The sequence below is a fragment of the Microcoleus sp. AT9b-C3 genome (assembly GCF_036705485.1).
In the GTDB taxonomy this organism is placed as follows: Bacteria; Cyanobacteriota; Cyanobacteriia; order Cyanobacteriales; family Microcoleaceae; genus Microcoleus.
Map to the genome: position 1 here is coordinate 1 of NZ_JAUBUR010000021.1, position 57,671 is coordinate 57,671.

42 protein-coding genes and 4 pseudogenes (1 of these 46 running past the window's edge) are annotated in these 57,671 nt (G+C 45.9%); 21 read left to right on the top strand and 25 right to left on the bottom strand.

Annotation, left to right across the window (positions count from 1 at the left end):
* Window positions 1-379: 379 nt before the first annotated feature.
* Window positions 380-1,030 carry a bifunctional phosphoribosyl-AMP cyclohydrolase/phosphoribosyl-ATP diphosphatase HisIE gene (gene hisIE / locus QUB77_RS18905; protein ID WP_333176094.1) on the top strand — a complete coding sequence of 217 codons (651 nt, stop codon included), beginning with the start codon at window positions 380-382 and terminating at the stop codon, window positions 1,028-1,030.
* A gap of 217 nt (window positions 1,031-1,247) precedes the next feature.
* Here hisIE and QUB77_RS18910 read toward each other — a convergent pair whose 3' ends face one another.
* Window positions 1,248-3,368: an iron uptake porin gene (locus QUB77_RS18910; RefSeq protein WP_333176091.1), complete on the bottom strand. Its 2,121-nt coding sequence runs from the start codon at window positions 3,366-3,368 to the stop codon at window positions 1,248-1,250.
* 229 nt (window positions 3,369-3,597) lie between these two features.
* Window positions 3,598-4,851 carry an MFS transporter gene (locus QUB77_RS18915; RefSeq protein ID WP_333176089.1) on the bottom strand — a complete coding sequence of 418 codons (1,254 nt, stop codon included), beginning with the start codon at window positions 4,849-4,851 and terminating at the stop codon, window positions 3,598-3,600.
* 470 nt (window positions 4,852-5,321) lie between these two features.
* Here QUB77_RS18915 and QUB77_RS18920 point away from each other — a divergent pair, with 470 nt between their 5' ends.
* On the top strand, window positions 5,322-5,828 hold the full coding sequence (locus tag QUB77_RS18920) for a hypothetical protein (RefSeq protein WP_333176087.1): 507 nt from the start codon (window positions 5,322-5,324) through the stop codon (window positions 5,826-5,828).
* Window positions 5,829-6,270: 442 nt separating this feature from the next.
* Here QUB77_RS18920 and QUB77_RS18925 read toward each other — a convergent pair whose 3' ends face one another.
* The 3 genes from QUB77_RS18925 to upp all read right to left on the bottom strand — a co-directional run bounded on the left by QUB77_RS18925 (window position 6,271) and on the right by upp (window position 8,206).
* Window positions 6,271-6,564, bottom strand: coding sequence for a TMEM165/GDT1 family protein (locus tag QUB77_RS18925; RefSeq protein WP_190658036.1), 294 nt, complete (start codon window positions 6,562-6,564; stop codon window positions 6,271-6,273).
* 59 nt (window positions 6,565-6,623) lie between these two features.
* The gene (locus QUB77_RS18930; protein WP_333176085.1) at window positions 6,624-7,091 is read right to left on the bottom strand and encodes a TMEM165/GDT1 family protein; all 468 of its coding nucleotides are present in this window, start codon (window positions 7,089-7,091) and stop codon (window positions 6,624-6,626) included.
* A gap of 464 nt (window positions 7,092-7,555) precedes the next feature.
* The gene (gene upp / locus QUB77_RS18935; protein ID WP_333176083.1) at window positions 7,556-8,206 is read right to left on the bottom strand and encodes a uracil phosphoribosyltransferase; all 651 of its coding nucleotides are present in this window, start codon (window positions 8,204-8,206) and stop codon (window positions 7,556-7,558) included.
* A 433-nt stretch (window positions 8,207-8,639) separates the two neighbouring features.
* Between upp and crtH the strand changes: the two genes are divergently transcribed.
* Window positions 8,640-10,184 (top strand): carotenoid isomerase, encoded by a 1,545-nt coding sequence (gene crtH / locus QUB77_RS18940; protein WP_333176081.1) that lies wholly within the window; start codon window positions 8,640-8,642, stop codon window positions 10,182-10,184.
* A 147-nt stretch (window positions 10,185-10,331) separates the two neighbouring features.
* Here the strand turns inward: crtH and QUB77_RS18945 are convergent, their stop codons facing one another.
* A complete protein-coding gene (locus QUB77_RS18945) occupies window positions 10,332-10,772 on the bottom strand; it encodes a pentapeptide repeat-containing protein (RefSeq protein WP_333176080.1) in 441 nt (146 codons plus the stop codon).
* A gap of 531 nt (window positions 10,773-11,303) precedes the next feature.
* Here QUB77_RS18945 and QUB77_RS18950 point away from each other — a divergent pair.
* Window positions 11,304-14,669 (top strand): EAL domain-containing protein, encoded by a 3,366-nt coding sequence (locus QUB77_RS18950; RefSeq protein ID WP_333176078.1) that lies wholly within the window; start codon window positions 11,304-11,306, stop codon window positions 14,667-14,669.
* Between the two features lie 255 nt (window positions 14,670-14,924).
* Here the strand turns inward: QUB77_RS18950 and sipA are convergent, their stop codons facing one another.
* Window positions 14,925-15,164 (bottom strand): regulatory protein SipA, encoded by a 240-nt coding sequence (gene sipA, locus QUB77_RS18955; protein WP_333067909.1) that lies wholly within the window; start codon window positions 15,162-15,164, stop codon window positions 14,925-14,927.
* Between the two features lie 539 nt (window positions 15,165-15,703).
* Between sipA and rbfA the strand changes: the two genes are divergently transcribed.
* The 4 genes from rbfA (at window position 15,704) to QUB77_RS18975 (ending at window position 18,508) form a co-directional block, all read left to right on the top strand.
* Window positions 15,704-16,114 carry a 30S ribosome-binding factor RbfA gene (gene rbfA / locus QUB77_RS18960; RefSeq protein ID WP_333176076.1) on the top strand — a complete coding sequence of 137 codons (411 nt, stop codon included), beginning with the start codon at window positions 15,704-15,706 and terminating at the stop codon, window positions 16,112-16,114.
* Window positions 16,098-16,247, top strand: a complete 150-nt coding sequence (locus tag QUB77_RS18965; RefSeq protein WP_333176074.1) for a hypothetical protein — start codon at window positions 16,098-16,100, stop codon at window positions 16,245-16,247. The genes rbfA and QUB77_RS18965 overlap by 17 nt, the downstream gene beginning before the upstream one ends.
* Before the next feature lie 27 nt (window positions 16,248-16,274).
* Complete coding sequence (locus QUB77_RS18970) at window positions 16,275-17,912, top strand: glycoside hydrolase family 3 N-terminal domain-containing protein (RefSeq protein WP_333176072.1); 1,638 nt, start codon at window positions 16,275-16,277, stop codon at window positions 17,910-17,912.
* Between the two features lie 362 nt (window positions 17,913-18,274).
* A complete protein-coding gene (locus tag QUB77_RS18975; RefSeq protein ID WP_333035426.1) occupies window positions 18,275-18,508 on the top strand; it encodes a DUF4327 family protein in 234 nt (77 codons plus the stop codon).
* Window positions 18,509-18,571: 63 nt separating this feature from the next.
* On the opposite strand, the gene QUB77_RS18980 is transcribed toward QUB77_RS18975, so the two are convergent.
* The 3 genes from QUB77_RS18980 to QUB77_RS18990 all read right to left on the bottom strand — a co-directional run bounded on the left by QUB77_RS18980 (window position 18,572) and on the right by QUB77_RS18990 (window position 21,084).
* Window positions 18,572-18,976: a hypothetical protein gene (locus tag QUB77_RS18980; RefSeq protein ID WP_333176069.1), complete on the bottom strand. Its 405-nt coding sequence runs from the start codon at window positions 18,974-18,976 to the stop codon at window positions 18,572-18,574.
* A gap of 354 nt (window positions 18,977-19,330) precedes the next feature.
* Complete coding sequence (locus tag QUB77_RS18985; protein WP_333176068.1) at window positions 19,331-20,464, bottom strand: ABC transporter ATP-binding protein; 1,134 nt, start codon at window positions 20,462-20,464, stop codon at window positions 19,331-19,333.
* Window positions 20,465-20,514: 50 nt separating this feature from the next.
* Window positions 20,515-21,084 (bottom strand): HD domain-containing protein, encoded by a 570-nt coding sequence (locus tag QUB77_RS18990; RefSeq protein WP_333176066.1) that lies wholly within the window; start codon window positions 21,082-21,084, stop codon window positions 20,515-20,517.
* Between the two features lie 199 nt (window positions 21,085-21,283).
* Here QUB77_RS18990 and QUB77_RS18995 point away from each other — a divergent pair.
* Window positions 21,284-22,032, top strand: a pseudogene (locus tag QUB77_RS18995) (IS1 family transposase).
* 912 nt (window positions 22,033-22,944) lie between these two features.
* On the opposite strand, the gene QUB77_RS19000 reads toward QUB77_RS18995, so the two are convergent.
* Window positions 22,945-23,289 (bottom strand): IS66 family transposase, encoded by a 345-nt coding sequence (locus QUB77_RS19000; protein WP_333176064.1) that lies wholly within the window; start codon window positions 23,287-23,289, stop codon window positions 22,945-22,947.
* Complete coding sequence (locus tag QUB77_RS19005; RefSeq protein ID WP_333176061.1) at window positions 23,279-23,521, bottom strand: hypothetical protein; 243 nt, start codon at window positions 23,519-23,521, stop codon at window positions 23,279-23,281. The genes QUB77_RS19000 and QUB77_RS19005 overlap by 11 nt, the downstream gene beginning before the upstream one ends.
* 536 nt (window positions 23,522-24,057) lie before the next feature.
* Here QUB77_RS19005 and QUB77_RS19010 point away from each other — a divergent pair.
* Window positions 24,058-25,140 (top strand): annotated as a pseudogene (locus tag QUB77_RS19010) (RNA-guided endonuclease InsQ/TnpB family protein); the annotation flags it as partial.
* A gap of 176 nt (window positions 25,141-25,316) precedes the next feature.
* Window positions 25,317-25,490 carry a hypothetical protein gene (locus QUB77_RS19015; RefSeq protein ID WP_333176059.1) on the top strand — a complete coding sequence of 58 codons (174 nt, stop codon included), beginning with the start codon at window positions 25,317-25,319 and terminating at the stop codon, window positions 25,488-25,490.
* A gap of 57 nt (window positions 25,491-25,547) precedes the next feature.
* Here QUB77_RS19015 and QUB77_RS19020 read toward each other — a convergent pair whose 3' ends face one another.
* Window positions 25,548-30,488: a CHAT domain-containing protein gene (locus QUB77_RS19020; RefSeq protein WP_333176057.1), complete on the bottom strand. Its 4,941-nt coding sequence runs from the start codon at window positions 30,486-30,488 to the stop codon at window positions 25,548-25,550.
* A gap of 81 nt (window positions 30,489-30,569) precedes the next feature.
* On the opposite strand from QUB77_RS19020, the gene rnhA reads away from it, so the two are divergent.
* From rnhA to QUB77_RS19045, 5 genes and pseudogenes are all read left to right on the top strand, one after another.
* A complete protein-coding gene (gene rnhA, locus QUB77_RS19025) occupies window positions 30,570-31,475 on the top strand; it encodes a ribonuclease HI (protein WP_333176055.1) in 906 nt (301 codons plus the stop codon).
* Between the two features lie 228 nt (window positions 31,476-31,703).
* Window positions 31,704-32,492: a HipA family kinase gene (locus QUB77_RS19030; RefSeq protein WP_333176053.1), complete on the top strand. Its 789-nt coding sequence runs from the start codon at window positions 31,704-31,706 to the stop codon at window positions 32,490-32,492.
* Window positions 32,470-32,934 carry a DUF3037 domain-containing protein gene (locus QUB77_RS19035; protein ID WP_333176051.1) on the top strand — a complete coding sequence of 155 codons (465 nt, stop codon included), beginning with the start codon at window positions 32,470-32,472 and terminating at the stop codon, window positions 32,932-32,934. Before QUB77_RS19030 ends, QUB77_RS19035 begins: the two co-directional genes overlap by 23 nt.
* Window positions 32,935-33,154: 220 nt before the next feature.
* Window positions 33,155-33,885 (top strand): annotated as a pseudogene (locus QUB77_RS19040) (IS1 family transposase).
* Window positions 33,886-33,949: 64 nt separating this feature from the next.
* Window positions 33,950-34,614, top strand: a pseudogene (locus QUB77_RS19045) (IS5 family transposase); the annotation flags it as partial.
* Window positions 34,615-35,500: 886 nt separating this feature from the next.
* Here QUB77_RS19045 and QUB77_RS19050 read toward each other — a convergent pair.
* From QUB77_RS19050 to QUB77_RS19070, 5 genes are all read right to left on the bottom strand, one after another.
* Window positions 35,501-36,076: an alpha/beta hydrolase gene (locus tag QUB77_RS19050; protein ID WP_333176049.1), complete on the bottom strand. Its 576-nt coding sequence runs from the start codon at window positions 36,074-36,076 to the stop codon at window positions 35,501-35,503.
* Window positions 36,077-36,679: 603 nt separating this feature from the next.
* Window positions 36,680-36,988, bottom strand: a complete 309-nt coding sequence (locus QUB77_RS19055; RefSeq protein WP_333176047.1) for a DUF3493 domain-containing protein — start codon at window positions 36,986-36,988, stop codon at window positions 36,680-36,682.
* A 168-nt stretch (window positions 36,989-37,156) separates the two neighbouring features.
* Window positions 37,157-38,389, bottom strand: coding sequence for a DUF445 family protein (locus QUB77_RS19060; RefSeq protein ID WP_333176045.1), 1,233 nt, complete (start codon window positions 38,387-38,389; stop codon window positions 37,157-37,159).
* Between the two features lie 118 nt (window positions 38,390-38,507).
* Complete coding sequence (ubiE, locus tag QUB77_RS19065) at window positions 38,508-39,221, bottom strand: bifunctional demethylmenaquinone methyltransferase/2-methoxy-6-polyprenyl-1,4-benzoquinol methylase UbiE (protein ID WP_333176043.1); 714 nt, start codon at window positions 39,219-39,221, stop codon at window positions 38,508-38,510.
* Window positions 39,222-39,618: 397 nt separating this feature from the next.
* Window positions 39,619-40,563, bottom strand: coding sequence for a response regulator (locus QUB77_RS19070; protein WP_333176041.1), 945 nt, complete (start codon window positions 40,561-40,563; stop codon window positions 39,619-39,621).
* A 156-nt stretch (window positions 40,564-40,719) separates the two neighbouring features.
* Here QUB77_RS19070 and QUB77_RS19075 point away from each other — a divergent pair, with 156 nt between their 5' ends.
* On the top strand, window positions 40,720-41,814 hold the full coding sequence (locus QUB77_RS19075) for a RuBisCO accumulation factor 1 (RefSeq protein WP_333176039.1): 1,095 nt from the start codon (window positions 40,720-40,722) through the stop codon (window positions 41,812-41,814).
* Between the two features lie 313 nt (window positions 41,815-42,127).
* Here QUB77_RS19075 and QUB77_RS19080 read toward each other — a convergent pair whose 3' ends face one another.
* On the bottom strand, window positions 42,128-43,129 hold the full coding sequence (locus tag QUB77_RS19080) for a DUF4349 domain-containing protein (protein WP_333176037.1): 1,002 nt from the start codon (window positions 43,127-43,129) through the stop codon (window positions 42,128-42,130).
* A gap of 456 nt (window positions 43,130-43,585) precedes the next feature.
* Here QUB77_RS19080 and QUB77_RS19085 point away from each other — a divergent pair, with 456 nt between their 5' ends.
* Window positions 43,586-46,042, top strand: a complete 2,457-nt coding sequence (locus QUB77_RS19085) for an ATP-dependent helicase (protein ID WP_333176035.1) — start codon at window positions 43,586-43,588, stop codon at window positions 46,040-46,042.
* A 173-nt stretch (window positions 46,043-46,215) separates the two neighbouring features.
* Here the strand turns inward: QUB77_RS19085 and QUB77_RS19090 are convergent, their stop codons facing one another.
* Complete coding sequence (locus tag QUB77_RS19090) at window positions 46,216-47,943, bottom strand: pseudouridine synthase (protein WP_333176034.1); 1,728 nt, start codon at window positions 47,941-47,943, stop codon at window positions 46,216-46,218.
* Between the two features lie 294 nt (window positions 47,944-48,237).
* Here QUB77_RS19090 and QUB77_RS19095 point away from each other — a divergent pair, with 294 nt between their 5' ends.
* Window positions 48,238-49,920 (top strand): tetratricopeptide repeat protein, encoded by a 1,683-nt coding sequence (locus tag QUB77_RS19095; protein WP_333176032.1) that lies wholly within the window; start codon window positions 48,238-48,240, stop codon window positions 49,918-49,920.
* Window positions 49,921-50,091: 171 nt separating this feature from the next.
* Here QUB77_RS19095 and QUB77_RS19100 read toward each other — a convergent pair whose 3' ends face one another.
* From QUB77_RS19100 to QUB77_RS19110, 3 genes are all read right to left on the bottom strand, one after another.
* Entirely contained in the window at window positions 50,092-51,156 is a 1,065-nt protein-coding gene (locus QUB77_RS19100; RefSeq protein ID WP_333176030.1) for an aldo/keto reductase, read from the bottom strand.
* Window positions 51,157-51,314: 158 nt separating this feature from the next.
* Window positions 51,315-52,151, bottom strand: coding sequence for an MBL fold metallo-hydrolase (locus QUB77_RS19105; protein ID WP_333176027.1), 837 nt, complete (start codon window positions 52,149-52,151; stop codon window positions 51,315-51,317).
* A gap of 219 nt (window positions 52,152-52,370) precedes the next feature.
* Window positions 52,371-53,180, bottom strand: coding sequence for an SDR family NAD(P)-dependent oxidoreductase (locus tag QUB77_RS19110; RefSeq protein WP_333176026.1), 810 nt, complete (start codon window positions 53,178-53,180; stop codon window positions 52,371-52,373).
* A 942-nt stretch (window positions 53,181-54,122) separates the two neighbouring features.
* Here QUB77_RS19110 and QUB77_RS19115 point away from each other — a divergent pair.
* Together QUB77_RS19115 and QUB77_RS19120 are read left to right on the top strand one after the other, a co-directional pair.
* On the top strand, window positions 54,123-54,443 hold the full coding sequence (locus QUB77_RS19115) for an RNA-binding protein (protein ID WP_333176024.1): 321 nt from the start codon (window positions 54,123-54,125) through the stop codon (window positions 54,441-54,443).
* 409 nt (window positions 54,444-54,852) lie between these two features.
* On the top strand, window positions 54,853-55,464 hold the full coding sequence (locus tag QUB77_RS19120; protein WP_333066699.1) for a hypothetical protein: 612 nt from the start codon (window positions 54,853-54,855) through the stop codon (window positions 55,462-55,464).
* 155 nt (window positions 55,465-55,619) lie between these two features.
* Here QUB77_RS19120 and egtD read toward each other — a convergent pair whose 3' ends face one another.
* Both egtD and QUB77_RS19130 read right to left on the bottom strand, forming a co-directional pair.
* Entirely contained in the window at window positions 55,620-56,663 is a 1,044-nt protein-coding gene (gene egtD / locus QUB77_RS19125) for an L-histidine N(alpha)-methyltransferase (protein ID WP_333176021.1), read from the bottom strand.
* 378 nt (window positions 56,664-57,041) lie between these two features.
* Window positions 57,042-57,671: the final stretch of an ergothioneine biosynthesis protein EgtB gene (locus QUB77_RS19130; protein WP_333176018.1), read on the bottom strand. The gene runs 693 nt beyond the window's last position; 630 of the gene's 1,323 nt are visible here — the last part of the coding sequence; the start codon falls outside the window, past its right edge — the gene reads right to left on this strand; it ends in the stop codon at window positions 57,042-57,044.

Sequence of the window (57,671 nt, forward strand, 5' to 3'; positions counted from 1 at the left end):
AGCCGTGTGCCATGAAAGTGGCAAGCACGGTTCCGAATGGGAGGGAGAGGATAGTAATATCTTCTCTCGACCCTAACCAGTTCAACATAAAGGTTAGGTCGATTCAAGGAAACTATTCTAGTAGATTTTAGGGTACAAACCAATGAGTAGCAATACTAGCTTGGGTTTTTCAGGCTTTGTAGCACCCACATCGTGAAGCGAAGCTATCCCGTAGGGAATCGCCCTAAAGTGTAATTTTTTGTAAAAGAGTTCTTGACAATTTACCCATCCCTTGCTCAATCTTCTCTCTTCCTTTGCGTCCTCTGCGTTCTCTGCGGTTAATTAAAAAAAATCTCCCACAGGAAAGCGTTAATCTATCTTACCAAGTTGAAATAAAATTATGTCTACTACTGATTTATCGAGTTTGAGCCGATCGATCCCAATTGAAAAGATTCGTTACGACGATCGCGGTTTAGTGCCTGCGATCGTCCAAGATTATTTGGACGGTACAGTGTTAATGATGGCTTGGATGAATCGGGAGTCCCTGCAAAAAACGCTCTCTACTGGGCAAACTTGGTTCTGGAGTCGATCGCGCGCTGAATTTTGGAACAAAGGGGCGACTTCGGGACACGTTCAAAATGTCAAAGGGCTGCGTTACGACTGCGATAGTGATACTTTGCTAGTCACTGTGGAACAAGTCGGAGATATTGCTTGTCACACGGGAGAAAGAAGTTGTTTTCACCAAGTTGATGGGGAAATTTCACCGCCGCCAGGGGATATGTTATCTCAATTATTTGCGGTAATTTGCGATCGGCGCGACAATCCTAACGAAAGTTCTTATACTTGCAAGTTGTTTGAGGGTGGCGACAACAAGATTCTCAAGAAAATTGGCGAAGAGTCGGCGGAAGTTGTGATGGCTTGCAAAGATGACGACAAAGAGGGGATTGCTGGGGAAGTTGCGGATTTATTTTATCACACTTTGGTTGCTTTGGCTCACCATCAAGTTGATTTAAGAGAAGTTTACCGCAAATTGGGCGATCGACGAAAATAATTGGGAATTGGTAATTGGGAAGTGATAATTGGGAATTGGTATAGCCTTTTTCACAAAAAGGAGGTATTCACCAATTAATTAACACTTCCTCAATCCCCCAATCTCATATTTTCTCAAACTTCTCTAGGTAAGGGCGGGTTCACCAACAATATTTGCCACTCACAGACAAAAGAAATAAACCCGCCCCGCCCCACGCAGAGGCTATATTTTTCCGACTCTAGAAACTAAAAGTAGTGCGGAGAACTCCCACCCCTACAGTATCATTATCCTTAGTTCCTTCTGGATTGAACAACACAAAAGCACCGGGTGTAACGCTGATATTATCGTTAACTTTGAAACGATAATAAGCTTCCAAATGATAAGGAGTTGCCTTATTTGCCTGAAAACGAGCACCGCCACTTACCGAATCCCTATCCAAAGGCTGTCCAAACAGAATACCTGCATTATTGCCCTGTGCGAACAAATCTCGGAAATGGAAACCTACCATCCAACTGTTAAAAGTTGTAGAAGCATTGCTTCTTTCAGCATCAGCAATTATCCAACCTCCATAGGTAGAAACAGCTAATTTCGGAGAAAGCCGCCAAGTTGCAGTACCGCCAAACGAATTCATCCTCACGCCACCGCTAACAGGTTCTCTATCTCTTCCCAAAATTGAACCCAAATCCGCATCAGATAATCCTGTGGCAAGAATATTCAATTGGTGGCGGCTGTAAGCGTAATTCAGACCAATGTCAATGCTGCTAGTTGGTTTAATCGTTAACTGTGCCGCAGCAACGGTACTGCCCTCAAATAAACCCGCCCCCAATGGAGTAGCTGGAAAGCCTAAATCGTTGGGCAAAGCAGCATTTACACTGCCGTACAAAGCTGTAAGATTGACTTTTTTGGAAAGGTTCCAAATAAACCCACCTGCCGATGCCAAGCCGCTGCCTGAAGTGCCGCCGGATACGCGCACTACAGGGTTGTAACCTCCAAACCTAGAAATAGATTCTTGCCCTTCTCCAGCGAAAGGAGTGATGGCTTGAAAAGCATCCGAAGTTTCAGCTTTCGGGCCCGCGAATAGAGTGATGCTGTTAGAAACTGGAAAAACGTAAAGAAGTTTGTAAAGTTCAACAGTATTGGCGCCAATGCTAGATAAATTCTGAGGATTGATTCCGGGGAATTGCGGCTCAAAACTCAGCCTTGCCTGACTGTCAGACAAACCGCTAAATGCCCCCGTTGACAAACCCAAATCAGGCCCGAAGCTGCGAATGTTGTAAGCTTGCAAGCCTGTGATTAGGGTATCTTTGCCCGTGAAACTGGTCAGCAGATTCAAGCGCACTCGGTAATTGAAAACTGTCTGAGTATCGCTGTTATTGTTTTTCGTAGTATCGGCAACGCTAAAAATTGCTTCCCCACTGAGTTTAGTTGTTGTCGAAAATTGATTGGCTTCTAATTCGGAGGTACGGGCTTCCAAAGCATCGACTCTACCGCGCAAAGTCGCTAATTCTGCTGCAAATTCTTCTTGCAGTCTTTGGAGTTTTGTTAAGTCTTCTCTCGTCGCTAAGTTGCCTGTACCTCCTCTAATTAGCTCGCTAACCTTATCCAAGCAAGCATTTAAGCCAGCAGCAAATTCGTAGCGAGTCATTGCCCGATTGCCTCGGAATGTGCCGTCTGGATATCCCGCTATGCAGCCGTATCTTTCGACTAAAGATTGCAGCGCTTGAAATGCCCAGTCCGTCGGGCGCACGTCGGATAGTTGAGATACAGATGTTACTTGCTGGAGTTCGCTGGATTCAGAAGTTTCATAGTTGGTTGCTGCGGGTTCTAAGGAAGCGCTGCTTTCGATTTCAGCTAAGTTTTCGGAAGTAGAAGTTTCTGTTTGGGCAATTACTGGTGCGGGGTTAGGGGCGGGAATGACAGATGTTTTTTCTGTGACTTCTGCGGGCGTCTGCGAGTTTTGAGAAGGGGCAACAGATACTTGTTCTGGGACGGCTGGGGCTGGGTTTGCTGGTTTTTCGGCTAAGTTTAATGAGTTTTCCTCGGCATTTTCTGCGGTTAATTCTGCTGTTTCGGGCAGACTCAGGTTTGCAGTTTCTTCGGGGAGATTGGCGAGTTGATTGGTTGTTGAGACGGGGTTGTCAACTTGCAGCCCCTCAACTAATTTTAACTCGGATGTTTCAGGGGCTGTGACCTGATTTTCAACAGTTGTATTCAGGCTAATTTTAGCCTCGGACTCTTTTAAATCTTCAGTACCTAATATTTCTTTTTCGGCGGGAGGCATCGCTGCCAACGGTAAAGAACCGGCAAGTATATACAGTAAACCGGCTGCGCCAGCACTAAATAGTAGATGTGGTTTCACTAGAACTCCTTACAAATTTGATAGTAAAATTGCTATTAGCTTTATAGGAATTGTAGAGCTATTTGGGATCGCCAACCACAAAGTTGTTAGTTAATATTTTTTATATGTCTAATAAAAAAAGTAAAACAACCGCCTGCTATCAGAGCTCAAGACGGCTAGGCATTTTTGGCGAGTTAGTGAGTTCTTTATCTATTGGGTGTATAATATCACAAAAATTGTATTTTAGCAATTATTTTTTTAACATCCGATCGACCTTTTGCAAAATAACCACAGCCGCAATCACACTAAGAGCCAAACCAAACCAAAAATTATCCGCCGCCCATTTACCTCTATCCAAAGCCAAACCGCCCAGCGGCGGCCCGATTAAATAGCCGATCGCCCAACACTGAGAATTAACCGCCAAATACACGCCCCGCAAAGACTCTGGTGCTAAATCCACCACCAAAGCCGAAGCAAAAGGCGTATAAGTAACAGTCGCCAGCGACAAAAAGCTCAAGCCTAAAACAGCTAAAAATAGATTGCCAGTGGCAGCCATTCCCGTCAAGCCGATCGCGATAAATCCCATTCCCCATAGCAGCGCAGAAATCATCAAAGCTTTCGCACAAGAAAACGGCCTCAAAGCTTTAACAACCGGGAGTTGCAAAGCCACAGTTAAAAACGTGCTAAAAGCAAACAAAACGGTAATTGTACCTGTTGAAAAGCCTTTTCCCGATGTCCCCACCGCGACAAACTTGCTAAAGTACAGCGGCATTGTGGTTTGGATTTGGGAAATATATAATGTGAACAGAGTATTTACTACCGCATAAACTAGAAGACTTCGATCGCTCAGCGCCACCATCCAACCATTTTCCCGATTTTTTTTGCCTCTATCCGCTGGATTAGCTGGTTTGTAGGTTTCGGCGATCGCGATCGCCACCACCGCAAACAGCACTAAAAACGAGATACCATCAATAATAAAGAGCGAGCGATAATTCCCCGTTACGGCAATCAACAAACCGCCCAAAATAATCCCAACTTGCAAACCCAAATTATCAGCAAGTCGCGTCAAAGCAAAAGCCTCCTGTCGCTGTTCACCCTCCGTTAAATCTGCCACCATCGTCTCGGTTGGAGGCCAATAGAAACCCACACCCAAACCCATCAGTAAATTGCCCGCAATTAAGCCAACGAAATCATTAGTCGCCGCCAGCACAAAAGAAGCCACCGCCGAAATAACTGCAGCCAGCAGTAAAGTTCGCCGCCTTCCCCAAAATTTTGAATCACAAAAAGAACCGCCCAAAATTCTGCCGAATATTCCCGAAACTGAACCGCTACCCAAACCAATCCCAACAGCAGTAGCAGATAAACCGACGCCATCGACAAAAAATATCGGCGCGTAAAATAAAGTAAAACCGGTGCCACTTTGGGAGAGGAATCTGCCTGCGGCAAGAATCCAGACTTGAGGGGGGAGACGGGGCAACCAAGAGGATAATTGAAATTTAGGCATATACAGTTAAATTAGGAGTTATTTCTGGACGCAGAAACGTGGTTTTTTATGAAAAAAATACGTTACGGTGTTTAATCAGGGTCAATCGATTTTAGATTTTAGATTTTAGATTTTAGATTTTAGAGGCGACCCCACGAATAAATGCTCTTTCTTGAGGATTTTAGATTTTCGATTTGGGATTGATTCCACGGATAAATCACGTTGCGGGTACCACCTTTGAAATTCTTGGTTAAAAACAGATGTCTTTGGTCGCAGTGCATAAGTCTTGTGAGTAATTATTAATTTATTCCGTACTTTTTCCGAATTAGTATTAGTTAACCGAGGTGAGGACAAACATAAGTGAGCTTAACAATTCTTCAGCGTCTGTTACACAAAAGTTACCATTAATTTAAAAATACTTAACAGAATTTTAGAAAAAAGTTAGTTAAACTCTAGAAAAGGCAGAAGAAACTTTTAGAGGGTCTAATTATATGACAGCTATTACAACATCAAGAGTGGAATCAATCAAACCGCGCTGGCAAGCAATTGTCATGGTTGCCCTAATTTTCTGGCTCAGCGTTAGCCTGATTTTGGATCTAGTAATTATGCCCAGTCTCTACGTATCTGGCATGACGACATCACCGGAGTTTGCAACCGCCGGAAATTTAATGTTCTGGGGATTCAACCGCGTTGAGTTAATCTGTTCGGGCCTGGTGGCAACGGGTTTGATGGTTTTGAGCAATTTAGTCGGTGACTTCGGCAAGCGCAGCCGCACAGCAATCTTATTATCATTGGTACTTCTGGCGATCGCCCTGATTGACACCTACGCCCTGACACCCCAAATGAGCGCCTTGGGAATGCAGCTAAATCTGTTCGATTCCGCAGCAGAAGTGCCCGCCGGCATGAATCTACTGCACCAAGGCTATTTTGCATTGGAAGCGCTGAAGTTGGCTGTCGCCGGTACGCTGCTGGGCTGGTGTTACCAAAACCAAGTTTAATCGACACAAGGGTCAGAGGTTGAGTTGAGAAAAACTCAACCAGCAGCGGGGGGCGTGAATTCACGCCCCCCGCTAATTTTTTAAATTTTAGCGATCGAAAACGAGCCTTGAATTGCAGCCCTTCTGTATTCATCGGCGTTAATCTGTGTTTATCTGCCTGTATCTGCGGTTAAAAAAAGAGAATTTCTTGGGCCGCAGATAACAATGGATTCACGCTGATTCACGCAGATGAAGATAAGAGAGATATGAATAATCTCCGATGCTAACAGATTTGAGATAACTATACTGTCAAGTTTCCTGACCCGCCCAAAAACGGATACTTGCGAACGACTCCTGTGGTGGAGAGATCAAAATTTTAGACTCTTGTTCAAACTCCCAGATTCATCTGTAGAGTAAATCTAAAATCTCAAATCTCAAATCTCAAATCGACCGACGCTACGCCCTACTCGGATGCTTCCGGTAAATCTGCTTTTGGCCACAGCAAGCGCAAACCCATTACCGCAAATCCGATCGCTGCGAGTCCCTTTACCAGTCGTTCCGGCAACACCTCTGCGGTGCTAAAGCCGATCGCCACGCCGATTAAACTTGCCAGCAGCAGCGCCGACGCCGTACCGAAAAATACAGCCCGCGGCGAGTTACAACTGCTGCCCAGGGCGATCGCAGCTAATTGGCTTTTGTCTCCCAATTCTGACAAAAACACTGTAATAAAACTGATTCCCAAAAGTTGCCAGTCCATGTTTTTTTAGTTCTTAGTTAGCTCTTGTAGAAATCTAGGACTTACCGACAGGCAGACAATTAACCCAGCACTTCCCACAGCAGAACCGCCGAAATCGCCAGTAAAATCCCTCCGGCTGCTCTCTCCAAAGTTCTCGGAGCAATCCGACTAGCCAGCCACCTTCCCAGCAACACCCCCAGCAAACTGGTTGCTATCAAAGCCGAACCCGCACCCGCAAACACGATCCAAGGATTTCGAGATTCAGCCGTCATTAGCAAAACTGCGAGCTGAGTTTTGTCTCCAATTTCAGCTAAAAAAATAGTTGCAAAAGTCGAAGCAAATATTGCCCAGTGCTTCGGCTTCAGTTTCTTTTGTTCCTGACAAAGATCGGGATTTAGAGTCACTGAGAGTTCAGCGGGCTCCGGGTTTAAAGCAGCACAAATCTCAGTAACCTCTTTTATTTGTAGTTGTACCTGTTGTGGCAAATCATAATTGAGGTTTACTGAGTCAGAAGCAGACAAGCTTGGCGGAACAGAATCAAGTTTCACGGGCAATGAGTGCTAAACGCTATTTATTTTTGACTTGTACTTTTGATTCTAACTCTCTCGGTGCCTGCTTTTACCAAACCAGGGTCAATCGATTTTAGATTTTAGATTTTAGATTTTAGATTAAAGAATTGAAGCATTGACCCCACGGATAAATTCGGGGGGCAAGTTTCATCGGATACAGGTTTTTTATCTCTCGGTCCTGAGTCTGCGCGTTGGAATGAATCCGGTGGCTTGTATCCTGGATGATGAAGGTCATCTTTTTTCCCGGAGATTTCAGCAACTGATTCCTGGAACAACTCACCGCACCCAAAAAAGAATACAAGCCCCCAGACTTATCTGTCGAGTCAATCTAAAATCTAAAATCTAAAATTGGCTGACGCCTACAAGCCCCCAGATTTATCAGTCTAGTCAATCTAAAATCTAAAATCTAAAATCTAAAATCTAAAATTGACTGGCTGACTTGTTCATGTGCCGTAAGTTCGATCGCCCGCATCTCCCAAACCAGGTACAATAAAGCCTTGTTCGTTGACTATTTCGTCGATCGTTGCCGTGTAAATCATCAAACTCGGGTACTCTGCACTCAGCCTCTTCAAAGCCGGAGGAGCAGCCACCACAGAGATAATCCGAATCAAGCTCGGGTCAATTCCCCGTGCAGTCAATTCCTGCATAGTCGCTATAATCGTCCCGCCCGTAGCCAGCATCGGCTCGCTAATTATCACCCGCGTTTCCGGGTTAAACTGCGCCGGCAATTTGTTCAAATAACAAGTCGGTTGCAGCGTCTCCTCATTTCTTGCCATGCCGAGGTGGTAAACCGAAGCCAGCGGTACAACCGTCTGAATTCCTTCCAGCAGTGCCAAACCCGCCCGCAAAATCGGTACCACAACTAACGGAGCTTCTGGGTTGATAAAAGTCGCCGGACATTCGCCCACAGGCGTCTGCACTGTGGTTTCCACTGTCGGCAGCCATTCTCGAATCGCCTCGTAAGCCAGCCACCTTCCCAATTCTGTCATCGCAGAACGAAAAAGAACCGATGGGGTGGCGGCGTCGCGGGCAACAGCCAGCCAGTGTTTAATTAATGGATGGGGAGGAACGTAAACGCGCAGTTGCAGGGACATTAGGAAATTGGGGAGAGTGCTAGGTTGGAGAAATTTTATGCTCTGTGCAACTTATCACATCCTTGAGGGCGCATACAAGCCAGAGATTGAGTTATAACCCATTCGCCGATCGACCTCCATCAGCTTATTGAAATATTTTTCCAATAGTATTGACATTAATTAGCAACAAGGCTATAGTAATTTTTAGTGTTCTCCTCTCAAAGGATCGGCAGACGGGGGCAGTCGGCAATGGTAGACTGTTCCCGCATTTTTTTGGGAAGCAGGGGCATCGGGCATCGGGCATTGGGCATTGGGGATTGGATATTGGGCATTGGGCATTGCCGAACTTTGGTCTTCGTGACATCCGTTACATCCGCTACAAATCTCTTGCCGAACTTCTTGCTTCGGGAGCGATCGACTGTAAAATCATAGAAATATTAAGATTTTTAACCTAATGTCAGCTCCTACCCAATCCCAGTTATTTTCTCCCAACTCCCGCCCTACACAGCAAGAGTTTGATGTGATTGTCATCGGTTCCGGCATTGGTGGACTCGTGACAGCCACCCAGCTAGCAGCTAAGAAAGCCAAAGTTTTAGTGCTCGAAAGCTATACAATTCCGGGGGGTAGCGCTGGATATTTCGATCGAGAAGGCTACAGATTCGATGTCGGCGCCTCCATGATTTTTGGCTTCGGACAGCGCGGCACCACCAACCTCCTCACCCGCGCCCTCAAAGCAGTTAACGTCACCTTAGAAACCATTCCCGACCCCGTACAGCTTCACTATCACTTACCCGACGGCTTGGAACTTGAAGTTCCCCAGCCTTATGACAAATACTTGCAAGAATTAACAGACAGGTTCCCTCACGAACGCGAAGGAATCCACAAATTTTACGGCGAATGCTGGAACGTCTTCAACTGCCTCAACGGCATGGAATTGCTATCCCTAGAAGAACCCGGATATCTCGTCCGAGTCTTTTTTCAGAATCCTTTAGCCTGTTTGGGATTAGTAAAATATCTGCCTCAAAATACTGGCGACATTGCGCGGCGCTACATAAAAGACCCTACTTTGCTGAAATTTATCGACATGGAATGCTACTACTGGTCTGTAGTACCTGCAGACTTGACGCCAATGATTAACGCCGGAATGGTATTTTCCGACCGACATTACGGTGGCATCAATTATCCCAAAGGCGGAGTCGGTCAAATCGCCCAAAAATTAGTAGAAGGATTAGAAAAATGCGGCGGGAAAATTCAATACAAAGCTAAAGCGAAAAAAATTATTACAGAAAACGGCCGCGCTGTCGGAGTCGAGCTAGCAACCGGCGAAGTTTACCGCGCAAAGCGCATAGTTTCTAACGCCACGCGGTGGGATACTTTTGAGAAATTGCTGCCTGCAGAAGATATGCCCGCTAGCGAGAAGAAATGGCAGCAGCGCTATCAAAAAGCCCCCAGTTTCTTGAGTTTGCATTTGGGAGTGGAAGCAAGCGTAATCCCTGCGGGTAGCGCCTGCCACCACATTTTGTTAGAAGATTGGGACAAAATGGAGGCGGCGGAGGGAACTGTTTTGGTGTCAATTCCGACGGTACTCGACCCGGATTTAGCTCCCGCAGGATATCACATCGTTCACGCTTTTACTTCGAGTTGGATGGAAGAGTGGGAAGGACTTGCGCAGCAGGAATACGAGGATAAAAAGGAAGAGGCAGCAGGGAGAATTATTGAAAGGTTAGAAAAGATTTTTCCCGGTTTAGATGCCGGTTTGGATTATATGGAAGTGGGGACAGCGCGTTCTCACCGCCGCTTTTTGGGGCGCGAAGACGGAACTTACGGGCCGATTCCGCGACAGAAGCTAATGGGTTTGCTGGGAATGCCGTTTAATCGAACTTCTATGCCTGGTTTATATTGTGTGGGTGACAGTACGTTTCCCGGACAGGGTTTAAATGCGGTGGCGTTTTCAGGGTTTGCTTGCGCGCACCGAATTGCTGTTGATTTGGGTTTTTAGCGGTAGTAGTAGGGTGCGTCAGATTGTTCGCTTGAAATATAAAATGTGAGGCTCCGGGGCAGTTTACAAAAAGACTAAAAACCCGGTTTCTGGGGAGAAACCGGGTTTTTAAACTCAAAATTGGTGTTTTCCATTCTTTTAATGAGTTTACTGGTCGTAGCTGCCGCCGACGCCGATTTGGGTATTGTAGATTTTCGCATCTGTGATGGTCATATCTTGCATTGAGGCGCCGGATACGTCAGCGGTGTTAATGATGGCGGCTGTCAGATTTGCCCGATCGAGGTCTGCGTCATTTAAACTAGCATTAGTCAGGAAAACTTGGGTTAAGTTAGCACCCGTCAAGTTAGCACCCGTCAAGTCCGCGCCTTCTAGGTTGGCACTAGATAGGTTTGCTCCTCGTAAATTTGCTTCTCTCAAATCAGCACCAATTAAATGAGCTCCCGTTAAATCTGCTCCTGACAAGTCGCACTTAAAACATTGCCCGGTTGACAATAACTGTTTGACGTGAGCGGGATTTTCAGCGCGAGCCGGGCCTGCCAACAGTAGGGGAGTAATTAAAAAAGTAGCGGCTAATAGATTGCGTTTCATAATCCTTTTTTCCTCACCAGACTCTGTATTTAACTTCTTGTCTTGATATCTACAATCTTACCACTGTTGTTTCCGCAAGTTGCGATCTAATTCACAGATGGGCTGTGATATCGATTGCCCGCAACAACGCATAGATGGTCTCGACAAGCTAGCAAAACATAATTTCGCAAAACTTAACACTGCCGAACTTAATACAGTGCACTTTTGTAGTAACCTTTTCTAGGTTAGCTAATAGAGCCAACCGATGTGTCTTTCTGAAGATGGAGATGATTCGCAATACGAGGGATGATTTTAGGGATGATCCTATCGCAAAAAGTTCACATAAAATACTTTGTTTTTAATAAAAGTGTCACGAGACTGAAAAATTAATTTAAAATAAAGATAAGCTTATACCTTTATAGGTAGAGGAAAAGCAGTCACTGGCTTGATCCCCAGTCCAATCTCGGCTGCATTTTTAACAATAAATTTTAATTAGGTCTCAGCAGCGCCGTAAAAATCCACCTAGTGCTTGTAAAGCAGCACTTTTTTGGAATGTCGCAGAGTCCACGCGATCGCAAAACTCAATTAAATATGCTCAAAAACGATTCCTCCAAGTATCTGCCAACCTTAGCTCAAGTAATAGACCCCTACCCCTTGACAGTTGCGCCCGATACCCCACTAGCAGAAGTAATTACCCTGATGGGCCAACGGCGCGGAACTTGCTCTCTAAACGCAGACATTCCACCAACCGATATCTATCAGCCACTAACAGACATCGCAAATTCCCCCACATCAAGTGCATTCAGAGACGCGACAGGTATCTGCGTCTTTGTCGTGGAAAAATACCTAGAAAAATTATCCTCGCACTCTAGTCCACATTCTCAATTGCAAGGAATCTTCACCGAAAGGGATCTTGTCGATTTGATTGCCTCGGGCAAAAACTTAAAAGGTGTCACCATCGCAGAAGTAATGAGGCAGCCTGCAGCAACTCTGACAAAATCCGAGAGTCAAGACATTTTCAGCGCCCTAATTCTGCTGGGGCAACGAAGAACTAAGCATTTGCCAATATTGGATAGTGAAGGTCAACTCTTAGGAGTAATTACCCCGGAAAGCATTCGCCAAGCCATGCTGAAACCGGCAAATCTCTTAAAAATGCGCCGCGTGAAAGAAGTAATGACTGCACAAGTCATTCAAGCACCTCGGTCCGCGTCAGTTAGGAGTTTAGCCGAGTTGATGGCGCAGCACCGCGTTAGCTGCGTAGTAATTACGGAATCAACAGAATTATCGAGGGATTTACCGTTCCCAATTCCAGTAGGTATCGTCACAGAACGGGATATTGTCGAATTTCAAGCTTTAGATATAGATTTGTCGAAAACGATCGCCCAAACTGTGATGAGTACCCCCTTATTTAGCCTCAAGCAAGAAGACTCGCTGTGGGTAGCTCATCAGGAAATGCACCAGCGTTTAGTCCGCAGGTTGGTAGTAACCGGGGAACAGGGAGAACTCCTGGGAATAGTTACTCAAACCAACATACTGCACGTACTTGACCCAATGGAAATGTCCGGGGCGATCGATGTTCTGCATGATTCAGTGGCAGACAGGACTAGGGAATTGGAAAAAGCGATCGCATCCCTCAGCTTGACTAACGCCAGACTAGAAAGCGAAATTGCTACCCGCGTGCGAGCCGAGGCCAGACTCCACCTTTTAGAATCTGCTGTAGTGAACGCTAACGACGCAATCGTGATTATGGATGCCGGAGACAGCGATATCTCCGACCCCACCATCATCTATGCCAACGAAGCTTTTACCCAAATGACGGGCTACCTACCCGAAGAAATCATCGGGAAAACCCCCAGTTGCTTGCGCGGCCCAGAAAGCGACCCCACCCAAGTCGATAAAATTCGCCGTACTTTCTCTCGCCAAGAACCCCTACGCCTAGAATTGATTAACTACCGCAAAGACGGTTCAACATATTGGGTGGAACTCAACAGCGTACCCATTGCCGACACCTCCGGGAACGTTACCCACTGGGTGTCGGTGCAGCGAGATATTACCGATCGCAAGCGCATGGAACAAGCATTTTTTGAAGAAAAAGAACTCGCTCAGGTTACTCTACAATCGATCGGCGATGCCGTAATCACTACTGACGCCGACGGCTGCATTTCCACCCTTAATCCAGTTGCCGAACAACTCACGGGTTGGTCTACCTCGGAAGCTAAGGGTTTGCCCCTCGCCAGCGTGCTGAGAATAGTTGACGAAACTACCAGGCGGCCGGCTGAAAATATCGCCGAAATTGCTTTGTGCGAAGGTCGGATTGTTGACCAAGGACACAACAGCTTGCTGATTGACCGCAACAACACCGAATTTGCGATCGACCATTGCGTCGCCCCTATCCACGCTAGCAGCGGCGAAATTGTCGGGGCCGTCGTTGTGTTCCGAGATGTCACGCAAGTGCGAACTCAAGCGCGGCAACTCACCTGGCAGGCAACTCATGACCCCCTGACGCAATTAGTCAACCGCCGGGAATTTGAGTACCAGCTAGAGCACGCCCTACACGGCGCTCAAGGTTACGGGCAAGAACACGTCATGCTTTACCTGGATCTCGATCGCTTCAAAATAGTTAACGACACCTGCGGTCATGCGGCAGGGGACGAACTACTGCGCCAAGTCAGCCAGCTATTTAAAAGCAGTATCCGCAAAACCGATATTTTGGCACGTCTGGGTGGCGATGAATTTGCCGTACTCCTGTACCACTGTCCCGTCGAACGAGGATTGAACGTTGCTGAAACGCTGCTGCGAAGCATTCAGGCATTCCGCTTTGCGTGGCAGGACAAAACTTTTTCGCTCGGCGTCAGTATCGGTTTGGTAGCAATCAATCCCAAAGCAGCCTCGACATCTGCGATTTTGAGCGCGGTTGATATGGCTTGCTACGCTGCTAAAAATAAAGGTCGCAACCGGGTACAGGTTTATCAAGCTGGCGACCAAGAATTAATCAAACAGCATGGCGAAACCGAGTGGGTGGTGCAAATTCATCAAGCTTTAGAAGAGAATCGCTTTTGCTTGTACTCTCAGCCGATCGTACCTTTGCTCAACTCTCCAACCACCGGAACCCACTGCGAAATCCTCCTGCGCCTCCAGTTGGAAACTGGTGAGTTGGTGTCGCCGATGGCGTTTATTCCGGCGGCCGAACGCTACAACTTGATGCACGCGATCGACCGCTGGGTAATTAGCACTTTATTTAGCAATTTATCTAAAATTTTTACGGCAAATTTATTAGTCCAAAACCCCGATGTAGACAGCGATAAAATAGTTACCTTCCCTGCGTGTTCTCTTTTGTCTGAGCTGCAATCGTCATGTGGCAAATACCCCCACCTTTATTCAATAAACCTTTCTGGGGACAGCCTCAACGAAGAAAAGTTTATCGAGTTTATTCAGGAACAGTTTTCCATCCATCAAATACCGCCGCAAATAATTTGTTTTGAAATTACCGAAACCGTGGCGATCGGTAATCTAAGCAAGGCAGCCAGCTTGATTTGGCAACTCAAGGAACTAGGCTGCCAGTTTGCCTTGGACGACTTCGGCAGCGGGATGTCTTCCTTTGCTTACCTGAAAAGCTTGCCGGTTGATTATCTCAAAATAGACGGCAATTTTATTAAGAATATTGTCGAGAATCCTATTGATATTGCAATGGTGGAAGCTATTACCAAAATCGCTCACGTTATGGGAATTAAAACTATTGCCGAGTATGTTGAAAATCAAACAATTATGGATAAAATCAATGAACTAGGGGTAGATTACGCTCAAGGTTATCATTTGGGAAAACCTCAACCTTGTAACTTCACATCTCCTATTTTAGAGGAATTTTTGGGGGAGTTTCCTGTTAATTCGTTGGCTTTTGAGGCTAAGCTGGCTTGTTGAAGAAGGAAGTTCGGCAACGAGCAAGCAATGGGATTTAACGGATTTAAGGGAGGGATGTTGAGGGAAGAAGGAAAAGGGAAATGTTAATTTCTCATAGGGTTTACTGTTGTTTCGGAATGATTTAACCGCAGAGAACGCAGAGGGCGCTGAGTCTCCAGAAGAGAGAGATGAATAATTTTGATACCAACGAATTTGATATCTGATCAATTCCCTCTTCCCATTCCCCATTCCCCATTCCCCATTACCCATTCCCCATTACCCATTACCTTCTACATTAGTTTCCGCTGCTTCAATGTACTGACTGTCTAACAGAAAAGCACCTTTTTCAAAACGAATTCCCCAATAATTGCCGGGACGCCGATCGATCACAACGCCTTCAGCGCCGATCGCAATTAAATTCGCAGGCCGCAGCATCGGCATCGGTTCGGCAGTTTTGACGTAAGGCGGCATCGCCACAACTCTGACTTTTTGACCAATGGTAAATTCTTTTTCCATGAGTTTTATTTCCTAAAAAAACACAGAGATAAATTTATTTTGACAAGAAATGTTTCTGTTTAATTGATTGATTGATTGATTAGGGATGGATAATAAAATGGGAATCAGGGATCATTATCAACGGAATTACGGCTAAATTATTGATATTTTAGGCTGCCATCTTCGTTATATTCAAGTTCATGATGTTTTCCCCCTAACCCTAAGTCATGAAGACATCGTTGGTAGTTTTTGCCTCCCATATCGAAAGGGTTCGTCCTGTTCAATCTTGCCCATTCACCTATCTTTAGCTGGTTAGTTATCCCTGAAGCATCGGCTACGGTTTTGACAATCCAATCAAACATTTTTTTTCTTCTAAGCTGTATCTCACTCTACCTCTCTATATTAGCTATATATTCACCTATGGCAATCAAACATTTTTTTCCTCTAAGCTGTATCTCACCCCTAAGTCGGACGATCGCCCGTAACACCCCTGACCGATCGCGCTACAATTGTCAATCGGGATGAAAATGGCTGATTAGGAAAGTAGAGGAGTAGGTGTTATGGCTACAAGTCGTCGCATTGAGCGTGTAGCTTCAATGATTAAACGGGAAGTCAGCCTGATGTTGCTGAATGGAATCAAGGACGACCGGGTAGGTGCCGGTATGGTTAGCGTTACCGATGTAATTGTTTCGGGAGACCTTCAGCATACAAAAATTTTTGTCAGCATCTACGGTACTGATGAGGCTAAGGCCGAGACTATGGAGGGTTTGAAATCTGCTACTAGCTACGTCCGCAGTCAGTTGGGCCAACGATTGCAACTGCGCCGGACGCCGGAAGTGATTTTTCTCGAAGACCGTTCTTTGGAACGGGGCGATAAAATGTTGATACTGCTGAATCAGCTTTCTGCAGATCGCAAACCGGACCTTCTAGATCCCGATGAAGAATTCACTGAGGATGAAAGTCCCCATTGAAGCAAGAAGGAAGAGGGAAGAAGGAAGAGGGGAAGAGAAGGAGATAGGGAAAATTCCCTGTTTGGCCAATGCCCGATGCCCGATGCCCTGTTTGCCCGATGCCCGATGCCCGATGCCCGATGCCCAAATCTAAAATCTAAAATCTAAAATCTAAAATCGAATGATTGACAATCTTTCCTTACCAGAACTGGTGGCGCAGATGTTCGTGGTGCGCGCTTCTGGCTGCTTGTTCGACCACCAAATTCGCTATCCCGAATGGGAACCAACTGCTAGCAAACTCCGCTATTATCTGGAAAAGTTGGGCGTCGGCGGGGTGATTTTGGTCGGGGGAAGTGCTGCGGAGTTGGCAGTTCGATCGCACCAATTGCAGTCTTGGGCCAAGTTTCCGCTACTGCTGGCGGCTGATATTGAGGAAGGTGTCGGCCAGCGGTTCGCGGGGGCGACTTGGTTCGGGCCGCCGATGGCGATTGCTGAAGTGGCGCGACACGATACAGGTAAAGCCGATCGATATGCTGAACAAATGGGCGCTGTCACTGCGATCGAAGCGAGGGCGATCGGTCTAAATTGGATTCTCGCACCAGTGGTGGATGTTAACAACAATCCCGACAATCCTGTGATTAACGTCCGCGCTTTTGGCGAAACACCGGAAATTGTCGGGAAATTAGCTGCTGCTTTTATTCGAGGCGCAGGTGAACACCCGGTTTTGACCACAGCTAAGCATTTTCCCGGCCACGGCGACACGGCGGTTGATTCTCACTTGGAATTGCCGGTTTTGCCACATTCGCCAGCGAGATTAGCCCAGGTTGAGTTACCTTCTTTTGTCGAGGCGATGGCTGCTGGGGTCGATGCTGTGATGAGCGCTCACTTGCTGATTCCGGCTTGGGATGCGGAGTTTCCTGCTACTCTTTCTCGCAAGATTTTGATCGGGAAGTTGCGAGAAGAGTTGGGATTTGAAGGTTTGATTGTGACGGATGCTTTGGTGATGGGTGCGATCGCCAATAAGTACGGCGCTAATGAAGCTGCTGTTTTGGCTGCTGAGGCTGGTGCTGATGTTTTGCTGATGCCGCTTGACCCGGAAGGGGCGATTCTCGCTGTCTGCGAAGCTGTCACTCAAGGGCGACTTTCAATAGCACAAATCAAGGAATCTGTCAACCGCATTTGGAAAGCGAAAATAAAGGTGGGTATGTTGATTTCTGACCCCCCCCAACTTGCTAAGGGGGGGAGCAAGAATCTACAATCCCTGGAGTCGATCGACTTAAGTTTGCTGGCAAACCCACAGGCAAGGGCAACTGCTGCCGATATTTTGCGAGATTCTTTGAAATTTGGGGGAAATCTACCTTTGCAGGTTCCAAATCCCGCAGAAAACCAGTGTTTGCGGAATTTGATTGTTGTAGATGATGTTTTGGGGTGCGAGTTTTTGGGCAACCACACTCCGGCGATCGCCCTTCCCGAACAGTTTGGTTACGAATTGCAACTGATTGACGATCGCACAGGGGCGATCGCTGAAAATACAAGTGCAGAGAATTTTTCTCCGACACTGCTGCAAATTTTCATTCGCGGCAATTGCTTCCGAGGCAGTGCTGGTTTGACCGAAGCAGCTCAAGATTGGTTTAAGAAATTATTAAAAACGGGAGAACTGCAAGCTGTGTTAATTTACGGCAGTCCCTACGTTTTAGAGCAATTTTTGCCACACTTGCCTCCGAGTATTCCTTATGTATTTTGTTATGGGCAAATGCCCGCAGCGCAATCTCTCGTTCTAGAAGTGCTATTCGGCATTGACGGAACTGGTAATGCTTGAGTTGCCGGACTCCTAAATCTTTCCTTTGCTGTTTCCGTCAGGACTTAAATTCATCAACCCGGTTTCTCGCATGAAATGTTGCCTTTGGTGGCAAAGCATCCAGAAACCGGGAATCCGATGCGGGTTCCTAAGTGCTGAATTGAGCTTTCCAGCAGATCCGCTTGCTAGTCAGGAAAATGTGCTGTTTATCAATATCCTAAGACAGATCCCATCACTTACTGATGATTCGTATAATTTATTTTTATTTACGGCAGTGAATTGTATAGCTGGATACGGACAAAATTTAACTTCCATATTCGTAAGTTTGCACTATATTATTACCAGGGCCATAAAATTTTTTAGTAAAACATTGAGGGCGCATTATGATTCACTCCACTATTCCCCAAATCCAATACTCTTTAGATGTGATCCAAGATGAAGCGCGTCAGCTAGTGCATGAGGGCGTACTCAGCCGCCAACAGCCCATCTATACCCTGTGCCAATTCATTCCGCCCCGGGAATGGGCTTGTGTAGAGTGCGAATTAGAAAAATGCGACTTCTTGCTGCGCGATCGCATTGCCGACCTGATCGGTTCTGAAAAATGGGACAATGACTAAAGTTTGGTTCTCTTAAATTAAGTTGGCAAGTAAACTCCGGCTGTGTTAAAGACTCTTGATTCTTTAATACTGGGAATTTTCGGCGCGCAAATTTTCCAACTCGGCCCTCAGCGCTGCCATGTGTGCAGTTAATTCTTGAATCTCTAGCTTTACGTTAGGCTGTACAACCGAATCGGGAGGAGCATCAGTCGCTGCATCTGATTGCTTGGGCGAGACAGATTCATTGTCTGCATTCTCCCGATCGCCCGGTTGAGAGAAAATAGTATCTACAAAATTCCGAGCTTCTCGCTCAGTCATTTCTCCTTTTTCCAGCAGCTCATCGGCTAGCTGGCCCAAATCTGACTTCAGTTTGTCAAGATTTTCTTCTCGCTTCAGAGGATCTTGCAATGTCTCAATTAAAAAGGAAGTTGCACCTAAAGTTAGGTGAAATCCTGTTTGCAGCATTTGAGGCAGGTTGTCGGGATTCATCTAAAAATGCCGCTAGAACGTTTTTCTGAGTTTTTGCTTCGCTAATTGCTCCACAGTGGGGGCGTAAAGCCGCTTCTTAGGGAAAAGATGCTTGCCTTGTGGGTAGCGATCGCCCCGAGTCAGGAAATATCAGCTTTTGGGGGACGTTTTGCCGTTGTGCCAATACTAATCGTATCATTACTTCGGAAATTAATAAATGTCAAGTGTAAACTTTTGTAACTACGAAACGAGACATCCCCACTGATTTTAGATTTTAGATTTTAGATTTTAGATTTTAGATTAAACAGGACTTACGCACTGCGACTAAAAAAACCTGGTTGCTGGGCCCCCGTGCGTCAGTCCTGTTCCAGCCCGTTAAGGATACAGCGCTTCACCCGTGGAGGGGTCAAATATAAATAGTCGATCGAAGTCAAGCTGTACCGTCAGTCGATCGCCCGATCGCAAGCGAACACTCGCAGGTATTTGTAACTGTACAGTAGTTTCAGCGCTCAACAACGGCAAACTCGCCCGAATTAAAGTTTCTCGCCCCAGAGGTTCCACTACTTTTACTTCTACATCAAGAGGGACTTTTTCTAATGCCCAAACATCGGTTTTCAAATCATCTTCTTCTGCGGTTTGTGGCGTAAAGATTTCTATATTTTCTGGACGGATGCCCAAATCAAATCCTTGTCCTTCTCTCGCGTGCAATTTTTTCTGAATCGAGGGCGGACAGGCTAAATGTTGATTTCCTACTTGAAAGGATTCATTAGTATATATTACAGGCAAAATGTTCATGGCGGGGTTGCCTAAAAATGTGGCAACCATGCGGTTAGCTGGTTTGGCATAAATGCTTTGCGGGTCTCCAATTTGTTGAATTTTTCCCCCATTTAAGACAACAATCTTATCAGCTAAAGTCATCGCTTCCACTTGGTCGTGGGTGACGTAAATTGTGGTAATTCCCAGCCGTTGATGCAGTTGTTTGAGTTCTGCTCTAGTGTCGTCTCGCAGTTGAGCATCGAGGTTAGAAAGCGGTTCATCTAACAGAAATACTTTCGGTTCGCGGGCGATCGCCCTTCCGAGTGCTACCCGCTGCTGCTGCCCGCCTGATAGCTGTTTGGGCTTACGCTTAAGGAGGTGGTCGATCGAGAGCGATCGGGCTACTGTTTCGACTCGTTCTTGAATTTTAGTTGGGTCAACATTCCGCATCCGCAATCCAAATGCCAAGTTTTCTGCGACAGTCATGTGCGGATAAAGCGCGTAATTTTGAAACACCATTGCAACGTCCCGCTGTCTAGCAGGAATGTTGTTAACTAAATTATCTCCGATGTAAAGATTGCCGGAAGTTGCGGTTTCTAAACCTGCAATTGTCCGCATAATTGTGGATTTCCCGCAGCCGGATGGCCCGACTAATACCCAAAATTCCCCGTCCGGGATTTTGAAGCTGATGTTTTCGATCGCGGTGACGTTTTGGTAGCGTCGGGTAATATTTTCTAAGCGAACATTTGCCATTGTGTGACTGTAATTGGTAATTGATAATTAGTGATTTTTACCTTCAGTCTTCAGCCTTCAGAAAACTGTTCCAATTCTAAAACTGTGCGATCTAATTCTTCAACTATAGGCGTTAACTCAGCTTGGCGGAATGCTTCTACTAAAGAACGATAATACCAGAGAGAACCATCTTTGCCACCTTTGAAGAGTTCCCAAACAGTATCTCCTAATTGACGGTAATCTTTCAGGATCGATCGGACATTATAAAGTTTATCAGCAGCCGAGACTAATCTGACCGAGCCAGAAGTTGTAGAAATGCGATCGATATAAGCTTGCTTTCGCTGACGCCAAGGGGGTTTCGGCGTCTCGTCACTGTCGGTACAGCCGTCTACAATCGCTGTGACGGTATCGCCAAAGCGGTGGCGGATGGCTTCGCGGGTGGTGGTGCCACCTTGATCTTCGATCGCATCGTGAAGCAAAGCTGCGATCGCCTCATCTTCATTTGCCCCATATTCTAAAGCTATACTAGCAGTGCCCAACAAATGAGCAATGTAGGGAACGCCCGAACCTTTGCGAAGTTGGGTAGCGTGCAATTCGGCTGCATAGGTGAGGGCTTCCGAAAAACGGTTTGAGAGAATCATGAAAGTCACCTTTCTGAATTGCTATGATATATAAATTGTCGGGCTAAGTTGAAAAGACCAAATTTACCAATTTCAATCATGTCATTAAATGCGATCGAGAGCGATCGCTTGTAAACTTATAATAGTGGCGTTGCTGAACGAGGGTATGATGAAGTTGTCCTTCGAGCGTCAAAAATCACACACATTTAAAAGCAATATTATGCAATGCCCTGAATGTAAATCAACTCATATCAATAAAAATGCTCACCAAAAAGGCAAACAGAATTATATTTGCATCAAATGCAATAGACAATTTATAGATGATTATCATCCTCAAATAAGATATTTAGAATAATTGAAACATGAATGTCTCAAGATGTATGTTACTGGGATGGTTTTCGAGCAATTGAAAGAGTCAAAAATGTGCATCATACTACAATCATTAATTGGGTAAAAGAAGCCGGGAAACTCTTACCAGATTGTTAAGATCCAGAAACAAATCCCGAAGTGGGAGAATTAGATGAATTACAAACATTTGTTGGTTCAAAAAAAACTTGCACCTGGCTGTGGACAGCCGTAGACCATTTTAAGCCAGGTATTTTAGGATGGGTTTTAGGCGATCATAGCGCCAAAACTTTTGAACCACTATGGGCGGCAGTTAGTAAATGGAAATGCTATTTTTATGTGACAGATGGCTGGAAAGTTTACCCAAAATTTATCCCGGAGGGAGACCAGATTACTAGCAAAACCTATATGACAAGAGTTGAAGGTGAAAATACAAGACTCAGACATTACGTGGATCGCCTAAAAAGAAAAAGTATTTGTTATTCTAAATGTGAATAAATGCTAGGGTATTCAATTAAATTACTAATTCATTATCTAAAATTTGGAGATGTTCCAATCCCCCATCAAAATCTCAAAAATCATTTTCGGGTCCCCTCTCGTATTTTTGGCCGTATCATACCGTAATTCAGCAACGCCATAATAGTTAAACAGAGGTTGCAAGCATGACACCTACTATAATTATACCCCAAAATGCCGACCAAAGCTCAGAGTTAGAATCACATCCTCAATTATAAAATACACCAGAAATTTTCCACGAATCTGAGCCTAAAAAAGTCATATCTCTTGAAGATTTTTTATTCCGACCTGCCGATAGAATGGAATAGGTTGACGGCAACTTAGTGGATAAAACAGGAATGACATTCAAGCACAGTCTAGCTCAATCTAAATTAGCCCGTTTCTGGGGAAATTATAAAGACTCCAGCGGACAGGGAGGAGAAGTGCTTACAGAAATCCTTTGCCGCACTAGCAAGCGGACCGCCGTCCCGATGGTGCTTATATTACTCCTGAACTGCTGCCAGAATCAGGCAATTTTACAGCATTTTCCCAAAGTTTTCCTGGTTCTTCAGTATCTATAGCCTTTCTCAGAAAGATGAGGTACAATAACAGCAGTGTGTAAACCAGTTAAAAATATTTGACGATGTAACTTGTCCGAACGCAAACTAAGAGTGCTTTTCCTAACTCTTGATAATTAGTAGTTTTGAGAGAACGGAGAATGATTTTAAGTTTTGACCACAGATTCTCAATTGGTGAAAAATCTGGTAAATAAGGTGATCAGTATATGTAAGGATTCAGGTCTGAAAGAAGGGAATAAGCTCAGGTCGAGCCAAGTCACAAGAATGGGCAGAAATAGCCTCACGGAAAAAAGCCATTACTGAACGAGAACGTTCGGCTTTATTATTATCAGGAGGCACGCCCGGGGTCATCCAGAAAATACCACCACTGTTTTGCCTTATCCCGTAAGGATTTGAGTAACAAACCTGCCGCCCAACTTGGTTGAACCAAGTGGCAAGGGCTTTATTCAATCGTATTTTGAAATCAGTTGCCCAATAGTCGTAGGTAAGTTGCTCCTTCGTCTTTCGCTCCCGACTCATGGGCGATAAAAGCTTGATCAATTAATGACAGAAATATTTGAGCGACTGCTGCATTATTGTTGCCAGGAAGTTCCAGCACTTTCTTGAAATGTCGCCGTAAATGAGCCAGACACTTCTGTTGGGCTGCGATGTTCCCGCCATTATAAACGCTGAAATCATCTGAGCTTAATACTCCCGCAAATTCTTTGCCCCGCATGGTTTCCAATTCCACCCGCCCCCTGGTATCTGCGGCATGAAATAAACAGAATCCTTCTCCACTAGCTGTCCATAACCATTCTTTAACCCCCATGACACACTCTTAGGGTTTCATCTACAGGAACATTTGATTGAAGAGGTGCCCATTCCCGCAGTGCATTAATCGCTGGCTTGACTGCTGTTGCTACTCGTTGATTGGTTTTTTGCAATGTTCCTACTCCCACTTCAATCCTGCCGAGTTCCCACAAAAGCTCGGTCAGCTTGGAGTAGGAAAGATGCCCATAATTGCCGAGCCATACTAATAATGCTTGGAGATTAACGCTCAAGTCTTGGCCTGGAACTATTACCGCTTGGTAGTTCTCCTCTAACTACTGCACCACATTCGAGGCATTTACACGATTGTGTCTGATATTCAACGACCTCGATTGGTTTTGCGACTAGACTTGCTACTTGCTATCTGTGGATGTTAATTACTTCACTTAATTCTTGACTGCCACAATTAAGACATATCTCGGGTGAGCTAATTTCAGTTCTGTCTATTCGTCCAAACCCTTTTCGGGTTTTCCCCTGATGGCCTGGTTATCCACCTGGTTTCTTTTTCTGGTCTGCTTCTGGTTTGACTGCTGCTTTCTCTGGTTTTTGGAGCAGGTCCGTTGATGGGGGTTTTGATGAAGTCTGACTAATGGTTCGACTTTTGCCCGTAGCAATAGCTAGTTTTTCTGGCAATTCTGATGATGATTTTTTGCATCCTCAGCACCATTTCCACTCCTTCAGCTCTCTGGTGGCTGCGGGCTTTTTCATTGGTTTATTTTACCAGATGCCGCCACTGAAGTTTTTTTTTTGACCTGAATCCGTACCTTGGTACACTGGGATAGACTCAACAGTCCTAAAGCAGAATGTTAAACGCTTGCATACTGCTTACAACAATTTCTTTGCAGGCAGGGGTTTTCCTCAATTCAAAAACCGAAGTAATTTTACATCCTTTACCTGTGTAATGGGTGTAAAAATACAAGGGAACAAAATCTATCTCCCTAAATTAGGCTGGATGCAATTCTCTAACTCGCGTCCGATTCCAAATGGGTTTACCATCAAGGCTTGTACCGTTAGAAAACGTCAAGATGGTTGGTATATTTCTCTCAGGATAGAAGATAAATCTGTTCCTGAATACAAGTCCCGACCTCTGGAACAAGTAACAAAGGTAATTGGATGCGATTTGGGCATTACCAAATTAGTTCACCTGTCTGACGGTTATCAAATTGAAAACCCTAAATTTTCAACTGCGAAAAAGGCTAAGCGAATCCTGGAAATTAGACAGAGACGGGTGAGTCGCAAAGCTAAGGGAAGTAAGAAGCGCCAAAAAGCAATCAAACAAGTAGGTCGTTTTCATCAAAAGATTAGTGACCGACGCGAAGCCTACCAATGGAATATTTCTAATAAAATCGTATCTCGCAATGTGGACGCAATCGCATTGGAAAATTTAAATGTTTCTGGGATGATGCGTCGGTGTCAAGTGAAAAAAGATGAAAAAACCGGGAGATTTATTAAAAATGGGCAGTCAAAAAAGAAAGGACTAAACCTTGCTATCTCTGATGCGAGTTGGGGTACTTTAATTCGGAAGATCGAATATTTAGCTGCAAAGCAAGGAAAGGTTGTAATCAAAGTTAACCCCAAATACTCTAGTCAAGAATGTAGAAATTGTGGGCATCTCGATCAATCCAACAGAGATGGTGAAAAATTCATCTGTGTTGAATGTGGATACCACCAACACGCAGATATTGGCGCAGCAAAAACCATCAGAGCTCGAGTTTTGGAAATAGTACGTGGGGACTCCGCGAAACTTGGTGCTAGTCACCTAAACGCCCAAAAGATATCATCACGCTCAAAGAGCAAACGTGATGAGTTTGGGAACCTTGGTAACAAGGATATTACGGCCGAAATGCCTTAAGAATCCCCTCGGCTTCAGCCAGGGGAGTGTCAATTGAACAGCAGCGTAATCGGCGTGTCGCTATGAAAATGAAAACGGTCTGATACACAGATGTCGGCAAAGTCCAACAACAATTATGGTCGAAGTAGGAAATTCAGGGTTAATACATCTTCTTTTTGCCTAAATATTGTTCAGAAATGAATCCAATTGAATGGCAGTGGCAATATATCAAAAAAAATCAACGAGCCGGAAAAATGTTTGAGGATGAATTAGAGCTCGCTTATGCTGTAATTCATGGGGTAGAAGTTAGAGCAGAAAAAGGAAAGTATAGTACAGAACCTGTTCAATTTAACTCCCCTCAACTTACTTAATCCTTGGTTACATACTTGTAAATATTTCCCTCGACTTACTTAATCACTAATCACCAATCACCAAGGACTCCCAATCATCACAAAAGCCGACCAATAATAAGGATGCGACAACTTTAAATCCGCAAACCCTTGCAGCGAAGCCGGCAACTCCACCCCCTCACCCCGACTCAAACCGCGCAATCGGCCACCCTCCAAACGCACATCTCCCCGCAACATCGCAATTTGCGCTTGTCGCAGCGCCGCCGCCTTAATTCGCGCTGTCTTCAACTGCTGGTAAAACTCACTCATCAATCCCAAAGTACCTTCATCACTCACGTACCACAAACTTCCCAAAGCCGTTTGCACCCCCGCTTGTAGCGCCAAACCTCCGAAACCCAACTCCGCCTGTGCATCTCCCACCGCAGTCCGACAAGCACTTAAAACTAACATATTCACCTGCGGATCGTTCAATCTCAAATCCCGCAATTGATCCAGTCGCAGCCGACTATTCCACAATTGAATAAAAGAATTATTCGGTGCTCCAGGTCGAAATTCACCGTGAGTAGCTAAGTGAATAATGCCAAAAGGTCGGCTTTGATGCTGTCGCTTCAAATTATCCAAAGTGAAACCCTCATTTAGAAAAGTAACTCCCGGCCACTCTCTAGAAATAGCGGCTATTTCAGCAGGAACCGCAGGCAAAGGATTCAACTCGGAAAATTCCGAGGCACCCATTGCTAAAACTTGAGAATTTCTGAGATCGACGTAGCGAGTATCTGTTAAATTAATGCTGGGCATCAGGCTGAGACTGTACTTTTCTACTAAAAATTGCTGTCCGTCGTGCAAAGCCGCAAAGGGCATACCTCTCAAACCCCGATCGACCACAAAGGAAATAGTATCGGTTTCGCAGTTTTTCAAACTGTCCTCTAAAGGCGCCACTATCCACTTATAAAGCTGTTGGGAAGATGGTAGATAACTCGTAGTAGCCCGCACCCCCGGTTTGGTAATCTCATCCCTGAACTGAGTGACCACTTTTAGGAGTTCTGACCGGTTCGCAGCAGGCACACTTTTGTGCACCACTTCACCGCAAGAAGTGATCAGCATTAAATTTAATTCTTCGGGCTGCGAAAACAGATAAATTAAGCTGGGTTTCGTGCCAGTTTCTGCGGCCACGGATGCTAATTTTTTTTGAATTTCCTCTGGGGATACCAACTCGTCACTGATGTTTATCCCTAAATATTCCCCAAATTCTTGGCTGAAAGATTTGTCCAGCAGAGACAAAGCTTCCGATATTTTCCCTGCCTCTAAAGTCCTGCCGATGTCGCCGCGAAATGCTGACTGAATAACTGAATCTCTGATATTTGAATTGATGAAATTTCTCAGTTCTCTGGGAGAGTGCATTCTTTCGGGCGGCATCCTGTCTCGGGGTTTTCCTATATCTCGCAATATTCTATTTTGGTTCTGCCGCTGTTCGCGACTAAAGGGTTGGTTGCGATCGGGGAAAAGCCGGTTTCTATCTAATGGAAATCTACCGCTTGGCGATGGTGGCGGTTGATTTATGCCGGGTTGATTTATGCCGGGTTGATTTATGCCGGGTTGATTTATGCCGGGTTGATTTATGCCGGGTTGATTTATGCCGGGTTGATTTATTCCGGGTTGATTTATTCCGGGTTGATTTATGCCGGGTTGATTTATTCCGGGTTGATTTATTCCGGGTTGATTTATGCCGGGTTGATTTATGCCGGGTTGATTTATGCCGGGTTGATTGGTAGTGACGATCGCACTATTGCCTTGAGTGTAAGAATTTATGAAAGATCGGCCCTGAGTAATCGTACCCACAGGATTACTGGCGATCGCCCCAGCAGTACCGTTAGTCGTCGCATCTCCCACCGCAAAAGCCGTCGGCGGATTGACATCGCCGCCGCCGTGGCGGATCGTAACTGTACCGGGTTGAGTGCCGCCAAGAGTCGAGATGCTAACAGGAGTGCCGTTTTGGTCAAAACTACCCGTCACTCGAACTAAACCCGGAGTTCCTAGATTAACGTTACCGCCCGGAGCATTGAGCGATACAATGCTCATACCATTTTGAGCGTTAAGATTTACTGTAGAAGTGCGATCTGCACCAACAACAGGATTAACATTTATTTGCCCAATTACAATTTCGTTTCCGCCTAAAATTCCGACACTTTCAACAGCACTTATATTACCACTGCTGACAGTTCCACTGCCGCTAGTGACATCAACTGCAACTCCCTGCAAATCCCCTGAATTCACATCCAGCGGCGCTGTTAAATTGACATTTCCTGTTGTGGCGTCCGCATTGCGAATATTAATCCTTCCCGAATTGCTATTTACATTAACTCCCACACCCCGTAAATTCCCTGCATTTACATCTAGCGGTGCTGTTAAATTGACACTTCCTGTTGTGGCGTCTGTATTGCCAATAATATTAATACTTCCCGAATTGCTATTTACATTAACTCCCACTCCCCGCAAATCTCGTGAATTTACATCGAGCGGCGCTGTTAAATTGACAGTATTTTCGGTTGCTGTAGCGCTTCCAATATCCATACTTCCTGAAGAGGTATTTACATTAACTCTTGTTCCCAGCAAATCCCCCGAATTTACATTTTCCGAACCTATTATATTAATATTCCCCAGAGAGGTAGTATTGCCGATCGCAATATTTCCGCGATCGCTCTTGAGTTCCACAGATCCCCCCAGCAAACTCCGTGAATTTAAGTTACTGGTTGCTCTCAAAGCAATCGTAGCCGCCGGAGCATTGATGGCATCAACGCTAATATTATTTAGGGCGTCCAGATTGACTGTGGAAAGGATGGGATTAACTGGATTTGTGGCGACAGGATTAACAGTTATTGCCCCTGTGCTGATGTCCTGTCCGGCTACAATTCTGACATCTCCCGAAGTAGCGATCGCACCCGTATTAACACTCCCATTGCTGGTGCTAGCATTGACAGTCGCAGCGGTGAGATTGCCTACCGTTAAGTCTCTAAAAGCTGTCAAATTGATATTCTCTGTTGCTGTAATATTGACAGGTGTAGTATTAGGCACAATGGTATTGGGATCGGTCAAAACCCCCAATGCCCCGGAGTTACTGGTAATATCAACATTAGAACCCTGCAAAGTCCCAAAATTCACATTGCCAAAAGCTCTGAGTGCGATCGCCCCGGAAGTCCCAGTATCGATCGACCCTGTTACTATATTGCCTCGAACAGTATTCAGACTAATACTGCCGTTGATATCACCACGAGAAATGTCACTTGTCAAGATAATATTGTCATTAGCTTGAATATTAATTGTCGAACTAGAGGTTAATCTGCCCCCAACAAGCACTCCGGCTTCCCTGCTTTCGATATTAATTTGACCGCCATTAATATCTCTAGTTGCGATACTTCCCGGCGCTGACAAAATTACAGGCCCACCGACAGAAATATTTTCAACAGAAATCAAATTGCTTGAGAAAAGTGGACTTGTAAATATTGAATCTTCACCTAAACTGTTACTAGCAGGATTTAGCAGACTTGCCACTCCCGCCCGCAGAATTAACGCGGGACTGCTGGTTAAAATAGCAATATCTGGATCGTCACTCACATTTTCCCTACCCAATGCAATATCGGGGCCGATAATTGTAATATCGTCGGCAAGAATGCTCCCCTTTGCCTCGACTTTCAGCGAAACACCGGTATAGTCTCCCAAGAAAACATCTGCTTCCGAACTGATAATCGGATCGAATAAACTGACAAAGTTTCCCGGCATTCCCGACAAATTGCGAATCGAAAAATTTCCGCCAGAAACAAAGTGAGAATCTCCCGAAATAACGCCGTTGCTAACCAAACTCAAATTGCCGCCGCTTTGGAATTGCGGGGGAAGAGACAAGCTGCCGATCGCATTTTGAGTGAGAATATCAATAGTGCGAGATCCCTGAATGTATAAATTCCCCCCAGCCTGCGCCAAAAAAGGATTCTGGGCGCTGTCCCTGACCCGCACCGCATCCCCACCCAGCAAACTCAAATCCCCCGTAGTTTGCAGCCTAGCGCCCGCTAACGTGAGATTTTCCGCAGCCCATAAATTCGCACTTCCCGCATTCAACTGCGGCAGCCCTGACACATTAGCAGCAATCGCCACATCCCCAGAATTCACCTGCAAACCAGAACCCACAAGCCGCACAGAACCGTCATCGGCAACCGCAACACCAGCCGCCTGATTTTGCCCAGTACCTGTCAGCAACTGCGGCAAAGAAACAGGATTCAAAGTTTGTGGAGAATTACCAACATTTCCGCCCGTTGCTATTTCCAAACTCAACAAATGCCCCGGTTGACTAATGCGGAGAACATTTCCGCCCCCAACAGCAGCAACCGTAATTTGCCCGCCCGCAGCCGACAACTGCCCGGTACTAACAACCGTACCGCCAAGCAAAGCCAAATTTTGCCCCGGAGTCACAGCTAAATTGCCAGCATTAACAATACTTCCGGGTACACCCGCACCAAAATAAAAAGCATTTGGCGTACCAACCAAGGCGCTAAAATTATTTGTACCCGCAGCATTAAACCAATTTGAACCAAAACCGACACCATTGGCAGTAGTTGCAGTAAAAGCCGCCGGCACATTCAAACTCGCGTTCGGGCCAAACACAATCCCCGCAGGATTAATTAAAAAAAGATTAGAATTGCCGCCCGTGACAGTAATTAAACCGTTAATTAGCGAAGCGTCCCCGCCAGCAATTCGAGCTAATATATTCTGAATAGCCGAATTAGTCAGAAAATTAGCAATTTGACCTTCATTTAAGCCAAACTGCCCAAAACTGTGAAAAAGATTCGCACCGTCTCCCGACAAACTGCCGCCGTTGATATCATAGCGGTTGCCGATCGGGGTGACAACAGTACCCGTACCGTCTGCAGCAGGCACTATGGGCTGTGCTTGCGCGAAAGTATTAAAAATTAACAAAGAAAACGGACAAATAAATAGCGCAACCTTTTTAATTTTGAAGTTGGCATTTTTCATAGCAGCAAGTAAAACTATCGCAATTGCCTTAATTATCGCACTTGCAAACAACTTACCTCTAAATTACACATTAATTCGCTCATGACAACTCCCAAAATCAAAAGCCTTTACACAGACGGCGCTTGTTCCGGCAACCCAGGCCCAGGTGGCTGGGGTGCAGTAGTTTGTTTCGCCGACGGCAACTGTCACGAACTTGGGGGTGGAGAACCCCAAACTACTAACAACCGCATGGAAATGCAAGCTGCCGTCGCTGCGCTGGAATTTTTTGCGAATTCCGGTCAAACCGAACCAGTCACCGTTTACACCGATAGCGAATACGTTAAAAACGGCATCACTAAATGGATTCAAGGCTGGAAAAATAAAGGCTGGAAAACCTCAACCGGAAAAGATGTTGTCAACCAAGACCTCTGGCATCTGCTAGACAAGCTGAATTCCCGGCAAATCAAGTGGGAACACGTCCGCGGCCACTCCGGGGACTTCTACAACGACAGATGCGATGAAATCGCCCGCAGCTTCTCGCACAATCTCACTCCCGAACTGCAACAGCGCAAACCAACGGGAGACGAGGCCGGGGCGGGCACGGGGGCACCGCCCCTACACTTTGACAACACAATTGTTTCGGAAGAAACGGACGCAACTGGTAACAAAACGATAGAATCCTATGTCATAACTTCTGACCTTCCGATCTCCAACTCTACCATGATGGATTCAACTGCCGATACCCTGGAGAACTTGCCCCGCGAGGTGAGGGTTCAAGACCTCCGCAATCTGATCGAAACGTTGCACATCGCCGACGAGGTTGCGACGAAAGGCTACTTGATTACCAGTTCTGAACTGGCTGATTTGATGGATGTCAATGCCAGCGCTGTCACCAGTCGTGGAGACAACTGGGTTTGGCGGAATTGGGTAGTTTCGCGGGTGCGGCGCGAAGGCAACCAAATTCTCTGGCAATTAGAGAGAATCGACCACGTTAGTACAACTGATTAGTGGTTAGTCATGAGTTATTAGTTGATTAATAACTGATGACTAATGGCTGTCTCAAAGCAAGATTTGGCAAAATTCCGTAGGGACACAACATTGTTGTGTCCTTTTAGTCATCAGTTTAGTCAACAGACTACTTAATATCAGCCCCAGTTAAATGAAAGAATCCAACTGTAAACCCCTGCTCCCAACCCTCATAAAATCAGTGATTTCCCATCGAAAGTCGAAAATAGCATGAGTATCAGCTTGCGAACAGTCACTGCTACCAGATATGTCACTCCCTTACGCGAGGGCGGGTCGCTACCCGCGATCGTCGAAGCAGATGATGATGGTATGTACGTGCTCAAATTTCGCGGTGCGGGTCAGGGAGCCAAATCTTTGATCGCGGAGTTAGTGGCGGGAGAGATTGCTCGCGCTTGCGGACTCCCAATCCCCGAACTCGTCTTTGTTGAACTCGATCCCGAACTGGCTCGCACTGAGCCTGACCCGGAAATTCAAGATTTGATCCGAGCAAGTGCTGGCCTCAACCTCGCCCTCGACTATCTCCCGGGCTCGATAACTTTTGACCCGATAGCGGGGAAGTCCGACGCGGATTTGGCCTCAGAAATTGTCTGGTTCGATGCTTTTGTGACTAACATCGATCGCACGCCGCGCAATGCAAATATGCTGGTATGGCACCGCCGGCTTTGGCTGATCGATCACGGTGCAGCCCTCTACTTCCACCACACCTGGAAAGATTATCTCTCGCGCAGCCGCGATCGTTTTCCGCCAATCAAAGACCACGTTCTACTGCGTTTTGCCAGTACGCTGGAAGCGGCAAATTCAAAGATGAGTCAAACGCTAACCCCGGACATCATTCGCAATATTATTAAACTAATTCCTGATACTTGGCTGGTGGGAGATTCTCCTTTCAGCGATAGCAACCAACATCGGAATGCTTATATCGAGTACCTGCTAAATCGGCTAGAATCACCACATATTTTTTTGGAGGAAGCGATTAGTGCCAGATCGATTTCTTTATGATTACGCCATTATCCGTGTCGTTCCCAAAGTCGAGCGCGAGGAGTTTATCAACGTGGGGGCGATCGTTTCCTGCGGTACGAAAAAATTCCTCGAAGCCCGTATAGAAATTGATGAACAGCGCTTGATGGCGATCGACTCAACGTTGGATTTGGAAATGATTCGCAATCACCTAGCAGTCATTCCCATCATTTGTGCAGGCGGCAAGGAATCTGGGGCGATCGGTCAACTTCCGCACAGAGAGCGCTTTCACTGGCTCGTAGCACCCCGCAGCACGATCGTTCAGACATCGCGGGTACACACTGGTTTTTGCCAGAGTCTACCGGGTGCGATCGAACACTTGCTCGATACAATGGTGCGATCGTCTTGCCGAAAACCATCTGTAAACGATCGGTTGCTAGCGGCTGGAATTGACACTCAGGAGATGCGATCGCACTCTAGTTAGCGTCAGCTTGTCGGTTAGATGCTGCTTTGAGCTTGGTGGGCGATCTATAGATTTCGGAAAACACTCACAATATCCGAATTATTCATATCTCTATTCTCGACAAGCGCGTGAATCAGCGTCAATCCATTGTCATCTGCGGTTAATACATTGGTAGTGCCATGAAGGAAAGGATGGAGTAAACTTAAGCTACTATTAGAGAGAAGTGTTTGCCATTGGTGATATGACAGTAGAAATTAATTCTTGCCCGAATTGTGGCTCCGAATAAGTTAGTCGTAACGGTCAGACTCCGCATGGTAAACAAAACTACAAATGTCGAGAATGTGGTCGTCAATTTGTTCTAAATCCCGCGTGGAAAGCTATTACGAAAGAACAACAGGAGTTAATCCAGCGGATGCTACTTGAACGTATTTCACGGCGGCCGGAATCGATCGGGTATTACAAGTGTCAGAAGATACAGTGCAGCGGTACGTAAATGCTCTCTTCTGTTGTTGTTAAGAAGCAAGTGTCGCGGAGTACCAAGCCAAAAAAGCGCCTGAATGTTTAGATGGATGAGTTATAGTCGGCAAGTTGACAATAAAGGCAATCAGCAGTGGGTTTGGCTGGCATTGGATGCCCAGACTAGGGAAATTGTTGGTTTACATATTGGATCTCGTAGCGCAGTATCAGAAGAGTGCCTTATGGAATTCCATGCCACCTGTTTACCGTCAATGTGCTGTAATTTATACTGACCATTGGAGTGCTTATGATTCTCTATTGCCCAGTAAACGTCATTATAGTGTAGATAAAGATAGTGGTTGTACCAGCTATATCGAGCGATTTAACTGTACCCTTCGACAACGAGTATCTCGATTGGTGAGAAAGAGCTTATCCAACTCTTAGAAATTGGAAAATCATATTGCTGCTGCAATTTGGAGTTTTGTACATCATTATAATGCTCGTTTACAACTCTAGATACCTACTTTTTTTTGAATTCGGTTTGGTTTTATTATCTTGATCCTTTCCTTCAGGCCACTACCAAGAACAGGTATTAGGATCATTGGAATATTGGCGAGCATATCGAACATATTTTCATATTGCGACAAATTGGGGAGTATCTGAATCAACTATTTGCCGAATTGTAATCGACATCGAATCAACTTTAATGAAAACGGAAAAATTCCGTCTTCCTGGGAAAAAAGCATTACTCAAAAACTCTGATTATCCAGCAGTCGTGGCGATTGATGTCACAGAAACAGCTATTGAACGACCAAAAAAAACAGAAAAAATATTATTCAGGCAAGAAGAAATGTCATACCCTCAAAACTCAATTGGTCCTTAATCAAGAGACAAGAGCAATTATTTGCACTGCTTTTGGGGAAGGGCATTGCCACGATTTTAGCTTGTTTAAAAAAAGTAAAATTCCTGCATCATCCCGAAACAGATAGCTTACAAGATAGTGGGTATCAAGGCATAAAAGATTATCATTCCAATAGTTATATTCCTAGAAAGAAACCTAAAAATGGGAAACTTTCTCTCTTAGAAAAAGAATACAATCGAACTCTAGCACAAGAACGAATTGTCATTGAACACGTTAACCGGAGTCGGAAAATTTTTAAAATCTTGTCGAGTCGTTATCGGAATCGTCGTCGTCGTTATGGTCTGCGTTGTAATTTGTTAGCAGCAATTTATAATTATGAGTGAGCTTCGTGGGGGATTAAATTGAAAGCCTTCTATTATAGCAGAATTTTTTTTTGCAAGATATCTAATATCTCTCTATATTTATCTGTAGCTTTTTTGTGATTTCCCTTCATTCTCTCATCTATTAGACTTTCTAGATTGTCGGGGTTTCCCTTCACACACCAATAAGATACTTTGTTTACTGAACCACCCAAAAATTCAGCGATTTTCGATGGCGTTTGGCCGTTATTGAGCAATAATAATATCAAAATTATTTCTGGAAAATTTGCATTTTCTTCCTCTTTTAAGGCTTTTTGTAGTTGCTCTATTTGTTGGGATTGAGATGGTTTTTGGCTGGCATTTTTGTATTTATTGACTCAACTAAATTTTTATTATACCCTATTTAAATGCAGAACAGCTTACCAGACAATGTTATTTTACTATTTCAGCCTCCGGCTTGTCCCGAAGTAAATCCGACAGAAAGAGTGTGGGAATATCTGAAAGATTTTTTAGCTTAGTCGGTGTTTAGTAATTTTGACGAACTCCGCATAAAAGTCCAGGAAATTTTGGCATCTTTCACGCCCGCGTGTCATTGGTTTTCTCACCGGATGGTCTTGGATCTTACATTCTCTATCTCTATCACATCTTTTAAAAAATGGTATAAACTGTCGAAAATCTATACCGATATAGATTTTACAGCAAAGTTATCTGATTTTAGATTTGAGATTTTAGAATTAGGAATGACTGAGCCCCGTCAGGTTTGGAGCTAGCCTGCTGTTAGATTTTGTTTTTAACTCGTGTCAAAATTAGGCAAATTTTGCATAAAAAAATGTAACTCCCCTGTAATTGATGCAGGTTCAGCAACATTCTGCGATCGCTCGAAGCAATCAACGGTTCTTGACCAAATCCACTACAATCTAGGCAGACGAATCTTGTTCAAAATGTCTTGCAGCCGTTCTGAAACGCCGCCCAATTGTTCTGACAAAGCTACCAGTTGACCGTAAGCTTCAACTAAGCGATCGCCCTCAACATAAACTTCTGCAGTAGGATAATTCTTCATCGCTTCCAGCAGCGTAATCTCGTTATCATTAGTTGCAGACAGCACCAAGGCATCGCGCAAAGCTTCTCGATTTGCATTCCCAGAAGGAGTGCGAATTACCTGACCCAGTTCATCGAGAATTATTTCCCCAACCTTGCTCTTAAGCGTCCGATCCAAAAAGCTTTGACTGACTTTTACTGGTCTCATGAGACTGTTGCGAACCGCTTCTGGGTCTTTTTTTGCTTTTCCCAGCAGCATTTCTAACGCGGGCGACATTTGCCCAGTTTCTGCAAAAATTTCTAATTCGCTGACTGGTAAAGTCATTCGGATCGCACTGTATTTGAGCACTACCTTTTCGGCCGCCGCCGCCGCATTGCTGTAAAATACAATTCCCGCGCCTGCTGCCAAAAATACTGTCCACCGCCCTTTGAAAAATGATTGACCCATAGTAAAATCTCCCAACATCTTTTTCTACTTCGACTTTGACACATCTCATTAGTTACTGCACAGGCTAAGGTCTTCGGGAAATACCAAATTATTCGATCGCCCCAGCCGTTATACCATTTTAGATTTTAGATTTTAGATTTTAGATTTTAGATTGGCAAATGACTGATCATCGTGATTTCGAGTAGGGGCCTACAGTTGCAGGATTTTTGGGAAACTGGTATTACCTGTATCCGATGCTAGGCAAAAAACTCGGTTCAGGGCCCTAGTACGGGCTTTTGACTCTGTGGGCGGTGTGCACCCTAATGATTCTCTCTCCCAATCTCCCGATCCTAGCAAAATGCCGAACGCCAGCTCTTCTATCCGTGAAGGCTGGCGCTGGGCTTAAATTTATTTTATATATTTAGGGTCTTTATGAAAGCTGACCCCAATTGAACGAATTACAAGCGGTTTATGATTAGGGCCTTTAAATTTGCTGACCCCAATTGAAGCCACATCATTATCATTACAGGGATCGCTGGCAAACCAGGATTTCATAATAATTTCTTTATATTTCTAACTTTTCCTTGCGTCAGATAGATATTTGTCTCGATTTATAAACTTTTGTTACTTCGACTTCGGGGATCGATCCTCGGCGCGCTGCTCCCAGCGAAACAGGAACACCATCAGGGCCACAACTCCGACTTGGAGGGCAAAATTGGGCAAAGCAGAGCCAATTTCCCGGCCAGAGGCAATTTTAGCGAGGAAAACCAAGCCGCCGATAAAGCCCGAAGCGCCACAAGCTATGTAAACAAACTGTCGCAGAGGCCGGTAGGGAGTGGCCATTTCTGCGGTTAAACGCTCGTATTGTTGGCGGCTGAGGTTGCGCGGGTTTTTGGGGATGTATGTACGATCGTCCGAATTTGGGGCTGGCATAGATTTAGGAAATAGGTAAATTAGGATTGGGCCACAAAAACCCGATTTATACCAAAAATCCTCTGGCTGAGGTGGCCAATACGGTCGAAAAACCTGGTTTTTGGTACTTTGGGCGCAAGTCGAGTGAATATTAGACTATAACAAATATCTCACAACTGCCGAAACAAATCACCGCTGAATCAAAAGCACAACTGTTTGCAAACAGCCGACAAAAACGCCCAAAATGCCTCCTAAATTTACAATTCCCTGCAACTCGCTTTTGACAATTCCCTGAATTGCTAACTCCAACTCTTCAGGAGAAGTACCTTTGACTCGATCGACAATCACCTGGTCAATATTCAAAATCGGGATAGCCTGAGCTACAATATTTTCTAAATCCCGCTCTAAATAGCGCTCTAAAACCAAAGCCAGTTCTTGGCTGACAATTCCGAGGGAAGTGCTCATCACCGCTGAAGTTTGCAATCGATTGAGAAGCAACCGCGAAATATTTTCCCAGTCAATAGATTTGCTCAACCCCTCAAGTACGTCTGTACCCCGCTGTTGAACATAGCTGCGAACACTGTCGCGCATAGTTTTTCGCAACTGTCTCACAGTCGAAACCGGTAAATTTTGCATCGACAAATTTTGCAGCCATTCCTGAATTCGCCCGCGAATTCCCAAAGAAACAGTTAACTCTGCTAACCGCTGATTTGTCGCTTCTCTGTCATCCAGACAAAAAGTCCGCAGCCGAGTTAAAGTGTTCCGCAAACCAAACAAATTTGCTACTACCCAATAAGTGCCGCTGGTTTTTTCTCGAAACCCTTCATCAATGATCGAAATATTGCGATCCGTCAAAAAGTCAATTAAAGCCTGCCGCAGCACTTCCGGGGGTATTACTACTTGCAACAGCCAATCAGCAAGCTGAGCCGCCTGAGATTCTGTTAGCTGAATCTCCAGCAAAACTTGGTCAAAAATTTGATTTAGCTGAACTTCTAAAAAATCTTCCCGGCGCGCCAAAACTTTGAGAATTCGCGGCACAGATTCCCCCAGCAAATCTCGCAGAATGTTAGCAAGAATTTTAGCGGTTTTTTGCTCTGCGTCTGCTTTTACCTGATCCAGCGCCAACTGCAACAACCAGAGAATCACCGACTGCATCCGCTCGGTTTGCAGGAGGCGGCGGGCTAAGTTTTGCAGCTCCTCTGGCGTCAGCAGCGAACCCATAATTGTGTCGGAAATTCGCTTTGCTAAACGCTCTTGGTTGCGGGGGATCAAGCCTGGAGTGAAAGGCAACTTCCGCCCTTTGATGTAAATAGCTCGATAGGGACGGAACAGCATTTTGATAGCTATATCGTTAGTGAAATAGCCAATAATTCCTCCCACTACAGGTGGGGCCAACAACAGCCAAATTTCAGACGGATTCATAAGATTTTAGATTTTAGATTTTAGATTTTAGATTTACTCCACAGATGAATCTGGGGGGTTGAACCTTGGTCTAAAATTTTGATCGGGCGTATTGGCTCGACCGAAACTGCAAGCATTTTTAATTGTCAATTGCTTTGGTTAATACCAATACTCCCATCATAGCTCCGGCAATGGGGTAGTGGGTGGCGGCGGCAAATCCGGCTTTGTTGGCGATCGCGACTTGCTGCTGGCCGATCGGGAATTTTTCTAAACTAGGATTAATGTAGGCATATTCTTGAGTCATGCCAAATTGCTGAGCAATGGGCACTACGAGACTGTCTAAATAAAACTGCTGAAAGCTCCGCATTAGGGAATTGCTGGGGCGGTGGAGGTCGAGAATAGCTGCTTTAGCACCGGGTTTGAGGACGCGGTGCAATTCCTGAAGACTGCGGGGGATGTCAGTCACGTTACGTAGGCCATAACCCATTGTGGCGCAGTCGAAGTAATTGTCAGCAAAAGGCAAGTCTAGCGCGTCAGCTTCTACCCAGGAAATGGGACTTGCAGGGGTGAGAAAAGGTCTCGCGCGCTTGGCCGCCACGGCCAATTGTTCGGCGGAAAAATCTACTCCAAATACGCAACCGTTCGGCCCTGCTTGTTTAGCCAGCAACAAAGCTAGATCCCCGCTACCGCAGCACAAGTCTAAACAAGTATTTCCGGGACTCGCACTGCTCCATTTCACCGCCATTTGCTTCCAAATCCGGTGTTGCCCAAAGCTCAACCAGTCGTTCAATTGATTGTAAACTGGTGCAATCCGATTAAATATAGTTTTAATTTCTTCGGCGTTATTAGTCATTAGTCATTGGTGATTGGTAAGTGGTGATTGGTAATTGGTGATTGGTAATTGGTGATTGGTAATTGGTAATTGCTAGTTTTTCATCACGTAAAAACAATTAATCCGTGCATTCAGGTCATGCTGTCGCCAGTCATTAATGCTGTTTATTGTTAGCTATCCGCGAGATTTGGTCTTGAATCCTTCGTTTGCTATTATTTTAAACTCTAGACAGAGAGCCGACTAATAACTAATGACTGACAACTAATGACTGATGACCCCGCCCAAAAACAGGTACAAGCTCCCGACAATCGTCGTGGAGATTCCAAAATTTTAGACTTTTGTTCAAGCTCCCACATTCACTGCGTTGCAAGTAAATCTAAAATCTAAAATCTAAAATCTAAAATCGACTGACTGATGACTAATGACCCTGAAAACTCGTCAATACCAAAGCAACTTCTTGAGCGGCGAGGTGAACTGTTGTGAGTTCGTCGGGGCGCAGGGAACAAGGTTGCTTCCACTGCATGGAAATCAGGGCGATCGATCGACCTTTGTGAATCACCGGGATGGTCAGGTGAGCTTGAATGCCGGATTTCTGATAGTGCGGCAGACTCGCTAGGTTTGTGTCGAGTCCAATATTCACAGCACCCTGAATAGTTTGAGAGGTAATTGCTTCTCGAACCAGAGGATCGTCTGCCAGCCAATTTTCCACAGGTGAACCAGTGGTGTGACAGCCTTGGAGTGGCATTAAAACATTTCCGTCCACCACTTGTAAAATGCAATTGTCCGCCAAAAAATTATCACTTATAGCAGTAGCAATTGGGTCTAAACTTGCTTCCAAACTCGGATAATCCACAGCCGTTTGCATGATTGTTGCTAACAGTTGTATTTGATTTTGAGCGCGATCCAATTCCTCAGTTCGCTGCTTGAGAATTTCATAAGTCTCGGCAGCCTTTTGCACCACCATTTTCAATTCGTTTGGGTCCCAAGGCTTGGTGATATACTTGTAAACCTGTCCTGAGTTAATCGCATCCACCAAGTCTTCAATGTCCGTAAAACCAGTCAAGATAATTCTGACCGTATTCGGAAACTGCGGCACGGTTTTGCTCAAAAACTCCGTTCCCTTCATTTCGGGCATCCGCTGGTCGGAAATGATGACGGCGACCTCGCCTTCGATGCCGAGGACTTCCAAGGCGCGAATTCCGCTCTCAGCTTTGAGCACGTTAAAATCTCGTCGGAAAGTGCGGTAGAGTAAATCCAGATTGTCTGGTTCGTCGTCTACTACCAGCATTTTGGGCTTTTTCGGTCTGTGTAGGGTCATGAGCTGGCGTTTAATTTGATCGAGCTCTGAAATGGCATTATCCATAACAATACGATAAACTCCCCTTTGTAAATTTAGGCGAGCAACTATTCTGTAACAATAGTCTCATAACTCACTTACTATTAATCTATCGCTCTGCCGCGACACGAGCTTGGCCGGTATCCAATCACACATAACTTAGCGCTAGTTTTTGATTCAATTATGACTGATAGACCGCAAGATTCATCCTCTCCTGCATCTGCATCCTCCACAAATGCTGTGGATGCCGAAAAGTTAATTCGATCGCTCCGCCGAAAAGAAGGCACTTGGGTAGAGTGGGGACAGGCCTGCACTGCACTTCTAAAAGCTGGCTACAACTCTCAAAGGATTTTTGAAGAAACTGGTTTTGAGCCAATTCAGCAAAATCAAGTAAGCGTCGCAGCCCAAGTCTACACCAGCATGGTAAATGCTGGGGCTTCAGAAGAAGTTCGATCGCACTTCCTGAGAAAAGGTAGTGATATCTTATACGAGTTTCGGATTCTCTCTCAAGTAGAGCGGGCCGGGGCGGCTGCTTTGATGCTAACCCACAATTTGGATGTTGACGATGCTCGCCAAGTTGCTAAAGCGATCAAGGAGTTTTCGCACTTCGGGAGTCTTCCCCAAGGGTTCACAGACACTCCCGGCGATGCTATGGCTTACCAATGCTGGCAATTGGCGAGACAGAAAAGCGATTTGCAAGAGCGATCGCGCTTAATTGCTCGCGGTTTAAAATTAGCTAGCAGCCAAACCGCTAGGGCGCAAATGGAGCAGTTGCTCGTCGATTTTACCGTAGTTCCGAGACGGGAAGCGCCCCGCTTGCCCGTCTACAGGCTCGATACCGAGGAACAATTGCCCCGGATTGTCCCGGTTGTGGGCAAATTGCCGCTTTCTACGACAGATTTGGTGGCAGTGCCTTTGCCGGAGGAAATCGAGCCATTCCGAATGGTAAAATTTTCAGGAGCAGGAGCTTGGGTGGCGGTTCCCGGATGGCAGGTAATTTTGAGCGCTGAAGATCCGGTGGCTGTTTTGGAAATGAGCGATAGATTGCCGGTACCGCTGCAAGGCAAAGTTGAAGAAGTTTTGATTATTGCCGATCGAGCCCAAAGACAGTGGGATGCTGAGAGTTATTTCCTAGCCGATAACGCTGGCAATTTAGAATTGTACTGGTTTGAACAATCCCCGGATATTCCTATTTTGGGGCGAGTTGTTCTGGTGATGCGTCCGAAAAAGATTGTGGATGAAGACTATACCAAAGATGGATGGCAAATTGATGATTAGTCAGTTGACAGTTGACAGTTGACAGTTGACAGTTGCCAGTTGTCATCCGTAGGGTATGTCGCCATCGAAAATTCTTAAACAGAGATCGACAATCTCATCGCGACGCACCTTCTATTATTTGCGATTTGCGATTTGCTATTTTCAATTTGGGCAGGACTTGCCCAACTGTTACATTAAATAAAAGTGCGATCGCAAGATTTCGAGGTTTTGTGCCTCGCTAATGACAACTATCAACTGTCAATACTTCGACGGGGCGATCGCACAAGCTATCAACTGTCAACTGTGCAACTGTCAACTGTCAACTGACTAATGACTACTGAGGCGGTTTCGGTTCTGGAGTTGTCGGATTAGAATTCTGTTTCTTAAATCGATTAAAGCCGTAAACCGCAGCCCCAATTAACAGAAAATAAGGACTGTAAGCCAACAGCCAAATACCCAAACCAAACAAACCGAGCGTCAATTCACCCACAGAATGAGTCGCTTTCCCCCAAGTTTCCTGCACCCGCAAACCTAGAGAAGGTTGGGGAGTTTGTTGAGCCGATACTGCTGCTTCTAGAGTTAAGCTAATAGTCGAATAGGCGACTTGATTTCGCAAACTCTTTAACTGCGCGTCAATGCGTTCGATCGACTCCCGAATATTGCTCAACTCTTGAGAAACTTTGAGCACATCGCCGACAGAACCCGATCGCTCCATAATTTTTAACACCATTTCCTCCGATTTGCGGAGGTTCCGCAATCTAGCCTCGCTGTCAACTAATTGATTGGTAACATCCTCAGCCGTCAGAGAACGGTTCTCTACAGTTCCGAGTTTTGCCAAAGCCTCTAAAGTAGTTTCTAAGCGTTCTTGAGGCACCCGAATCTCCACAGACGCGGTTTGGCGGACACTGGAATCCGGCGGCTTTTGATTTTGGAAACCCAAGATATCGCCTTGTTGTTTTTCGACAATATTAGTAACAGATTTAGTGCTGGCGTCAATAGATTTGACAACTACACTGAGTTGGGCTTTTTTAATCAGTTGGGGACGGGTTGCGGTCGTTTCTGCTGCTTTTTTTGATGCACCAGGAGTTTGTGACCTTGGGGCTGCTGGCTCGGGTGCGGGTGGGGGTGGTGGAGCCGATGCGGCCACTTGGTTTTCACGGCTGCTAGATGAAGCTGCGCCGCCTGTAGCGTTGGGCAGTGGAGATCCGCAGCTAGGCAAAGCAATGGCTGAAGATAAAGTTAAGAATACCGCCACAGCAAAACGAGTTGTGCTGTTGTTGGCGGGGTTTGGGTTTGGCTTGGGCGGGGAGGAATTGATTTTGAGGTGAGTTTTCATTTGGGTGACTCCTCTAAAAAAGGCTTGGGTATTGAATTTTATGCTGGTTTCAATTTAAGCTTCAATAGATAGTGTTAGTTTAGCCGATACCGAAATGGAAACGGTAGAGTTTGAATACTTTGGGATTTTTCACCGCAGATAAACGCAGATGAACGCAGATGAAAGCCAATAAATATCGGTATGATGACCGAAAACCATTTGGTCACAAGTCCCCGGATTCATCCGTGGAGCGAGAAAAAAGCTCCTCGCTCCCAATCGCCAGCCCCCGGATTTATGAGCTAGGTTGCTTTATTCAATCTAAAATCTAAAATCTAAAATCTAAAATCGATTGACGGTTCGGGATCGGGACATACGCGATCGCAACTAAAGCAACTCGGTGTCTGATACCCTTTAAAAAGGCTGAACGCTACAAATATTTTTCTAATCTAAAATCTAAAATCTAAAATCTAAAATCGCATGACAGATGAATTTGATACTGATTTTATGCGATCGACAACGAATATCGATCGCCCTAGCAACATTTCCTCTGGGTTAGACTCTGCCGTTGTTTTGCGAGAACAAGCTTGCCTTAAAATTCGGGAAAGCTTGCGTGCGGGGCAGCAGGACATGGCGGATTGGCAAGGCGGCCCCCTTGCTGTTTCGGCGGTTCCGGGGGCCGGGAAGTCTACGGGAATGGCTGCTGCGTCGGCAATTGCGATCGCCCGCAACCAGCTTCACAGCCGCCACCAGTTAATTGTCGTGACATTTACGCGATCGGCTGCTGCTAATATTAAAGCTAAAATTCGGGAAAGATTGGCCCAATTGTCTTTATCTCAAGGCGGTTTTGCGGTGCATACTTTGCACGGTTTAGCTTTAAATATTGCGATGCGCCATCCTGATTTGTCGGGTTTAAATTTAGAAAATTCAACATTAGTTACTCCCACTCAAAGTCACCGATTAATTCGTACCTGTGTAGAACTTTGGATTGCCGAAAATCCCCGCCGATATCAAGTTTTGTTGGAAGGACAGCAATTCGACGGAGAGGAAACGGAGAGGCTGCGGCGACAATCGGTTTTGCGGACGGAAATTTTGCCGCAGGTAGCTAAAACTGTGATTCACGAGGCGAAATCTTCTGGTTTATTTCCCGAACAGTTGTTAGAAATGAACGCTCTTGATACTGGGGACGGTTATGAGATTTTAGCTGTAGCTGGGGGTTTATATCAAAAATATCAGGCTTTGTTGAGGAGTCGGGAATTCATCGATTACGACGAGATGATTTTAGCCGCTTTGCGGGTGTTGGAAAATCCGAGGGCGAGGGCGATCGAGCAAAAGCAAGTATTTGCCGTTTTTGAGGACGAAGCGCAGGATTCTACACCTTTGCAGACTCGGCTTTTGGAAACATTGGCTATCGATCCCGATCGTCCTACTTTACCTCCCAATTTTATCAGAGTTGGCGACCCAAATCAAGCGATTAATTCTACTTTCACTCCCGCCGACCCGATTTATTTTAACGAATTTTGCGATCGGTGCGAAGTGGAAAATAAGTTAGCGACAATGGACGGGGCAGGCCGTAGCACCCAAGTAATTATCGATGCGGCTAACTTTATGTTGCAATGGGTAAATGGTTCGGAATTAGCGAAAAATGAAAAGCCTTTTCGCGACCAAACTATTAAGCCAGTACCGAGCAATGACCCGCAGCACAATGCAAATCCTGCCCCCATTGGTCGCGGCTTAGAATTGCATAGTCCCCGCGATATTTACCATACAATTGAGTTAATTGGGAAGCGGGTAATTGAGTTAGTTGAGGAATTTTTACCGGACGATTTTGAGTTGGGCAGGGATGGCAAAGATATCGACTCAGGCGAGGAAGCGAGCGAGGGGGAAAATAGTGCCAAATTGTCATTAGAAAATCTGAAATCGATGGCTATTTTGGTGAGGGAAAACAAACAAGGTAAGTTTATCAAAGAAGTGCTGGAAAATCCTCAAAAACACGGATTAAGCTTTGATTTGCGGAAATACGGGATTAAAATTGAGGATGTGGGAGAACGCGACAGACATTCTCAAGTACCTTGGGAAATCTTAACATTACTGCAATTTCTCGATCGCCCCCACTCTCCAGACTACCTGAAAGCAGCCTTAAAGATTTTGAGCGATCGGCAACTCATTCCCAAACAAGACTACAATGCTTTTGCTACCAGCCCCGAGCAATTCCTTTACCCAGGCCCGCTAGACCCGCAGCAGTCAGACCCCATTCGCAAATGCCGCTATTTTTGCTGCGGTTTGCTGCAAGCTAACTTAGAACTGCCACCCTACCAAATCATTTCATTCTTAGCCTTAGCGCTGCAATACGACCAAACAGAATTAGCCACCGCCGACAAATTAGCAGAACGAGTAGCAATCCAAACAGCCGGCAACAATTCAATGCGTAATATTTTGGACGTACTGAGCGAAATTGTCAGTTCCGAAAGATTTGAACCTGTGGATGCAGACGACAAAATAGAAGAACGCTATACCAGCAAAGGTCAACTAACAATTATTACCATGCACAAAGCCAAAGGATTAGATTGGGATTGTGTATTTTTGCCGTTTCTGCACGAACAAACCATCCCCGGAAATTTGCGAGTTTTGCCGCAAACCAGATTTTTAGGAGATTTCACTTTAGCAGAGGTAGCGAGAGCACAAATTCGAGCAAGTTTGCACGAAAAATATCCTTTACCTAATCTAGGCGAAGCCTGGGAACAAGCAGGTTATTTGAAAACAGCAGAAGAGTTTCGACTTCTGTATGTGGCGATGACGCGAGCAAAAAGCTTGCTGTGGATGGCGGCGGAGAAGAAAGGACCTTTTACTTGGAACAAACCAGAGAATTTGCAAGAGCAAAAACCTTGTCCGGTAATGCCTGTTTTGAAGCAGAGATTTCCGAGTAATGCGATCTAAAAGAAGTAAGAAGTAATCAGTAACAAGTAACTCCTTGCCTGCTCTACTCATGGGTGACAACTTAAGCTGAAATTACCCCATTTGTTGCTCAGATTACTCAACAATAAATATTTGCTGCCTCTATCTGTAATTCCTACTGCTTAACTATCCTTCGTTGACCGATCGCTCTTAGCTCAAAATGGTGTTTCGGCCTTTAGGTATAGCCTTTCTCCTAACTGCGGATGCTCAAATGAAAGTTCCCGCGCGTGTAAGTGTAGCCGCTTCGCAGCAGCCCGACATCCGTAAAGCCGATCGCCCAAAATCGGTATCCCCAACCCTCGAACATCCGCTGCATGAACCCTCAATTGATGCGTGCGTCCCGTTAGCGGCAAAAACTCGACGCGAGTAAAATTCCCCTCCCTCGCCATTACCTGAAAGCGAGTAACGCTGGGTTTTCCGCACTCCCAATTGACTTGCTGGTAAGGGCGATTTTCTGGATCGCCCCAAAGTGGAAGATCGATCGTGCCCGCCTCAATTTTTACAGTACCCGAAAGCACCGCTTCATAAACTTTGTGAACCTGCTTTGTTTCAAATTGCTGCCTGAGTTGACTGCTAGTTTCTTTGTCCCGCGCAAATAGCAAAATCCCAGATGTTTCCCCATCTAAACGATGCACCGCATTCAAATCCAAACTATTCGGTAACAAGTTACGCAAACGACTAAAAACACTATCTTGATTTTCCAGATAACGACCGGGAACTGACAGCAAGCCAGAGGGTTTATTGACCGCGATCAACCATTTATCTTCATAAATAATCGGTAGCATTTGCGTAACGGGCAAGATGCCCGTTCCACAAGAAATATTATTACTTGTGCGATGGGCTTCTAGCCCGCCCGTCAAACCCTCATCCATATTAGAAACAATCGGATTTTGAGCCAATCCTGACAGTAAAAAACCCATCAACGGCTGACACCGATCGCCACAAGCACCATAAAATTCTCCCTGTATCTTATCCCCCGATGGCGGCCCCCACCAAAACTCAGCCATTGCCAGCGGTTTCAGGTTGTTTACTGCCGCGTAGTGGAGCAATTTTGGCGCGCAACAGTCGCCAGTGCCAGTGGGAATAGAATTAGTCGGCATCAATGAGGAAAGCGAGATCGATGTTCCCAAAAAATTCACCAGAGTGTAAGCCGCGTGCATTTGCGTCTGAAGTTCGCGGGAAAGTTCTTTTCGCCGCTGTTTCATCGCCCGCATCCGCCGATCCGCAGCTTCAATTAATTGTTTTAGCGGCTGCAATGTTTCATCCCGCTGCCGTTTTAATTGCCTGCGTTCAATTTTATCCAAACGGCTTTCTTGATTCAGTTGTTCCAGCGCAATTTCTAGTGTTTCTGCTGCGAGAGTTTGACACAGTAACTGGCGTTTTTCGTCTCGCTGCAGCTTGCAATTGCGATGCCGATCGCTCAAAACTTGCAATTGCACTTCAAACTCCCGACATAAGGCTTCATACTCTTGTCGCTGCGGGAGTTGATTCAGTGCAATAAGTTCCTGTTTCATCGCCTCCAATTGAGTTAACGTGCGGGCTTCCTCAAAAGCAACTCGATCTCGTCCCGGAATCGGTGGCACCCAGCCCTCAACAATGCTGCAACCATTCAGCAGCCCGGAAAATGCTTTGAGTATCCGCTGTTCCCCCGAAGGCATCTCCACGAGTAATATGCCGTACATCTTCCCTTCGCGATCGTAGGCATCGTCAGCAGCAAGGTACTGCATCAAACCCCGGGCAAGTTCCTCGGACATTCGAGTACGCGGCAGTCTCAGCAGGTCGCCACTTTGAGGACAACGGCCTTCGTACCAATAATTCGGTTGGGAGTCGATCGACTCCCAATGACAGTCCGTGAAATCTAAAAGCGCGTGCAACTCTAGCATCTTAAATTTGGTAAACCTGAATTAGAACATTATGTGCTTGTGTCCTGGATGCTTTCGGTCAATCGAAAATCTAAAATCGAAAATCTAAAATCGACTGACCGTATGTTACAGCGGTGTACCGAAAGTGGGAACGGGGCATAATTTTATACCTACTCGAATTAAGTAAAAAGGATTTGTCGCACCAAGCCTGATATGCTAAATTTGTTTCCAAACAGCAGCGATATTAAGAAAAGCATAAGTTAATATATAAGACCGCAAGCTTGTTATCCCACTAAATTTTTATGTGAAAGGCGTATGCCAGACCTCTCGACTTCGGCTACAGAAAACTCCTCAAACCCCCAACCAGCTCTGCTGCCGCCGATTTTAAGAATTTTTGCAGCATTTCCAGATTACGATCGGGGCAATAGATTGTACGCCGCAGGAAGGTACGAAGCGGCAGTCATTTGCTACGGAAAAGCCGTTCAAATTAAGCCGGACTGGGCCAGGGCGTGGCTGAATCTGGGCAAAGCTTACAAGCAACTGCACTCCTACGCAGAAACCGTAGCGTGCGCCGATCGAGCTACAGCAATTAATCCCGAAGAATACTGGGCTTGGATGCTGCGCGGGACAGGGCTGTTAAGTTTGCAAAATCACTCAGAAGCGCTCGCGGCTTTCGACACCGCAATTCAAATCAATTCAGAAAAGCACGAAGCTTGGTATCAGCGAGGTCGAGTTTTAGAGGAATTGCAGCAGTGGGATGCAGCCGCAACCTGTTACAAAAAAGCAACCCAACTTCATCCGAATTTGCCCGCCATGTGGTACCGGCAAGGCAACGTGTTGGTTCAAGCGGAGCGCTATCCTGAAGCCGTGGCGGCTTTCGAGCGGGCGCTGAAACTCGTCCCGACTAATTGGGAAGCTTGGCTGAACCGAGGTTTGGCTTTGATGAAAGCCGAACGCTACGCTGAAGCTGTAACTTCTTACGATCGCGCCATTCAACTGCAACCACAAAATACTCTGGCTTGGTTCAATCGGGGCATTGCTTCCGCAAAATTGCACAAATATGCAGAAGCGGTGACAGCATACGATCGCGTACTGCAAATGCAGCCCAACGACTGCGAAGCGTGGTTTTATAAAGGAATGGCCCTCAAACACCAGTGGGCAGACGCGGCAATTGCTTGTTTCGATCGGGCAATTCAAATTAATTCTTTTTATCCAGAAGCATGGATCGGGCGCGGTCAAACACTGTCAGAATCGAGAGATTTTGAAGGGGCGATCGCAGCTTTTGACCAAGCCATTCAAATTAATCCGAATTTTCCCGAAGCTTGGCTCGGTAGAGGCATCGCCCTAGCAGGATTGGAACGCTACAAAGAGGCAATTATCGCTTACAGCAATGCCCTACAAATTGAAGGTAATTTTCTAGAAGCTTGGAACTTGCGAGGCGAAGCTTTGGAAAAATTACAGCAATACGAAGAAGCGATCGCCTGTTTTGATAAAGTAATCTCTCTGACTTCAGAAGCAGAAATTACATCAAAAGTAGGGTTGCAGCAAGGCGCAGCGCTGGAAAAATTGCAGCGTTACGAAGAAGCCGTCGCAGCTTACAACCGCGTACTAAAAATCGTGCCAGACAATTTTGAAGCTTGGTTGCAACGCGGCAACGCTTTGTCAAAATTGCAGCAGTACGAACAAGCTCTAGCATCATACGATCGAGCAATTACTGTCTGGCCCGACAACTATCAAGGCTGGGTACAGCGAGGTCTGATCCTAGGGGAAATGCAGAACTATTCCCAAGCACTCGTCGCTTTTGACCAAGTGATTCAACTCAAGCCAGACAACTGGGAAGCTTGGGCGCAGCGGGGCGACGTTTTGCAAAAATTGCAGCGAACTCAAGATGCTATTAGCTCTTACGGAGTCGCCCTCGAAATCAAACCCGATTACTACGAAGCTCTAGTCAGTCGAGAAGAATTGAGACTCAAGGGCGCAATGTCAGGAAAGTGGTAAGGGGAAATTGACGAATAGTTTTGATTTTTGAAATTGCTTTGTTCCTCGTAATACTGCGCTGGGGTAAAGCTTGAACTATTTAAGTTAAAACTAATAAACTTCCCTCTTCTCTGTGCTCCCTAGAAACAATCCAAAAGAGCCGGAGACAACCTCTCCTCTAGCCTTGGTGGGTTATCCTAGCCACGATGGGTTCATGGCGGTACTATCAAATTGGTTGGTAGTTTTATACAATTCGTATTGCCCTTTTGCTGCCGCCTCGCGAGTCCGATTCAGCATTGCTGCAACTTGTGCTCGATCCATCGGCTTAAACGTGCGAGCGGCCTCAAACGCTTGATCGAGGAGTTGCATACTATCAATGCCAGTAATCACGACTGAAGTAGGCAGATTCATCGCATAGTGGAGACATTCGATCGGACTTACTGTATTGCTTCTAAGGACGTAGGGGTCGCCCATAGATTTCATCCCCAATACACCTATTTGGTTCTTCACCAGCACCGGCAGAACTTGTTGCTCAAAACTTCTAAAATGAGCGTCCATCACGTTCAGCGGCATCTGTACCGCGTCAAAACGGAAATTGTTTTGAGCGGCAATTTCCATCACTCGCAGGTGAACCAAAGGGTCTTTGTGTCCTGTAAACCCGATGTAGCGAATCTTGCCCGCCTTCTGCGCTTCTACTACCGCCTCCATAGCCCCGCCGGGAGCAAAAATGCGATCGGGGTCTTCCATGCGAATAATTTCGTGATGCTGCATCAGGTCAATGCGATCGGTCTGCAACGCCTTCAGTGACTCATCAATCTGCATCATCGCAGCGCCCTTGGTGCGGCCGTCAATCTTGGTCATCAGAAACACTTTTTGCCGGTAGCCATCCTTGAGCGCTGCACCCATCCAGCGGTGGCTGCGTCCGTTGTGATAATCCCAAGAATTGTCCATGAAATTGATGCCACGGTCGATCGCACTGCGAATGAGCTTAATAGCTTCTTGCTCCTCTCGAAGGCGTCCGATATGGTGTCCCCCCAAGCCAATTGCAGACACTCGCTCTCCTGTGCGTCCCAATGTCCTGTAACTCATCTCCCCGCTTTGGGTTTGAGCTTGGGCAACTTCATTTTTAACATCTACTTGAGTCGGTTCATCTTGAGCTAACACGGGTTTCAACAACCCTTCGGAAGCAGCCAGCCCTGCTGCAACCAAACCCGAAGCAGAAGTTACCTTTAACAACTTGCGTCTGCTGATATTCATAAATGCCTCCTGCAAAAAAACTACTAGGACTCCCTCACCGCTTCGCTGCACTAAAGAGTTTTGAATTTAAGATGTCTCAAAATCCAGAGCGCAGTCGGGCTGCAACTTCCCCGACGGCCTACTTTGCCTAATCAATAGTAATGATGAAATTTCTAGTTTTAAGAGTTGCTAGACCCGCCAGCGAAGGCTTTTAACTCAATAGCATCGTGACTGCAAAACAGGCGCACATCTTTACTATGCTGCACCGATAATGCGTGCAGCCGGCCTTGATTGAGCAACCGAGCCTTGCGATCGACCTCCATCATCCATTGGTAGGCGCGCAAACCGGGCGTGCAGCGTCGGTTAGCCGCATCCATCTCGTGTCGGTAGAAATAGGCATCGCCTGCGTGCAGAAGCCAGCCATCGGGTGTATCAATGGCAATGCCAGCATGACCGCGCGTGTGCCCCACCAAGGGGATTAGCAAAATCTCCGGCGGCAACCCGTCGAGGTCGCGGACTGCTTCAAAACCGAACCAAGGTTCGCCACCCGCCGAATAGTATTTCCAGCGTTTGACTTCATCCCACTGCCCCGGACGATAGCGCCTTTTTGTGATGAAACCGTGCCGATCCTGTGCGGCATCGATTTCAGCCTGCATGACGTGTACCGTTGCTTGAGGGAAATCCTCTAGACCACCGGCATGATCGAAATCGAGGTGGGTTAGCACAATATGGCGCACATCGCTTGGTGAAAATCCGAGCTGTTCAATTTGATGGATTGCCGTGTACTTGCGATCGAACTGGATGTTATTAAAGTGGACGAAAAACGGGCTGAGCCGAGAGTAAGGCGACTCGATATCCCGCAATCCGAAACCGGTATCAATCAGAACCAGTCCCTGATTCGTTTCAACGAGCAGACAGTGGCAGACGAGGTGAGCCGTCAAACCCCGACTGAAGCCATCGAAAAGCGCCCCTCCAATGGGACACATACAGCCACAATTGAGATGATGAATTTGCATAAATGTGCTGTACTAAATTACTTAGGCGGGAACCATTTATTCCTCAGTTCCCATGCAATGCCGATGCTGCATAATGGCATCGATGAACGCATGAGAAAACTTCGCTAAATCGTCGCTACTGCCAGAAGTAAACACGCTTTTATCGGCTGCAATCAGGCCATTATCTGCGATATTTACTTTCTTTAAATCTGCACATAAGAATAGTAAGACGGGCGCGAATTATTTGTTAGCAGAACCCGGTTCAGTAAGCTGGCGGTGCATTTCGGCATTAACGGTATCAGGCAAAACCTTGCTCGCGCTGGCAAGAATCTTTGTCTTGAGTGAACCGGCGATAATGTCGTCCTTACCCGCCATCAGCGCCTCGAAGCCCTGCTTGGCAACTTCGGCCGGGTCGTCTTTCTTGTCGGCGCCCGCCTTCGTGTCGTCCATTCCCGCCCGATGGAAGAAGTTGGTATCCGTCGGCCCTGGCATCAGCGCGGTAACGGTGACGCCTGTGTCCTTTAACTCGTTACGCAGCCCTTCTGAGAAGGAGTGTATAAATGCTTTAGATGCCGCGTACACTGCCTCGAACGGGCCGGGCATTAGGGCTGCTATCGACGAGGTGAACAGAATTTTGCCTTCACCTCGATCAACCATATCCTTAACTACCCGTTTAGCCAAATGTACAGACGAGACAACGTTGAGGTTAATCAGATTTAGTTCGTCCTTCAAGTCTGTCTCGCGGGCAAAGTCGCCCCCGACGCCGACACCGGCATTAATTGCGATCGCATCCACTGGCCGATTAGTCGCTTTTATCTGGTTGTAGAGCGTCTCAACACCGTCGTAGGTAGCGAGGTCTGCCTGCACTGTCTCGACTTTGGCACCGAGCCCCTCAAAGGCTTGAGCCGCTTCATTGATGCTCGCTCCGGTGGCGGTGACTAGGAGATCGAACCCGTTTTGAGCGAACTGTTTGGCGAGTTCGTAGCCGATACCGTTAGAGGCACCCGTCACGACAGCCAAGGGCCGGGTCAACGAACTGTTTATAACCATTTAACATCCTCTGTAACTGCTTCACGCTCGTTAGTCTAGGCTTGCTTCTCTCTGTACCAGACAATCTTTGTGGACTGTGGGCTTTCAACTTTTACAATGCTAGGGAGGTAGGAGTGCGATCGCATCTTTCCCAGGACATAAGCTTTTAGGCATTTAAATACGGTCTAATCGAAAACAAACTTCATGCAATTAGTGTAAAAATCACAGCCGAGAATCATCTTAGAGAAAGAGCAAATAGAGAAACTACATAAAGCCTTAAAAAATGAGTAAAATGGAAATATTAGAGCAATAATTATACATATATAGCAATCCCTGCAGGAGTCGTAAAATTTTTACCCCACCCCAACCCTCAGATCGAGTTCGGGGAGGGAGTAAGAAATTCACAAATGATGCGAGCATTGCTATATATGTATAAAATGCGCGTAGATATGGCTAATAACTCTTTTGATAATTATTTGGGAACCGTTATTCTCTGGCGCTAAATCGGATGCGATGAGAGACGGGAGATGGAAAAGGGGAGTATCAATCGGAAGATTAATCCTGGGCTAAAAACATTGATCTCTGGTGGAACGGGCAGGAGGCTTGTCCAGGGATAACAGTGCGTAATGTTAGTTATAAGTGAATCTCAGGCACTGTTCTCAATCAGACCCAATCAACCTGGTAACAGCGACGAAAAATCTCGGATATCAGGTCGATCGCGCACCAAGAAACCAAGCCGATGACGCCAACAGTGTAAGATGTCAGTTATCACGAATATCTTTCTGTTGGCGATTGCCCGATCGCCCCCAAAATTGAAAATTATGACAGCCAATTGCTGATTCTGCTGGCTTCATGTTATAGTGGTTTTCCAAGAATTAAATTCGGTGGCGTAGTTTGTTGGTGTTTATTTACAAGCGTCTCTCCGAATCTAAGTCTCTGCACCCTAATGATTCTGGAGATTTTATGTCGATTTACGTGGGTAATCTTTCATATGAGGTAACATCAGAGGACCTCAACGAAGTATTTGCCGAGTACGGTACTGTAAGCCGCGTCCAAGTGCCAGTGGACCGGGAAACAGGCAGGATGCGGGGTTTTGCTTTTGTGGAAATGGCAAGCGAGGCAGAAGAAGCAGCAGCCATCGCAGCTCTAGACGGTGCTGAGTGGATGGGCCGCGACTTGAAAGTCAACAAAGCCAAACCTCGCGAAAACAACAACAACAGACGCTCCTCGGGCGGCGGCGGTGGCTGGGGCGACAACGATCGCTCTTCACGCGGACGCTACTAAGCTTTGAGACTGAAAATTTGAGTTGTGGTAGTTGAGGGCAGGTGCGAATGCTGCTTCTTTTTCGGGTTGTTCGATCGACCCATCAAATAAAACTCCCAAACCTCTAAATCAGTTTTGCCCCCTCCTTCGAGGGGGCTTTGTTTTTGGCGAAAAATCCCGCCAGGTACGTCTGCGGTGCAGTTCCCACTCTAGTTCGTGATTCGATACCCTCTTAACTGCTTTTTTTAAGAGGCTGTCGGGATTTCCCGGTTCGACTCCTGTAAACTATCAAACTAGAATTAAGCACGAAGAAAAGTTAGAATAACGGCAAAACTGAATATTGCCTAGAACAGCAAAACTATCTTTACCGAAGATTAGTCGAGAAAACCAGCCGAATATCAGCCAATATCTTGATTTTGCCTCAATAAAGATGTCCAAGGTCTACAGCACGGCGGAACTCATTAAAATCCTCGAAGAAGAGCGCCAAGCCTGCTTGCATGGGCGGCGCCTCAACTTGACTGAAACTCCTGCTACAGGCAACCCCGTGATTGACCGCTTTCTCAAATCTGAGGGAGTTCAGAAGTTCACTGCTTATCAAAATTTTAAGGCGGCCGTGCACGAATACCAGCGGGAACATCAAGTTTCTGGGATTGTCTGGCGGGAAATCGCGGTTAAAGGCAATACTCTACGCTATCCGGCAGTGGATGACGAATTAATAGCTCTACCGGTTGATTTGATCACGCTGAAGGCAGCTAAGATTGCTATGTTGGAATTCTGGCAGCAGGTAACTGCCGGGATGGATTTGTATTTAAGCATTAACAGCGGGAAGGATTTTCGATCGATCGAGCCGGTTGATGTAGAGGCTATAGCCCAGCGCACAGAATGGGCCAGTCTCTCGAAGTGGGAAAAGTTGGATTTTCTAGAAATTTTGTTGCAGTTGGGCTGGGGGAAGCCGGAGGAAGCTTATTATAAGCGGGGATGGCCGACCTCGGGCAGCGAGTACATTCACGCCGTAAAACCCGGACAGCGGCCGATTTGTTAATTAGTCAGTAGTCATAGTGCTGTCCCCGCTCGCGAACGTTATTAGTCAGCAGTCAGTAGTCAGTAGTTACTGATTATTGGGAGATATTCAAAACAAATAACAAATAACAATTGGCAACTGTCAACTGTCAACTGCCAACTGTCACCTGTCAACTGTCAACTGTCAACTGACATCTGGCAAAGCATCAAGCCAAACCACTGATTTGGATCTGTCCAAACTTGCACCGGCATTAAACCACGCTGCGAAAGTTCTTTTTTTACAGTATTGAGATTAAACTTGCGCGATATTTCGCTGCGGATAGTTTCTCCCGCTGCAAATTCAACCGTTAAATTGAGTGCGCGTAACTGAACTTTTTGCGCTTTTTTACTTTTCAAGTGCATTTCAATTTGACATTCCTCTTGATTGTAAAAAGCCCTATGCTCGAACTGCGCTAAATCAAAATTTCCCTCATATTTTCGATTTAAATGCCGCAGCATATTCAAGTTAAATGCTGCAGTTACTCCTTGACTGTCATCGTAGGCAGGCTCTAAAATATCCTTCGATTTGTCCAAATCAATTCCCAGCAAAAAATACTCTCCCGGCTGCAATGCACCGACAATTTGCGAGAAGAATAAATCGCATTCTTGAGCGTTGAGATTGCCCAGGGTACTGCCTAGAAAGCAAATCATTCGGGTTGGCAACGGCGACGGTGCAATTTTAGCTAAGGCTAATTCGTATGTGCTGACAAGTCCGTGAATCTGGAGCGACGGATAATCTGCCAACAGTTGACAAGCGCTGCTTTCTAGGATAGTAGGACTGATGTCGATCGGCAAATAATGCAGGGGATATTCCAGTTGACTGTAAGCATCGAGGAGAATCCGAGTTTTGGTGGAACTGCCGCTGCCGAGTTCGACGATTTCGCAGGGGCCAGTTAAATTTGCGATCGCCCCCGCGCACCCCTGCAAAATCGCCGTCTCAGTGCGTGTCAGGTAATATTCCGGCAATTGGCAAATCAACTCGAACAGGTTTGAGCCGCGATCGTCGTAGAAATACTTTGGAGGCAGGGATTTGGGGGTTTGAGTCAACCCGCTAACTACATCGCTGCCAGCATTGATTTCTGCCGGTGTCAGTGCCGCAGCGCTCACCAGTCGCTCTAAGTGCAGCCGGTTTTCTTTCGTTGAGGCTGAGTTTGTCGTATCGGACAGTCTTGGGGATTTCATAAAGTAATTTTTAGATGCACATATCGGTATAGCACGCAGTCGCGTTGCCAAATATCGCGCTCAAGTCAGATGTTTCATGCCGCTCTCCGTTCTGTATTGTCTCACCGGATGGATCTCGCATCCACAATTAAAACTTAAAATTTATCCACAAAAATTATTGAATACTTAACCAAACTTGTTTTCTTTGAGCTTGTTACATGGAAAAAAGTTGGGCATTTCGCAAACATTTTTTTTTCAATTGCCTCTCCAGCCATTTATCTGAGGTTTGTCAAATAAGCTTTGTAATGCAAGTATTAAGGAATTTGTTCATCGGCAAAGTCCGATGAATAAATTTTTCACTACGAACAAATTTGATGGTAATTATAATTACCTAGGAAACTACTTAGCGCAGCGAAAACCAGCAATAATTTGCCGCACGCCCGGATAGTACCAATTCCGAAAGGTCGATCGCAGTGCCTGCGGAAAAGTCGCCCAACTCCCGCCTTTCAAAACCCGGTGTTCTCCATCAAAATAAACTTGAGAATAGCCCCTGTAAGGATAACTTTCAAATCCCGGATAGGCGTCAAAGGTTGAACCAGTCCACTCCCACACATTCCCCAACATATCATAGCAACCCGACGCACTTGCTCCTTTGGGAAAGGCATCGACTGGCGAGGTATTTGCAATATTATTGCCGTGATTGCACAGGCTGCCGTTTGGCGGTTCTTCTCCCCAAGGATAGATGCGATATGTTTGATTTATTGCATCCCAACTCGCAGCTTTTTCCCATTCGGCTTCCGATGGCAAACGCTTGCCAACAAAGTTGCAGTAAGCTTCGGCTTCGTACCAACTGACACCGCAGACTGGATGGTTGTTGAAAGCTGGATTTTCTGACCAGTAAAGCGGTTGACAGACGGCTTCGCCTTGCAGGCATTTCCAGCCGTCGGCTGACCACCAATCAGGGTTTTGATAGCCGCCGGATTCCATGAAATCTTGGTATTGACGGCAAGTGACGGGATAGCGATCGAT

Excerpts from the sequence above, each read along its gene's own strand:
- QUB77_RS18925 (WP_190658036.1), bottom strand. The coding sequence starts at position 6,564 with ATGGACTGGCAACTTTTGGGAATCAGTTTTATTACAGTGTTTTTGTCA.
- QUB77_RS18980 (WP_333176069.1), bottom strand. The coding sequence starts at position 18,976 with ATGAATCCCGACAACCTGCCTCAAATGCTGCAAACAGGATTTCACCTA.
- QUB77_RS19050 (WP_333176049.1), bottom strand. The coding sequence starts at position 36,076 with ATGGGTCAATCATTTTTCAAAGGGCGGTGGACAGTATTTTTGGCAGCA.
- hisIE (WP_333176094.1), top strand. The coding sequence starts at position 380 with ATGTCTACTACTGATTTATCGAGTTTGAGCCGATCGATCCCAATTGAA.
- QUB77_RS19080 (WP_333176037.1), bottom strand. The coding sequence starts at position 43,129 with ATGAAAACTCACCTCAAAATCAATTCCTCCCCGCCCAAGCCAAACCCA.
- QUB77_RS19105 (WP_333176027.1), bottom strand. The coding sequence starts at position 52,151 with ATGCAAATTCATCATCTCAATTGTGGCTGTATGTGTCCCATTGGAGGG.
- crtH (WP_333176081.1), top strand. The coding sequence starts at position 8,640 with ATGTCAGCTCCTACCCAATCCCAGTTATTTTCTCCCAACTCCCGCCCT.
- rbfA (WP_333176076.1), top strand. The coding sequence starts at position 15,704 with ATGGCTACAAGTCGTCGCATTGAGCGTGTAGCTTCAATGATTAAACGG.
- QUB77_RS18990 (WP_333176066.1), bottom strand. The coding sequence starts at position 21,084 with ATGATTCTCTCAAACCGTTTTTCGGAAGCCCTCACCTATGCAGCCGAA.
- QUB77_RS18950 (WP_333176078.1), top strand. The coding sequence starts at position 11,304 with ATGTCGCAGAGTCCACGCGATCGCAAAACTCAATTAAATATGCTCAAA.
- upp (WP_333176083.1), bottom strand. The coding sequence starts at position 8,206 with ATGTCCCTGCAACTGCGCGTTTACGTTCCTCCCCATCCATTAATTAAA.
- QUB77_RS18970 (WP_333176072.1), top strand. The coding sequence starts at position 16,275 with ATGATTGACAATCTTTCCTTACCAGAACTGGTGGCGCAGATGTTCGTG.
- QUB77_RS19085 (WP_333176035.1), top strand. The coding sequence starts at position 43,586 with ATGACAGATGAATTTGATACTGATTTTATGCGATCGACAACGAATATC.
- QUB77_RS18975 (WP_333035426.1), top strand. The coding sequence starts at position 18,275 with ATGATTCACTCCACTATTCCCCAAATCCAATACTCTTTAGATGTGATC.
- QUB77_RS18915 (WP_333176089.1), bottom strand. The coding sequence starts at position 4,851 with ATGCCTAAATTTCAATTATCCTCTTGGTTGCCCCGTCTCCCCCCTCAA.
- sipA (WP_333067909.1), bottom strand. The coding sequence starts at position 15,164 with ATGGAAAAAGAATTTACCATTGGTCAAAAAGTCAGAGTTGTGGCGATG.
- QUB77_RS19000 (WP_333176064.1), bottom strand. The coding sequence starts at position 23,289 with ATGGGGGTTAAAGAATGGTTATGGACAGCTAGTGGAGAAGGATTCTGT.
- QUB77_RS19090 (WP_333176034.1), bottom strand. The coding sequence starts at position 47,943 with ATGCTAGAGTTGCACGCGCTTTTAGATTTCACGGACTGTCATTGGGAG.
- QUB77_RS19100 (WP_333176030.1), bottom strand. The coding sequence starts at position 51,156 with ATGAATATCAGCAGACGCAAGTTGTTAAAGGTAACTTCTGCTTCGGGT.
- QUB77_RS18985 (WP_333176068.1), bottom strand. The coding sequence starts at position 20,464 with ATGGCAAATGTTCGCTTAGAAAATATTACCCGACGCTACCAAAACGTC.
- QUB77_RS19030 (WP_333176053.1), top strand. The coding sequence starts at position 31,704 with ATGAGTATCAGCTTGCGAACAGTCACTGCTACCAGATATGTCACTCCC.
- egtD (WP_333176021.1), bottom strand. The coding sequence starts at position 56,663 with ATGAAATCCCCAAGACTGTCCGATACGACAAACTCAGCCTCAACGAAA.
- QUB77_RS19055 (WP_333176047.1), bottom strand. The coding sequence starts at position 36,988 with ATGCCAGCCCCAAATTCGGACGATCGTACATACATCCCCAAAAACCCG.
- QUB77_RS19120 (WP_333066699.1), top strand. The coding sequence starts at position 54,853 with ATGTCCAAGGTCTACAGCACGGCGGAACTCATTAAAATCCTCGAAGAA.
- QUB77_RS18965 (WP_333176074.1), top strand. The coding sequence starts at position 16,098 with ATGAAAGTCCCCATTGAAGCAAGAAGGAAGAGGGAAGAAGGAAGAGGG.
- QUB77_RS19015 (WP_333176059.1), top strand. The coding sequence starts at position 25,317 with ATGAATCCAATTGAATGGCAGTGGCAATATATCAAAAAAAATCAACGA.
- QUB77_RS19095 (WP_333176032.1), top strand. The coding sequence starts at position 48,238 with ATGCCAGACCTCTCGACTTCGGCTACAGAAAACTCCTCAAACCCCCAA.
- QUB77_RS18945 (WP_333176080.1), bottom strand. The coding sequence starts at position 10,772 with ATGAAACGCAATCTATTAGCCGCTACTTTTTTAATTACTCCCCTACTG.
- QUB77_RS19020 (WP_333176057.1), bottom strand. The coding sequence starts at position 30,488 with ATGAAAAATGCCAACTTCAAAATTAAAAAGGTTGCGCTATTTATTTGT.
- QUB77_RS19075 (WP_333176039.1), top strand. The coding sequence starts at position 40,720 with ATGACTGATAGACCGCAAGATTCATCCTCTCCTGCATCTGCATCCTCC.
- QUB77_RS19060 (WP_333176045.1), bottom strand. The coding sequence starts at position 38,389 with ATGAATCCGTCTGAAATTTGGCTGTTGTTGGCCCCACCTGTAGTGGGA.
- ubiE (WP_333176043.1), bottom strand. The coding sequence starts at position 39,221 with ATGACTAATAACGCCGAAGAAATTAAAACTATATTTAATCGGATTGCA.
- rnhA (WP_333176055.1), top strand. The coding sequence starts at position 30,570 with ATGACAACTCCCAAAATCAAAAGCCTTTACACAGACGGCGCTTGTTCC.
- QUB77_RS19115 (WP_333176024.1), top strand. The coding sequence starts at position 54,123 with ATGTCGATTTACGTGGGTAATCTTTCATATGAGGTAACATCAGAGGAC.
- QUB77_RS19070 (WP_333176041.1), bottom strand. The coding sequence starts at position 40,563 with ATGGATAATGCCATTTCAGAGCTCGATCAAATTAAACGCCAGCTCATG.
- QUB77_RS19110 (WP_333176026.1), bottom strand. The coding sequence starts at position 53,180 with ATGGTTATAAACAGTTCGTTGACCCGGCCCTTGGCTGTCGTGACGGGT.
- QUB77_RS18920 (WP_333176087.1), top strand. The coding sequence starts at position 5,322 with ATGACAGCTATTACAACATCAAGAGTGGAATCAATCAAACCGCGCTGG.